The sequence below is a fragment of the Pseudoalteromonas sp. 0303 genome (assembly GCF_013349995.1).
Classification (GTDB): Bacteria; Pseudomonadota; Gammaproteobacteria; order Enterobacterales; family Alteromonadaceae; genus Pseudoalteromonas.
Genome location: NZ_JABVXF010000013.1, coordinates 1 through 57,671, shown reverse-complemented (window position 1 = coordinate 57,671; position 57,671 = coordinate 1). Strand labels below are relative to the sequence as shown.

Below are 57,671 nucleotides of genomic sequence, written 5' to 3'. Positions count from 1 at the left end.
TGAATTAATCGCCTAACGCGATTTATCCATTGTTCACCGTGTTCTATTAATGCTAATGGTTTTGTTTGATTAAAAGACAATGGCTTTATTGCTTTAGTAATTTGACTTCCTTTTGTTACTAAAGGAATATCAATTTGAACACCCAAACCAGCAGGCAATTTCTGCTGTGTATAATGCACGCCCCTGATATTATCTTTTAAATCTTGTCTTAGAGCCTCAACCATTTGCTGTTCGCGGTACTCTTTAGTCACAAAGTTTCTGGCTATATACTTGTTATATAGCTGTTCAAGTGCGATTTGAGGAGCTTCATGCAGTACAGCTCTTGTCTCACTAAAACTAACAATCCCTTCCCTGAACCGAGTAACTTCTTCAAGCAACTTAACTTGTTGTTCGCCATAAAACCTAGAGCCTAAGTTTTTCACTCTTGCTAATTCTTTTTCAAAAGTAACTAAAGCACTTTTGTAAAGCTCACCGTTTAAATCGTCAAAAAATTCTGTAACTCGACCAAAGCTTTTAGGAGCTAATTTGTAGTCAATAAAACCTGTTTTTGGAGAGAATAATAATATTCCAACATTGGCAAATTCTTGTGTTTCACTGAAAGGCATAAAACGTATGATTGAGTATTTGCATAAATTTTTCATCTTATATCCTCCCAAAATTTTGCCAATTTAAATTGCTTTAATACTACGATTATTTCACTCTCAATGCTATCTAAATCATAATATTCAAGCCATTCTTCAGGTAAAGAGTTTATGACAGCATCAATATTTTTTAATGAAGCCTCCATCTTATCTTCGTAATCAACCCGGCTCCAAAGTGGTAACTGCGGATCATTCCAAGCTGACCTGCCTAAGTGTAACTCTTTATGCTTCTCTAAAGAAAAATTAGGTTCAAAAGACAAATTATGATCGAGTACATAAACTTCTTTTTTTAAGGGCTCATAGAACAGATTTGGATTACCTCCAAAGCTTGTTAGATTCCTATCATCATTTTTTATCCAATAATCAAAAATATAGAGATCTCTTAAAAGTTCATTTGATAAAAATTCCAACTCAGCAAATGTAACATCTTGAATATTAGGTATGAATCTAGAACCAAAACACATACCAGAACCAAGATCATCATATCCATATTCAACAAGTGCATCATCAACATATATGAGAGCATAATCAGGGTTAGGTAAACCAAAACTTCTACATAAATGCGCAGCAATCCACTCTTTAACCAACCCTTTAGCTGTAGCACGAGCACCTTTTACAATGTATTGCTCATCATTATCAGTCCTACACAAAAATGGTGTCGTCTGGCCTTGTTTAAATTGTCTGACAATCTCCGTAACAGCTAACATTTATATCCTTAAAAACTCAAAGCCTTATATAGAAAGTATAATTTTATTTCGCGAATAAACTTTATACACGTTTTTGTATATTTCAAACTATAAATATTTATTAAACATTAATCTATCCGCTACAACTGCTGTAGCAGGGCTTTAATGTCACTGTAGCGCTGCTGTTCGCAAAGGCCAAAACCTGAAAGCTGCCTGACTTTATTACGGGTAAATAAAGGCACGCTCATGCCCGCTAAAAAGCGGCACTGAGTATCGATGCTGACATCACTAATTCCTTTAGCGGCTAAGTGCTGTTTAAGCTCTGCAACTTTACTGGCAATCACATTTTGCTCAGGCATTTGATGCACTAATGAATAGCTAAGCTTTACTTGCTGTCCTCTACACACTGAACAATGGCCACATTGCTGGGGTGCATGTTGGTCATCAAAATAGCGGGCTAAGTTATAACTTAAGCAGCTATCTAGCTCAAAAAAGCGCACTAAAGTGGCGATACGTTTAATTTCGGCCTGTTCTTTTTCGATAAAATATTGGTGAAGTTGCGGTGCTAAATCTGCGTTGTTTATTACCGAGTTATTCACCTCATACACTTGCGTAATACGTTTAGTTTCAAGGGCTATATGACCTTTCTCGGCCAAATAATCGAGCGCTGCAACCACACGTTTTCTATCAACTTGAGTGGCACGGGTTAACGCATCAAAATTAAGTGTGCCCCAAATTTTCTTAAACTCAGTGTGTTTGAATACCTGTTGTAAAAACGCTTGTCGGTCAGCATCAAACTGGCTAAGTAGCTCGTTTTGATCCGTTAAAAACTTATATTTAAAATCGGCGTAATAGGCATATAAAGGCGTAATAGCCCCTTGCATTTCTAACTGCACCAGTAAGGTTTTTAATGCTAAAGCACGAATATTACTTTCGCTCGATAAGCTGTACTCTTGCATTTCCCACTGGTTATTCGTTTGCTCGTTACGAATGTTATTAATGACATAGTCAATCCCACTTTGCTCGGGCGTGTCGGCATAAACAAAGTTCTCAACGGTATTTAAGCCATCAAGGTTTGCTAGGGTAAAACAGTTTGATGGCGCACCATCTCGCCCTGCACGGCCAATCTCTTGGCTATAATTTTCAATCGATTTTGGCAAATCATAGTGGATCACAAAACGAATATCAGACTTATCAACCCCCATCCCAAAAGCAATGGTTGCCACGACGATATTGATTTTACCCACCATAAAATCATCTTGAATTTGCCAGCGTTTATCATCCTCAAGGCCTGCATGATAGGCCACTGCATTAAAGCCCGCTCTTGCCAAGCCTTCGGCCACTTGCTCAGCGGTATGCTGTAAGGTGACATAGACAATCCCTGCCCCTTGTTGGCTGGCTATGATATTTGCTAATTGCTGAGGTTTTTCTTGGCTTGCAACACTGAGCACTGATAAATCTAGGTTGCTTCGGTAAAAGCCAGTTTGCACTACACGCTCTGGGGCAATGGCAAAACGCTCACACATATCGCGCTTTACTTTTTTAGTTGCGGTGGCGGTAAGTAGCAATACCAACGGAATATTAAGCTCTTCACGATAGCGCGGCAGTTTTAGGTAATCAGGCCTAAAGTTGTGACCCCATTCAGATATACAGTGCGCTTCATCAACCACCAGCATCGAAATAAGCACTTGTTTAATAAATTCACGAAAGCGCTCATTCTTAAAACGCTCAACTGAGACCATTAAAATTTTCACCTTTCCTGCTCGCACATCACTCATTACCGTATGACTTTGCTCACTGGTTTGGCTTGAATCAAGGCTTGCCGCGTAAATACCCTTGCTATTTAAAAAGCTGATTTGATCTTTCATCAGTGCCAATAATGGCGATACCACTAAGGTCAAATTAGGTAGGTGCATTGCAGTTAATTGATAGCACAAAGATTTACCCGAGCCAGTTGGAAAAATTGCCAACGACGATTGCTGATTTAATAACTGCTCAATGGTTTGTTGCTGACCTTGGCGAAACTCATTAAAGCCAAAGTATTGATTCAACGAAGTGTGTAGTGGTGTAGTCATCCTGATCCCTCACTGTCATTCCCTTTTCAGGTAATGATAGGTCTCTTACTGCGAATTAGCCATGTTAACCTGTTTAACTCAATCTCCCAAGGCCGTTGATATAACTAAGCACACTATATTGTTCTTACCGGGTACTGACAAAACCAGTAAAAAGGCGCACAATGGACGCGTTGCCATGGGGTATTGATGGATGGACTTGCAATACCTAAGCGCTTTTTTTCAAGAGTGTTTAGGTATTATACTTTTGAGGGCAACGTAATGATTAACCAACCTCCTAAAATCGTGATAGTCGGTGGTGGCGCTGGTGGCTTAGAACTGGCAACACAATTAGGACACAAACTCGGGAAAAAACGCCAAGCAGAGATACTTTTAATCGATAAAAACCGCAGCCATATTTGGAAGCCGCTACTTCATGAAGTAGCGACGGGGTCGATTGATGCCGATTTAGACGGCGTTGTATACTCAGCTCATGCAGCAAAACACCATTATAATTTTCAACTCGGCAGCTTTTGCCACTTAGATCAAACCAACAAAACCATTACTTTAAGCGAGTTAAAAGACGAGCTCGGCCACCGCATTTTACCTGAGCGCCAAGTGAGTTATGACTACCTCGTACTTGCTATAGGCAGTGTCAGTAACGACTTTAATACCCCAGGCGTTAACAAGCATTGTTTCTACCTTGATTCAAACCAACAAGCTGAACGCTTTCAGCATGCTCTACTCGATAACTTCACCCGCTTACATCAAGATGACGACCCTCAGCACTCCTTAACCATTGCCATAGTGGGTGGTGGTGCAACCGGGGTTGAGCTGTCGGCAGAGCTTTATCATGTGTCAGACATGCTGAAAATGTATGGCCTGAATAAAATGACCGCTAAACGCTTACACATTGATTTAATTGAAGCGGGGCCTCGGATTTTGCCAGCATTACCCGAGCGAATTGCAAACTCGGCTAAGCGTGAACTGGTTAAATTAGGGGTAACGGTGCGCGAAGGCACGCAAGTAAAAGAGGCCACAGAAAACAGCTTTATCACCAAAAACGATGAACATATCAAAGCCGATATTATGGTTTGGGCTGCGGGTGTAAAAGCCCCTGATTTCATTAAAGATATTGGTATCTTTGAACTTACCCGAAATAACCAAATTAAGGTGAACCAATATCTGCAAAGTAGCGTTCACGACGATATTTTTGTGATTGGTGATTGCTGTGCATTTACTCAAGAAGATGGCACACAAGTGCCACCCAGAGCGCAATCAGCCCATCAAATGGCGCAATGTGTTGAAAAAAACCTGATTGCGACACTCAAAGGCCAGCCACTCAGTGCCTTTACCTACAGTGATCATGGCTCTTTAGTTAACTTGTCACGCTACAGCACTGTAGGCAGTTTAATGGGCAACTTAACCAGCAACAGCTTTTTTATTGAGGGGAAAATAGCGCGATTTATGTATATTTCGCTCTATCGTATGCATCAACGTGCCATCCATGGCAGTGCAAAAACCTTTGCACTGTGGATCAGCGAAAAAGTACTACGCGTTGTTAGGCCAAAAATGAAACTGCATTAAGCTACGGCATAAAGCCGACAAATTAGTTGTTTGTCGGCTATTTGTGCACTTTGTCCCCAAGTCATTGACATCAAAATATAAAGCCATACACTTCAGGCAAAATAAATCCATGGATTGAATATGAAAAAAGGTATTTCGCTAACCGTTTTTGCAGGGGTTTGTGCCTTTGGTAGCTACCTGATATTAGATAAACCCACTCCTATCGAAGCGATAAGCAATGAAGTCTCGACATCTTCTGCTACTGTCGCTGAACAAAATAACGCTACGAGTTTATTTGAACCATTAAGCCTACCAAATAGCAAAGCATCAGAGCTGGCTAAACTCAAGCTAGCCAAACACCAGTGTAAGCAACAAAGTTTAAAAGCCACTCAAGCTGCAGCTGATCACAGTCAAATAGAAGCGGCGATTAAACAAGCATTAAAAGACGGCGACTCTCTTGAAGATATTTTAAGTTATTCAGAGCTTGTGAAAATATCTTACCGTTCATTTAATACCTTAGTTATTAACGCAGTCAAAGAGAATGCAGAACAGCAATTTCAATATGCCTCATCAGTTGACATCTTAAAAAACTGGCAAGGGCTTGAGGTCATTGATTATTTTGATGCAGATACAATCAATCAACTAACGGCAGTTAATGGGCCCCTTAGTCAAAATACTGGCTCAATGATGTTTAATGTTCCATTACCTGAGCAAGTAAACAAAACAGCGTTGTACAAACTATTGGATAACAACGATGATTTTAATACCTATTTAAAAACACCATTTAAAATCGGTCCATCACGGCTCATTTCACCATCTATTTTGTTTCTTGCTAATGCTCATACGCTTAGTTTGACTGAGTTTGAAAACGCAATATCCAGCAAAGAGTTTACTGTTAACGATATCGCTGTGGCTTTAAAAAGCAACTTACCTAATGATTATTTAACAGCCCTCATCTCTCAAACAGCACAGCTAGGCGGCTCGCCTACAGCAATGAGTGATGAATTTATGGATGAACAACTGTATTTAAACCTTGCTGATGTGGCTGTGAGTGAATTTAACGTACCAATTTTAAAGTTGTTAAGTGGGCGAGGTATTGAGCCCACAAATCAGCCAAATGTATTTACAGCGATGGATATTGCCATTGTAAACCTTAAGGGCAGCTCAAATAGCGAAGTGAAGCCACTAGAGAGCAAGCACTTAGAAACACTAAGTTATCTAAAAAATAAAGGTTATCTAGCTCACGGCGAGCTTGTGCGCGACACACCGAGCGATAGGCTACTGATGCTTAAATCTTCATTCTTACCAAGTAGCCTTTTATTTGTTGGCGACCAAGTTGCTAATGATGCTTTTTCTCAGTTCAAAGATTTAAAGCTAATCCCAAATAACCAAGCATTTAAGCGTAAAGAAAAAGATAACTCTGCAATATCAAAAGCTCTCAGTGCCTATGAAAGACAAAAACAGCAAGCCAAAAAAATAACTCCTGAGTGTGAAACGATAGATCAGCGGATCAATTCACTAGAAGCGATAAAAACACGCTCTCAAGCACTCGAAGAATTAGAAACGCTCGAAGCGCAACAAGGCTTACTAACTCCCGATACGCTTCAAGCAATCGACCCTGTGCAAGTTCATAATTGGCAATTTTTGCATTCAAATGAGTATAAATATCAAACCTCAACGCAGTATCAAGCCTTTAAAGAAGCAATTGTCGAAAAAGACCTTAATACTGTTGCAACGATTACCCAAACGGCAAAACTCAGTACCCACCAAACAAATATGTTGCTTGCAGCAACAATAGAAAACCCTCAACAACTGACGTCTATTTGGCAAAACAGAGTCGACCCAACCGCACCTGAAAATCTTTATGTATTTACTAAGTTAGCGTTAGAAAAATGGCAAACATTAGCTGACAACGGCTTTGATTTTTCATTAAAAGACATGCAAAACAACGATATGTATTTTTATGCAAGCATGCATTCAAATGCAGCAGTTGAGTTTTTAATGAGCCTTGCAGTTACGCATGATTTTTCTAAGCATGGGCTTGATATTCTCGACCAAGCACTGGAGCAAAGCTATAACACACAAACCCTCGCAGACTATATGCCAAGCGCATTAAAACTTGTTGAGCAATATGAGCCTAACCACTTTCGTCGTGCCCAGCGTCTAAAAGTTTTTGTCCCTGATGTTTATGAAGAGCTTATTAAACTTGAGCCAAAACTTGTAACCAAAGATGGCACTGTAATGAATAATTATCAGTACAGCGCTTATTAAGCTCCTTAGCTATTTGAGCCGTAAATTAACCTACCTGTTTACGGCTCAGCTAAGTATAATGCCCACTTTTTGTGGGGCGCAAAAATTGAATATTATTACTCTAAGCGTTTTATCGCTTGCAATGTCGACTGATGCTTTTGCAGCTTCAATTACCAAAGGCAGTACGCTTAAAAATCCTCGCGTTCTAAGTGCAATCAAGCTGGGTTTATTGTTTGGCTGTATCGAAGCTATCGCACCGATTGTTGGCTGGCTAATTGGCAGTGCCGGTGCAGATTACGTTGAAGCCTTTGATCACTGGATTGCCTTCATGCTGTTAGTGGGTTTGGGCATTCATATGTTGCTTGAGAGTCGTAAGGATGATGATGAAGAGGAACTTGCCCCGAATACCAAGCGCTCTTTTATCGCTACTGTGTTAACCGCCGTTGGCACCAGTATCGATGCGATGACAGTCGGTATTAGCCTTGCATTCATGAAAGTGAACATTTACTTAGCAGCCGCAATGATAGGCCTAGCAACCACAATTATGGTTACCATCGGCGCACTACTTGGTAACGTAATGAGTGGTTGGGTTGGCAAAAAAGCCGAAGCAATCGGCGGTGTTGCACTTATCTTTATCGGCTGTGGAATCCTTTACAGCCATACCATGGCTTAACCTAACAGCTTATCAAACTCTTCTTTGGGCATGGGCTTATGAAAATAGTACCCTTGCCCAAGCTCACAGCCTAAATCGATTAAACTGTTTAAATGCTGCTTTTCTTCAATACCTTCAGCCACAATTTGCAAATTTAAGGTATGCGCTAAGCTGGTGATGGTTCTAACAATGTCCATACTTTGTGTATCGCTGAGCATATCTCTTACAAAAGATTGATCTATTTTGAGTACATCGACGGGGAAGAGCTTTAAATAAGACAAACTTGAATAACCCGTTCCAAAGTCATCTATGGCAATGGTTAACCCCAAGTCAGATAGCTTATTAAGCATAATTTTTATTTCTTCAAAATCATGCATTAATGCGCTTTCGGTTACTTCAAGTTCTAACAGTTCACTGGCAAGCCCCGCCTGTTCAATGGCATCAGCAACGAGATTACAAAAATTACCATCGGTAAATTGTTTTGCTGCAATGTTCACGGCAACCTTTATGTTATGCCCTTTGTCGGCCCACTCTTTAGCCGCTTTACAGCTTTGCTTAAGCACTGACTTACCCAAGGCATGAATAAGTCCGGTTTCTTCAGCAAGCGGAATAAAATCCAGTGGAGAAATAAGCTTATTGTCGCTATTTCTAAGCCGCACTAATGCTTCAACACCTATAATTTTATGCCTTAAAAGCTCAAGCTTCGGCTGATAGAACACCTCTATTTTATCTTGCTCAATGGCATTTCTTAAGAGTTTTTCAACGCTTTGACGCTGTTTAAACTGATGCTCTAAATCATCCGAGTAATAGCAAAACCGATTACGCCCTTGCTCTTTAGCACGATACATAGCGGCATCTGCATGAGTCATCATTTCTTCTGCTTGAGTAGAGTCCGCAGGGTTAACACTCACCCCCACACTGACCGATAAAATATACTCTTGGCTATCAATACGAAACGGCTCATTCATGGTGTTAATAATGTCGCTGGCAATGGCATCTATCGCGGAGGTGCTCTGCACGTCAGGTAATAAAATCACAAATTCATCACCGCCAATTCTAGCTAACGTGGTGTTTAAATCGATGAGAGACTCAAGGCGCTTAGCCACATGTTTAATAATTAAATCGCCTTGGTGATGACCTAGAGTATCGTTTAAGTACTTAAAGTGGTCGATATCAATCAGCATTAACGCTACATTCTTATTCATGCTGCTTGCGACCTTGCAAGCATGGGTGACCCTGTCGTGTAATAACACCCGATTAGGCAAATCTGTTAGCAAGTCATGATTTGCTAAATGGCTCATTTTCACTGCCATCGCTATCGATTCACTAACATCATGAAACACAATAATACCGCCGATAATGTTGCCCTCAATATCTCGTATCGGTGCAGCTGAATCTTCTACCCTATACACTCGCCCATCAAGCCCGGTTAATTGACTATTTAACGCCATAGCAACAATGCGCTGCTCTTTTAAAGCAACAGAAATTGGATTGATAATTTTAGTGTTTGATGTGGCATCAGTGAGTTGCATTACTTCTTCAATATGGCGCCCTTTTGCTTCTTCAGCGTGCCAACCTGTTAATCGCTCAGCAATGGGGTTCACAAAGTTAATTATTGCGTTGTTGTCCGTGGCTATTACGGCATCACCAATAGAATTAAGCATAACCCGTAAACGTTCAGACTCATTCGATAACAGTTTTTTTGTATGGGTAATTGAGGTGATATCCGAAAGAGTAAGAATAACACCTACAACTTCTCGCTCTTTTATTCTTAAATTAATTTGTGCCCTAACATATTCAATCTTATTGCGAGGGCTAGGCAACTGAATATTTATAACTTCTTGCTCTATGCCCTTAGTCAAGCAGCGATGAAAAGCCTCATACAATTCATCTGGTAATACATCTTTGGCGAAACAACCTAACATTTGCTCGCTACTTTTTGAAAACCAATGGCTGGTTTCATCATTGCTGAAAAGGTTTTCCTCGGTATTTGACCAGTAAGATATATACACAGGTACTTGAGCAACGAGTGTCGAAATATCATTTTTTGCAGCCAGTATTTGCGCCTCTTGGTGTTTAAGCTTTAACTGGTTTTGTACTCTCAGGCGACAAATGTTCAAATCAACGGGTTTATGGATCAGATCAATCCCGCCGCTTGCAAGACTCTGATATTCAAATATTTGCTCATTATGAGAGGTGACAAAAATCACATGACTTTGCGCAGTTTTAGGGTTGTTTTTAAGTTTTTTACACACCTCAAAGCCATTCATGCCGGGCATTTCAATGTCGAGCAAAATCACATCGGGCTGAAAGAAAGCGGCTTTCTCAATTGCTTGTGCACCATTATCGCAACAAACTATCTCACCAAGGTCACTTAATGACTCGGCCATAATCATCAAGCTAGTCGGCTCATCATCAACAACAAGCACTTTGCTGTGTGAATGATCATGATGAGAAAAAAGCATATCCATCACCTCTGTAAATAGTACTTAAAAAACTCTAGTCCTATCTCAGCAGACACGCCAATATAAAAAATGACTTTTTAATTCTTAAGTTGTAGAAAATCCCAAAATCCAGTCTATGCTTTATTCATCGCTTGGAGGGAATAGTTTGCAACCGGTAGCTAGTAGCACAGATTTAAAGCTAAATGATTCTGTTATTTTGATTGTTGATGATGAACCAATTAATACAACCGTAATAGAAAGTTTGCTCTCACCCTTCTATAAGACCAACACCACAGATTGTGGTGAAAATGTACTGCATCTTTGCGAAACCCTTAAACCTGATTTAATACTGCTTGATGTGATGCTTGGCACTATGAGCGGCCTTGATGTTTGCAAACAATTAAAAAACCACTCCCAATACAAAGATATTCCGGTGATATTTATTACCGCCATTATGGATCAAGATGACCAAAATCGCTGCTGGCAAGCAGGGGCTGTCGATTTTGTATCAAAACCGGTTTATGGCGTCACATTACTTAATCGCGTAAAAGCACATTTAACCTTAAAAAAACAAGCAGATTTGCTCAAAAACCTTTGTGAACACGACAGCCTCACAGGTCTTAATAACCGACGATTTTTACAAAACACCCTTGATCAAAACATTCGTTTAGCGATCAGAAACGATAAAGCCCTTTCGGTATTAATGCTCGATATTGATTACTTTAAACAATACAACGACTCTCTTGGTCATCAACAAGGGGACGAATGTTTAAAACGTGTTGCTGATGAAATCAAAAAAAGTGTTAATCGCCCAACTGATACCACTATTCGCTATGGCGGTGAAGAATTTTTATGTGTATTACCAGACACCGATATTCAAGGGGCGCAATTTATTGCCCATAAGCTGTTGGCAAACATCCGTGAACTAAATATTGAACACCCACATGCAACCTCTGGAGTACTCTCTATTAGTATTGGTAGCGCAACTTTTTCTGGGCATGAAGCCATCGACACTGACGAGCTAATTCGCTGTGCCGACAAAGCGCTCTATCAAGCCAAACATCAAGGGAGAAACCGCTGTGTTTGCATACTTGCTGAACCCAGTTTTAGCTAGGTGTATCTTTCTAGCACACGCAATTGCAAAAAAGACTACGAGATTTTGTTAGAAATTTTACAAAAGCATACCGTAGCTAGAGTCGGCTAATTTTATTAATTGCAAATAAATGGGCTTTGAAAATCAAAGCCCATTTTTCATTAAAGCGCCGCATATTTGTCTTCTAATTTTCATAAAGTGGGAGTATGTTTATACAAACCACTAAAGGAATGACGCTATGACCGCTAAAACGCTGATTTTCAACTTTGATGGCACAGGCAGCGAACCTCGTGATGCTGAACAATTCAGCGCTGCACACTTCAAAGAAGACGCCAGTATTTCTAATATTCTTAAACTTCATTTACTATTTGGCGGCGCACTCAATAGCGAACCCGAAACACCATTTCCAACCCAACTTAGCTTTTATTATCAGGGCATAGGCACCCAAGGTAGCCGCTTTCGACGTTTATTCAATCAAGCCCTTGCACCAAGAGGTGATGATGTTGCCAGCATTTTAAATCGTGCAATGAGCGACTTTAAAAGCTACTACACTGTGGGTGATAAAATACTACTGACTGGTTTTAGCCGAGGAGCTGCTCTTGCAAGACGCTTTGCCAAATGTTTAGAGCCACTTATCAGTGATGATGTTTACTTATGTGTATTTGATACTGTTGCATCAATTGGTTTTTCAAAAGTAACTAAAGCAACCCGCGGTGCTGAGCACGTTATTTTTGAAAACTACACGCTAGCAAGCAATATAAAAGCAGCCCTTCATTGTGTCGCACTTGATGAAAAACGCCGTGCATTTGAACCCACACTTATTAATAGTGCACCACATGTACAAGAGATCTGGTTTGCGGGCGCTCATTCAGATGTGGGGGGCGGCTATTATCGTGATGGTTTAGCCGACATTTGCCTACGCTATGCGATTGAGTGGCTGATTGAACAAACCTTTGCATTAAACTTACTTACCAGCGCAGATATCAATTACAACACTCTGCTCCCAGAAGAACACCGTAACCTCATTGCTCAAGATGATGTAACTGTTACCCCAGATCCGCTGGCTCTTAGTCATCAGCAAAACTATTTTTGGTTTAACCCTTTGTTTAAACTGGTAGATCGCGAATGCTGTGTATTGGTTGATAACGAACAAAGCGCGCTCACGCCAACTATTCATTACACAGTCGCAGAGCGTATTAATCGTTTAACGAGCTATCGCCCTGAATCGTTAAAGAGCCTTCACTACGACATACTTTATAATGACGAAACTCGCTTAAGCTTTAAGGGTTTAAGCCCGCATATTGCGCTTGATAAACAAAATATGACGGTGCTGAGCATAGACGAAAGTAAAGATGTGTTTGTTTATGGCGCTGAAAAATACAACCACACAGGCTTAATGTTAGAGCAAGGTGGTACTTATCGATTCACCCCTTACCCTGAGCAAACCTGGTATGACGATGGTATTAGCTGCGGTCCAGCAGGCTGGCATCGAGATAATATCCAACTTGGTGTGAAAGAAATTCCAATGGCCGTGCTAGAGCCATTTAGACGTTTACCACACGCACAATGGTTTGCACTGATTGGCGCTATCGATAACAACGACGATCACTTATTTGAGATTGCTGAGGGTGCCGATATTCGTATTACTAAATCTGGCGAGTTTTGCCCTTTTGCCAACGACCTAAACCGCTTTTATGGGGCGAATGCGGGGCGCATTAAATTGCGTGTGACTCGTTTAGGATAGTTTAGTGTTTAGAATAGTTTAGTGCTTAACATAGCGAGCGATGATTTCAGTTATCGCTTGCTGGTTGTTTAAGATTGCTGAGTTAATAGCCGCTCTGTCTTCTGCTAACAGGGTTGTTTCACTGAGCATAAAATAAACGCTGTCATTATTGACAATATACGGATGCAGCTCGATACCCTGCTGATTATTTTTTTGAATTAAATATAAACCAGCAAGTTCATCATCAACAAAAAAATCGACCCGCCTAGCAACTAGCATAGCGAGGCGCTGACGCAAAGACGACACGGTAACGAGCTGATCTTTATATTTTGCGTTTTCTTTCAATTGAGTAAAATCAGAGCCAAAGTAACTACCGCTGTTAGTTAAAATAACTTGCTGGTGTTCGAGCAGTCCTTGTAAATCAAGAGATTCTAACCGGCCATGCGGGTACCAAAACAAGCGCATCACTTCATTACGGTAAGGCTCTGAAAAGAAACTAAAAGAGTCACGTTCTGTGCTATAGCTCGCCGCGGGTAGTAAATCGACCTTACCGTGCTTAAGTTCTGCAAAGCCCCGTTTAGATGAAGGCATAACGACATATTTAGCGCAAAATCCTGCCTCTTTCAGCACTAAATTAACCACATCAATATCAATACCGGTAAGCTTACCATTTTGCTTAAAAGCATAAGGTGCCCACTGCTGACTAATCCCCACTTTTAAGGTTTTATCACAGCTAAAAGCCGAGTTACTCAATACAGCAATAACAAGTAAAAACAGCGCTTTTAACCCCATTAACCCACCTTAGTTTAAATACTTACAAATTATATTATTCAAGTATGGTTGATAATACCTGAAAGACCAACGTATGAAATGAGAAACAGAAAGTTAGCAAGCAGAGAAAGGAAAATTCAGTGAGGTATGAAGGAAAGTTAGCAAGCTTCAAGGGGAAAGAGTAAAGTTAAAAGATACGAGATTCGAGGTTGCAGCGATTTTACATCGCGTCCTAGCGCCTGATGTTTTCATTCGTAGGCGTGAAACTTGTTTCGCGCGTCTGGTGATAGGTCATTTGAAAAGGTTTACATGGATTATGTTGGGTATCGCTCCGCTCGACCCAACCTACCCTAAAAATGAGCAGTTCAAATGCTAAGAAGAACGCACGACCTAACCAACCCCACAGCTCGATTGACATTTAACAACTAAAAGCCTGCGATTTTACATTGCGTTATGGCTACTTGTTTCGATTAGCTATAAGCACAATTGTATGATAAAAAGGTACACCCAAAAGAGGACCATTCTCTTTTTCTTTTATGGGTTGTCTTAAATTTCTCAATTAATAAATAGGTTACAGATGTCATTTATTTCAAAGCTAGGCAAAGGCCTTAAAGGTGCTGTGAACGCAGTAAAATCAGACGAATACCAAGTTAACAATGTAAAAGCAAAATGCATTCATTGTGGACATCATCACTTCGAGCTAGGTCACGCACAATTAAATACCGCAGATATGACTTTTTTGAATTTAGATTGGGTAAATGACAGCGCGTCTTTGTTATCGTGCAAAAAGTGCGGCTTCATCATGTGGTTCGCGGTTGAGCCAAAGAAAACGGTTTAATTGTTGGTGAGTTACAAACATGTAGCAGCGATTTCACATCGCGTCCTAGACCCCAGAACCTAGCGCCTGATGTTTTCATTCGTAGGCGTGAAACTTGTTTCGCGCATCTGACCGCTGAAGGCTGATCGCTGACAGCTTCTTTCCCCTCGTTAACTTTACTCTTTCTTACTTCCCCCCACAAAAAAGCAGCCATACGGCTGCTTTGAAGGGAAATCACATTTTAATGATGGGCATTAAATGTGGTTATTACACTTAAAGTGCTTTCCATACATCCGCGACACCTGGCTCGTCTCCTTGAGTCCACCATTTCGCTTCGTATTTATTACCTTGGTAAGTGACTTGGTCGCCACCGTTGTAGATACCCGCGGCTTGCCACACAACATCACCATTACCATCAGTTGGTTGTGAAGTTGATTCCCATGGGCCACCTAAATCAGGGCGGTCGCCTTGAGTCCACCACTTAGCTGTGTACTCTACGCCGTTATAAATCACCGTATCACCACCAACATAGATAGCCGCTGCATCCCATGTGGTTTCACCATCTGGCGGAGTTGTTGTGCCAGAATCTGTCACGGTGACATTAAAGCTCACTGCTGTAGCAGTTTGACCATCGCTTACTGAAACCGACACAACATAACTAGTATCTGCGTCAACGCTGCCCGCTTGTAAACTCACATCCGCACCTGAGCCCACTAACGTTAGGCCTGCTGGCACAGTCCAGCTGTATGAAAGCGCATCGCCATCAGCATCAGATGCCGAAACTGCCACAGCCACACTCGCGTCTTCTGCCACTGTTTTATCAGCAATTGCCGCAACCACTGGTGCTTGGTTTTCACCTGTTGTTGCTGCTACAACATTCACTGTAACGTTACGGCTTACACTTGCCTCGCCATCGCTCACACTCACAGCAACTGTGTATTGCGTATCAGCAGTCACTGATGGCGCAGTAATAACAAGGGTATTTGAATTTTCGCCGCTTACTGTTAACGCGCTGTCAGCTGTCCAGCTAAAGCTTAGTGGATCGTTATCTGCGTCAGTTGCCGATGCACTAACAGATACACTTTCGCCAGAGTTAACAGATACTGTGCTTGATACAGATAGCACTGGCGCTCTATTGCTAGGCTCAGTGACGGTACCACCAAGTGCCTCGTGCATGGCATTAAGAATATCGCCATTATCAGCGTCAATTTCCCATGCAAACAGGCCGCCTAGGTTATATTGATTAACATAAGCACCTTTTGCCAAAACTGAACGACGGTTATCGTATGTAATTAATTTACCGTTGCTACGGTTCCATACATAAGCGGCTTCGGCTTGTTCGTCATAACCTGTTTCAAACCCATTGATGCCATTTTCTGCAGCGCCCAACATGTAGGTTTTGATGCCTTTATAATCAATAACACCGTCTTCCCATACGCCTTGCGCTGTAGTGCCTTTAAGTTTGCCGTTGCCCGGTGCTGTCATTGGGTTATCAGCGATAGTCGCGTTTTCTGGATAAACGCCTTCCCAGCCACGGCCATACATAGCTGCACCTACCACGATTTTCTTCGACGGTACGTTTTGCGCAAGTAGATTTTGCACTGCATTATCAGTTGTGTAAGCAGGGCCTTTATATGGAACGCCTTCTTCATCAACACCTGTGCCATCACACTGACCAACACGGAAATGCGATGAACAATAAAGCGCAGCCTGATGGCCTGTCACATTGCTCCATGCACCATAGTAGTCGTAGCTCATTAAGAAAATGTAATCCATATATTGTTGAGCTTGTGAGTAGTCGACATCTTCAATTTTGTCGTAACCTGCACCAATCGCTGATGTTAACTCATACTCACGGCCTGTCTCGGCTTCAAGCTTATCAAGCATCGCGCGCAGCTCTTGCATTAGCGCTACGTATGCTGGGCCGTCAGCAACGGGGTCACCTAAGTTTGGATTAGCACCCTGACCACCCGGGTATTCCCAGTCAATATCAACACCGTCGTAGAACTTCCACGTTCTTAAAAACTCTTCCATTGATGCCACAAACGTGTCGCGGTTTGCTTTATCGGTAAAGTAAGCAAATGGGTCTGATAAAGTCCAACCACCTACTGATGGTAAAATTTTCAGATCAGGATAGCGCTGCTTTAAGGCCATTAACTGCGAATACGTACCACGAATTGGGTCATTACTATCAACACCTGGTAGCGCTTTTTGAATCGCTGCCCATGGGTCGTGGATCACAACTTCAAAATCTTGCGAGCCTGCACACGCCGTATTTAGCGCGTTTTTAGGACCGCCCGTTAACGAGTCATTCGGTCCACAAATTGGAATAAATCCATACAAGATATGACTGAGGTTTTGCGCTGGAATATTAGTTACATCGAAATCGCGTCCATAAATACCCCACTCAACAAAGTAAGCACCGGTTACAAGACCGTCTTTGGTGCCAATATCTTGGTTATTTGGATCATAATCCATCGGCAATGGCGCTAAGTGGCCGCCATCTGTATCGGCAATAACAATTGGCTTACCTTCGCTACGAGCGCAGGTGGTACCACCTTCACATAGCTCTAAATACATTGTGTGACGACCCGCTTTATCATATGGGAAGCTAATAACACCACTTTTAGTGCCTGCTGCCAGCGAACCTTCATTAACCAGCATATCGTCAAAATACACTTTATAGCTGTCGCCGCCATCCCCACTCCATGCGTTCCATTCAATGCTGATGGTGACTTCATCTACACGGTTCACCAAGCTCTTATATGAACCTGTACCTTCAAGATCAACCTCAACAAATGAGTATTCTTGTGGCTCCCAAATAATGGTTGGTGTTGAAGGTGCTGCATTCGCTGCACTTGCAAAGAGTGCAACACCAATAGCTGCGGTTAATTGTTTTATATTCATGATTCTCTCTTATCTGTTTTTATATAGCGTTACGCTGTTATTGATAAAGTTTGAACTACAAAACTTTAGATTTCTGTCCATACTTGGCTGGCACCCGGTACATCTCCTTGGGTCCACCACTGCGCTCGATAGCGCTGTCCTTGATAGGTTACTTCGTCGCCGCCTTGATAGGCTTTGCCGCTGTTCCATTCGATTGATGCACTGCCAGATTCAAGCTGCCATGCATCACTACTGTCTGGTTGTGCGCCTTGGTTCCACCATTTCGCACTGTAAACGCCGCCGTTAAAACTCACTTTATCGCCCGTGTTGTATTGGCTTGTACTATTCCAAGCAGGCACGCTCGGATCAACAGGGTCTGGGTCGACCACAGTGCTATTAAGCACAGTCACAGTAAAACTTACTTGGCTTGTGAGCTCGCCATCTGACACCAATACACTTACGGTGTAACTTGTATCAGCATCTACAGCGGGGGCGTTTAACGTGATGTTGGCATCGCTGCCAGTAAAGCTCAGTGGTGCCGGTACACCCCAGCTATAAGTTAAGGTGCTTTGCTGATCATCAAAGGCGTGCAGATGTATCGCGGTGCTGCTCTCTTCTTCGACTTGAAGGTCGTCTGGTTGATGAATAATTGGCGCGGTATTGTCAGGAGCCGCTTGTACGCTTAGTGCAAAGCTGTAATTTGCATTCGTTGTGAAGACCTGATTAATCAATAAATCAGACGCATCAAAGGCAATATCTCCAGCGCTACTTTGCACGCCAATATTCACTAAGTGCGCGTAATTAAGGTTTAACAGCGCTGCAAATTCAGCCTGCCAATTAGCTTGATTATCAGCTGTGATCTGCATTTGTTGAGTAAGTAACTCTTGGCCATTTTCATCAAATAACCGAGCTGACACACTACCGCCAACCTCAGCGTCTTGTCCTTGACGAACAAAGTAGCTAATTGCTGCCCAATCGGTTGGCTCTGTCGGGGTCGCATCGCTGACAATATTAATATCGCTACAGTTGTAGAAGCCTTCGCCGCCGGCATCATCTCGTTGCCAACGCGTGTATAAAATGGCATCGCCACTGCGCCCTTGTGGAATCGATACGCTCATTTCATAGTAACGGTCGTTGTTAGCGTCAATGCTAAAATCAAGATTGCCATACTCCTCAACAAGCTCTAGGTCATCCCAAGTAAGCACTTGAGTCGCACTATCAAAGCCCGGTTTTGTTAAATAAAACTGCCAAAAACTCGGGTTATGCGGCGTACTCGCTAAAAAACGCACTAAAATATCGCCATTCGCATTAGGAATAACCTCACTGCGTTGCCAATGTGCTGAAGGTAAATCCATACCGCGTTTTTCTGGGTCGCCTGCTGCACATAATCGGCCATCAGGTACGCTTTGCTTTACTGCCTCTAGGTTTGTGTAATCAATGGTATTAGCCGAAAATTCAATGTCTTGCACAAACTGTACATGCCCTGCTTCAACAAACGCTGCACGACAAGCAAGGTTGGGGATCCCCGTGCCATCTGCAGGCCACCAGTAACCGCCATCGGCATTACAAAATGCTTGGCGTGCCTTTGGGCTTTCTAAGAATCCGTGGGCATTCACATGGCTTGATGCACAGGCAAGCAGCATGCTGGTTGCCACTGCCGATAAAGACAATGCCTTTGATTTCATTACTTTCATTGTTGTTCTCGCTGTAGTAATGCGGAGCAAAGTCCTTGCTCCGCTTAGTTGGTTAAAGCGTGCAACTCACCGTCCAGTCAGCAGATGTGCCTGGCTCTGTGCTCGTCCACCACTTTGCTTCGTAAATCACGTTGTTGTGATTCATTAGGTCGCCGCCAACAGCATGGCTTGGGTTACCAGCCCAGTCAGTTTGCGGCCAATTTGGATACACAGGGATGCTTGCTACATCAACACCATTACAGCTTCCCTCGCCACCCGTATCACCACCGGTGTCACCACCGGTGTCACCGCCAGTATCACCACTGCCAGCTGTGCCATCTGTTAGCATTGGGTATTCAAATTTAAAGGCGTAGGTTTTACCATTTTTCTCAATCGTGAAGTTAGATGGCCCCGTAATTGGCATGTAGTACATAACTTGCGCCTCAACGGTTTCACCTGTATTAAATGACTTTTCGATACCGCCCCACTCATTCACTAAGGTGATTGAAAAACGATGGAACTCATTTTCAAAGCCACCGATATTATCGCCAGCCGCATTAGAGCCATTCGTTTCAACTGCCATGCCGAGCTTTTCTTGTGCATTCCAATTCGATTTGAAAATTGCCGAGGTAGAAACGGGCACATCAAAGCTGATTTTCGCGCCGCTTAAGTCGATATCTGAGTTATTGGTGAATGCGAATGTAGGTGAAATTGGATAGTTATCATCACCAATTGGGAAATCTTTCACAGTAAAGCTTACGTCAACAGCTTCGCTTGGCAGGGTGAAATCAACATTGCCTTGATGAGTGTTGTAAGCCACACCACTTTGGTTAAATTTATCGTAAGCAAGTGTGGTTAAGCTTGAGCCCATGAAGTACTCACCTTTCGCTGAGTCATAATCATAGTCACCGGCAAGCTCCCAGAACATGATGCCACCAAGACCGTTGTTGATAACATAATCAACTTTGGTTGCCATTGATTGCTCATCTTCAATTGATAAGAATACCTTTTTATCTGCATTCCAAAGCCATGGAGCAACCGCCACATCATCGTAGAAACGTGTATAAGTACCCGTTAATACATCGTCTGCATCGGTTTCTGGCGTTAGGCCGTAGATTTCAAGGTAAGAAGGGTTAATACCATTTTCGAGATTTTTCGCATGCCATAATGGGTTCGAACCTGCTGGCATTTCTTCACCAACATCATTCTTATCGTGCCATAGGTTATCTATGCCAAGAGCGCCATTACCACATTGGTTTTTCTCACCAACACCAGTCCCTTTAGCACATTTTGATTGATCTGGCAGCGCTGCTTGGCCCCATAAACCATTAGTACCACCCGACACATCTTTAAAGCCACGGGTGTAATATGGAATACCAATATTGATTCGACCTGCAGAGACCGCACCGCGGAAGTAACGCACAGCCCAATCCGTATTTAAGTAGCCAATTCCTTCAAACTCAGCGGTGGTATAAACGCCCCATTGCGCTAATTCAGAATCAAGACCGGTATCAAACAAGGCTGCGTTATGGCCTACATGTGAATTCCATGCACCATGTAAGTCATAAGACATAATGTTAACGTAATCGAGATACTTCACGCTTTGGAATGTTTCCATGCCACGTAATAAGTAACCTGAAGATGGCGAAGCAATCGTTAACAAATAATGCTTACCTGCCTTTTCACCTGCAATATCAAGTTCTTCACGTAGTTTTTGCATCAATACACGATACGAGGCGTTAAGGCCTGCGCGACGAGCATTAGAAATAGGAAAATCATCAGGGTGGCCTGAGTCATTCATTGACGATGGGTATTCGTAATCAATATCGACACCATCAAAACCGTAGGTTTCAATAAACTCAACGGCACTTTTCGCAAAGGCATCAATCCCCGCTTGGTTCACTGAGCCATCGGCATTGGTTGTCATCGTGTAGAAACCACCGCTATTTACACGAGTACCGTCTTCACCAAAATAACCACCGGTTTCAGCCCAGCCACCTACAGAGATTAAGGTTTTTACATCTGGGTGTTGTTTTTTAAATTTATTGAGTAAGTTAAAGTGACCTGTATAGCTAAAACTTGGATCCATTTCAGCGCCTGTAACGCCCGGCCAAGTCATGTTTGTCGCTGGGTTGCCAGCTGCATTTGGATCACCAATCGAAACCTTGTTATTACCATCAACATGCGCAAAGGCATAGTTGATATGGGTGATCTTGTCCCAAGGAATATCATTCACTAAGTAGCTTGGCTGACCATTGGCACCATTTCGCCAACTCGTAAAATAACCAATAACTCGGCGTGGATGATCAGCGCCCATTTTCTCGCGGCCATTTTCATCATACACGCTACAGTATGGGGTATTTACACCCGGCGTTTGGTATAAGCCTTGTGGTTTACAATCGCTACTTGGTTCTGTTGCTTCAACAACATTAACAAATTTGCTTTGTGTATCCGTCGCGCCTTCGTTATCGGTCACCGTTAAGGTAAATGAAAATTGCCCAAGTGCTGGAGCCTGCCACGTATAACTTGAAGAAGCAGCACTTGCTTGATGAACTTCAGTGCTGTTTTCAGTTAGCGATAACGCAGTTACTTGGCCATCGCTATCAGTGCCAGAAAGCGCAAACACCACACTGTCACCCACCGTAACTTGTGATGGCAATGAGCTAAATTCAATGCTCGCCACCGGCGCTTGGTTAACCGGCTCAACGTCATCAGACACACTTACTGTATGTGTAACGGCTGTAGAGGTTAGCCCTAAATCATCCGTTGCGACCGCACTTATCACATGGCTGCCTTGCGTTGCTTGCCAGTTAGTTGAATAAGGTGCGCTTGTCACAATACTCAGCGATGTACCATCAACAAAAAACTCGACACTTGCCACGCTGCCATCAGGATCAGTGGCAACCGCACCCATGACAACGCTGTCACCAGTAGTAAATAAAGAACCCTCTGCGGGAGTTAAGCTGCTAATTTGAGGCGCTTGATTTTCATTGACAACGCTGTCACAAGCGCCCAGTAAACGCCACTCTTGATCGACACCAGAAGTCTCCATAGGGTTGGTTTGCGTCCACCACTTCGCTTCATAAGCGCTACCTTGTGCTTGAACCTGATCACCACCAACATGAGTTTGCCCTTGTTGCCACACGTCTAAGTTGCTGCAATCAATCGCAGCCTGTGCTGTAAAGCCGTATAAACCTAGTGACAGCGCACTTAGTTTAAAGGCATTTTTTATTAATTTATGCGAGCTCATTCGCTCCCTCCGCCCAAAGTTTTAATAACATTTATTTTACAAATCCAACTTTAAAGTAACACAAAGCGCTATTACGTCAAGCTTGCATTTACCTGTAAAGGGTAAAATAAACACACTTTTTGATGTTTTTTTCATTCAAAAACACTAAAAAAGAATTAATTATTTTTATCAAAAAGCAAAAACGAGAGTTATTCTACCTAGTAGAAATGAACATAAAATTAACAATATTTTAACCACGGAAAGCGCGGCGCTTCCGGCCTGTATAAAAAACAAGCAACAATTATATGAGGGTAGGCGATAATAATTATCGTATCGATTATGGGTATATAACGAATAAATTAGTTTTCAGGTAAAAACTTCTATAAAAATTGAGTGGAAGTTATTCTTAACACGAATTTTAGTCATAAAAAAAGCAAACACTCAGTGTTTGCTTTTCACAAAAATCCTATTTGATCACAACTTAATTAAGCAGCGATTAAATAGGACTCTCGTCCTGCATGTTTAGCCTTACGTTGATATGCACCTTTACCTTTTTTAGGTTTCTCTACTTTTGCGGTGAACAGCTTAGATGTAACCATTGCAGCGTACACATTATCGTTAATGACACCGCGACCAGTATCAACTTGGCCTTGTGTGCGTTGTTTCTTTTTGCTCATTTTTTGCTCCTATTAAACGTGTTGCGAGTATATACCTACATAAGCGCTACGCAAGCGATTTTTAAGAAAAAAACGATGATTTTTTACCCCTTATTTTGTCTTACTCGCTTTGACTAAACACCATGCCTTGTTGTCATTTTACTGACTAAATCCGTATTTTGATTGCATTCACTACCTAACTGCTGGCAAAACTAGCGAAAACAACCATAGTTAATTAAAAACAAACAGGATTACGATGACTGACTTTCTCTTAATCGCCTATATTTTCCTTATTGCAGGCATTATTGCCGTGCCTATTGCCAGCAAGTTTGGGCTTGGCTCAGTGCTTGGCTACTTACTCGCAGGTATTGTTATTGGGCCAACATTGACATTTTTAAATGTGGATGTGATTGCCATCCAGCATTTTGCTGAGTTTGGTGTGGTAATGATGCTGTTTATTGTTGGTTTAGAGCTTGAACCCAAAGCGCTTTGGTCAATGCGAAAACAGCTTATTGGCCTAGGTGGCGGCCAGGTGGTTTTATCAGCAGCCGCTTTTACTGGAATTGGTTTAGCATTTGGTCATGCTTGGCAAACAGCACTTACAATAGGCTTAATATTATCGCTTTCATCGACCGCGATTGTGCTGCAAACGCTTTCAGAGCGCGGGCTATTAAAATCAGATGGCGGCCAAGCCTCATTTAGCGTACTACTCACTCAAGACATAGCCGTTATTCCTATGCTTGCGTTTATTCCCTTACTTGCTTTACCTGAATTAGCACCCGCCATTGCAGATACAGCCCATGCAAGCGAAGAAGGTCATGGTGGTTTGAGTTTGGTAGCAAACCTTGAGAGCTGGCAAGCAGCGCTGGTTACTTTAGGTATGATTGCGCTCGTCGTTTTTGGCGGTAACTACTTAACCGCCCCCATTTTTAGATTTGTCGCACAAGCACGGCTTCGTGAGCTCTTCACCGCAACTGCTTTATTCTTCGTGATTGGTATCGCTTTGATGATGTCATTAGTTGGCTTATCACCCGCGCTTGGTACCTTTTTAGCGGGTGTTGTGCTTGCAAATTCACCTTATAAACATGAGCTTGAAAGTAATATCGATCCCTTCAAAGGACTATTACTAGGATTATTCTTTATCACCGTTGGCGCGAGTATCAATTTTCAATTACTAGCAGATAACCTTGCTACCATCGTGCTATTAACCGGCGCATTGATCGTAACTAAAACAGTTGTGCTGTTAATTTTAGGCCGCATTTTTGGCCTTAGAGGCGCCTCACTCTGGCTACTAGCACTGGGGCTTGCACAAGCTGGTGAGTTTGGTTTTGTACTACTTGCTTACAGTGTGTCTAATAATGTTTTAGCCGCAGCCGTTGCCGACCAGCTATTACTGGTTGTGACCTTATCAATGCTGCTTTCGCCGGGGTTATTTATTCTCTATCAACGTGTGATAGCACCGCGCTTTATTTGTGAGCAAGCAGGAAAAGAAACAGAAGAGTTCCCTGATGATAGCCATGTGCTCATCGCAGGCTCAGGCAGAATGGGTGGACTTGTTGACCGTATTTTACAAGCTGGCGGCTATAAAACCACCGTGATTGATTACAACTACAAACAACTTGAGGCCCTTGAGCGTGTTGGTATTCGTAACTTTTTTGGTGATGCCACTCGACCAGACTTACTCAGTGCTGCAGGCATTGAAGATGCAAAACTGCTGGTTGTTGCGCTTGATGATGCCGAACAAATCACTAAATTAGTTCGTTATGCGATGCAAAATTATCCGCATTTACATGTGGTTGCCCGCGCTGTAGACCGCCATCATGTATACGATTTATGGGCTTACGGATGTCGAGATATTATTCGCGAAACTTACGACAGCACCATGCGCATGGGCCGTTCAGCCTTTGAGGCACTTGGTATCGAGCGAGAAAAAGCCCAAGAGATGGTCGATATTTTCAGTGAGTTTGATAAAGAAATGCTACGAGAAGCTGCCGATGTCTACGAAATCGGCGTGCCATTCGAAGAAAACCATGCCTATATCGAACGTATCACCAAATTATTCGATGAAAAAGAACCCGAAATAAAGCAACAAATGCGCGAGATATGCGAGCGAGTGGTTAATGGTTCGAAATAGTAAAAATATTACAATTATGGAGGAGGTGTTTTCACTTCCTCTTTTTCTTCTCATTAACTTCTCTTTGTGAAAATAATTTGAACCACAGACAACACAGAGGCGCTTCGCGATACACAGAGAAAACAAAAACTCTCAAAGAGGCTTCGCATTAAATAAGATAAAACGCGATATGAAATCGCTGCTACAAATTTGATGTCGTTTGTAGGATTGGCTTCAGCCATGAACTCTCAAACACCACACAAATGTAAAACAATTAGACGTAGGCGTGAAACTTGTTTCGCGCGCCATACAAGCTAACGCCTACGTAGCAGCAGCTGTATGCCGCGACATTAGTGAGAAATACGAATTATAAGGTGCGAGATTTAAATCGCAGCTACAAACTCATTTCTTGTAACTTACTTGAAATATAAAGGTATTAAATAATGTAATAAGGAGTATTACAGTATGGAAACGCTTAATAAAAAGGAGAAGCTGTTAACCATTTTGTTCGGATTGGCAGCAATTTTTAATTTAAATCTCGGTATATATTTTCTTAAATCACAAACTCTAGACTGGATTGAGTTCATTAGTTGCTTAGCAATTTCACTTTTGCTTTTAACATGTAGTTTGAATCCAAAGCTATTCTTTAAACCGCTAAAAAACATATTTTCATCACACTTCACTGTAGAGCCAATAATTAATTCAACTGTCTACTACACAATTATAGTTGCAGGTTGGATTTTGTTATTTGGAAGCATTCTACTAGACAGATTTTGGAGTATTTAAATGAAGGTGGATACCCTATTACGAGAATAAACGCGATATAAAATCGCTACAAACTCGCATCTAGTGTCTTTTGTCTCGTATCTCGCACCTCGAAACTCTCTAACTTTCCCCTTGCAACTTTCCCCTTGCAACTTTCCCCTCACAAACTAACTCAAAGCTTTACAGCCAATCGATTTGGATAGAAAAAGTCTTTGCTATCAATGCATTTAATTTTGCTTATGTCTGTGTGCAATGGGTTGATTAAATAATTGTATTCATCGGGGCATAAGCTTGAAGGAACTTGAAGTACGGCTGCAGCCATCGATGCTAGCCAATCAGAACCAAACGCTTGAGTCTCTGTAATATAGGGATGGTCATCCCATGCTTTTGGGAGTTCGCTAGCTACTAGCCTAATAATCTTAAGATCATCAGGGATTTGAATCGTTGTAATACTTAGGTTTGTACTTAAAATATCCGTTGTGTCATTCACTAATCGCTCAAGCATTGCTAAAGAGCGTGAGCTCGCCGTATACACAATAGGTTTACCAACAAAATGCCACCGCCCCTGTGCATACAAACCACCCAGCCCAGATAACGCATTAGCTAGATCATTATGTATTTTGGGTGCTATTCGATAGCAAATCATTAAGCGGTGAACCCGTACTCAAGCCCTAGTATCACGCGTTTTATAAGCTCACGACCGCGGATCGTGTGGATCACCGACTTTGGCTCTTGATTAGCAAATTGAATATTAGGGGTGCTCAGCCATTCGTTCCAGCGTTTAACATCACCAAAATAAGCAATCCCTTGTGACGAAATACGTGCCACCTCTAACGCATTTTCACTCAACTTGGCATTCAACCGCTTTCGGTCTTTACTATATCTTTCGAGTGTACGCATGGTGGTACCAATTGAAGCTGCTAAGCTATTAGCATCCCAATTAAGCTCTTTAGCGAGTGATTTAATCGCACTGACTGTCACGCCTTGTGTCGCAACACTTATTTCATCCAGTGTATTTGAATTGATAGTCACTCGACCATCCGTCACCACACCTAAATAATCAGTTTCAACAGCATTCATTTTTCACCTCGCCAAACAAGACAGTTGTCATTGATTATAGCGACAAATGTCGGATACTACAATTAAGCAAAAAAATAGCGCCGTTAGGCGCTATTTAAGTTTCATATCAACTTAGGAATTAAAAACTAAAACTTAATTTTGCATAATAGGTCATGCCATCAAAACCGTAAGGTAGTGCACGAACAGGGTATTTGAATGCTTTATTCGTGATAAAATCAAGCGCTTCATCTTCGCCTAGCTCGTCTGGGGTTACATCAAAGATATTATCAATACCCGCCGATAGCATGAGTTCGTCAGTTAACTGATAACCAAGGTTAACATCAACTAACACTGCTGACTCAACAGTGCTTGTGTCTTTAAACTCACCTGTAGGTGATAATTGATCAGGCAAACCAATGTGGTCATTACCAAAGTATTTAACGTCTGTTTCACCATAATAATTAAAGCGTAGCATGCTGTTGAAATCGCCGCGATCGTATTCAAATGTTAACGTTGCACGCTCACCTGGTTGACCGTCTGTTAAGAAACTACGTTGTAAATCATCAAGGGCAATTGACTCAGGAATCCCTTCCGGTGCATTCACATCATCAATTTCAGTCTCGTTAATGTTACCTGCAAAGGTTGCTGAGAAATTACCATCGTACAAATCAGTACGGTACGAAGCAATAATATCAACCCCTTTGGTGGTTGAATCAACTGAGTTTGAGAAGTAGTTAGCTTGCTGTGCTCCTGTTGCATTAAGCGCAGCCACAGCCTCGGCACTAAATGCCACATCGTCCGCCGACATTAAGCTGCCAAGGGTAATTCTGTCTTTAATAGCAACATGGTAAAAATCAACGGTTAGCGATAAATCGCTGGTTACGTTGTAAACAAAACCTGCACTTAAGTTTTCTGAGCTTTCAAGGCTAAGGCTATCTACGCCAAGTGCTGACGGAAAATCAGAGCCGGCTGTTGCTGTGAATGATTGCAATAACACGCCACCAGCACCTAAGTTGGTGGTGTAAGCTGTATAGGCACTTTGTTGCAGTGATGGTGCTCTAAAGCCAGAAGAAATCGCACCACGCACGGCAAAGTCATCGGTAATTTCATAGCGAGTTGCTAGCTTACCAATGATGTCATCACCGGCATCAGAAAAGTCTTCATAACGAAGCGCTGTGCTTACTTGCCATGCGTCCGTGATCAGCGTTTCGGCATTTACATAAAATGCATAGCTGTGGCGACTCTCTTTGTTTGACGCTTCAGGGCGTAAACCGTTATAAGCTTGGAAACCACACTCAGCAAATACGCTGCTGTCGTTTACCGCAGGGAATGAGGTATCTGAATTAGCTAAACCACACGCATAAGAGGCTTCTTCGCCCGGCACGATTTCATAATTTTCTTTACGGTATTCAGCACCCACAGATACGTATAATGGCTCGCTGCGACCAATATCTACAATACCATTAAGGTCTGCATTAACGGTTGTTTGATCAAATCTAAAGCCACCTGAGTATCCGCCTGAAGGGCCTGCATTAGCAGCAATATCAGCATCGCTTGCATCTGGGTTGTTCGCTACATATTCAGCAGCATACGACGCATTTAGAGTATTTTTTGAAGTGAAATCATAGCTATTTTCACCATATACGGCAGAGATGTCATAGCTCCAATCTGGATTTAACTCTCCGCGCAAACCAAGAGAAAACGAAATATCTTCGGCTTCGTTATCGATACGAGGTAAAAAGCCATCGCCATATACTTGCACAACGTTCTTCGCTGCTTGGTCAAAGTTACGGTAAAAACCATTACCTAGCGCAGTACGGTTTGAGTATCCGCCAAATGAGTAAAGCTCGGTCTCACCAAATGGTAATGCCATGTTATAAAACACAGAGGTAAATTCGCTATCAGCATTACCCTGTCCCCAACGAACTTCGTCAGACAGCGTACCGGCTGGTACATCAACTGAGCCTCCAGTATCACGCTCAGCTCGGTTGGTGCCATCAGCATCACGGTATTCTAAAGAAAAGTTAATGAAGCCGCCTTCATCACCTAAATCAAAGCCACGGTTTAAACCCATTGAAATAGTGTCACCATCGCCTTCCCCCGTGCTACCCGCTTGCACATAGCCCGTTGTAACACCCGTTGAATCGTTTAACGATAAGTTGATAACACCGGCAATCGCATCTGAGCCATATTGCGCCGCAGCACCATCACGAAGTACTTCAACGCCTTTTAACGCAGTAAGCGGAATCGCATTCATATCAGTGCCCGCAGCACCGGCACCTACAGTACCATTTAAACCAAAAATAGATTGGTTATGACGGCGTTTACCATTGATAAGCACTAACGTTTGGTCTGGCTGTAAACCACGAAGAGTTGCAGGTCTAAATAAGTCAGAGCCATCTGACACTTGCGTTCGAGAAAAGTTAAATGAAGGAGCCGTCGCTTGCAGACTTTGCCCCAGTTCAGTGAAACCACCTTTGTTTAAGTCGTCAGCATCAATCAAATCAACCGGCGATGTTGATTCGGTAGCCGTACGATTGGCAACTCGCGAGCCTAATACAGAGATTTGTTCGATGTTTTTATCTGCTTTTACAGCAGATGCTTGCTCTGCTGCCTGCACTGAAGTCGCAGAAACAGCCACACTAACCGCAACGGCCAGCATACTTAAAGAATGTGTTGTCATGTGTATCCTGTTGATATTCTGGCTTTCCTTAAAACAAAAAGACGCCCCTTTTGGAGAAATTAAGAAAAGCACTAAGCACGTGTTGTTGATTTTAGAAATCACGATTTTGAAAGCTAACTCAAGCCTGCGAATTAACTCTTGCAAAACATCCTATCAACAAATCCACAAAATGAAAGAAAAATCAGGTACGACTTAGGTATAAATATTTCCATTTGTACTATTAATGGAATTCTAATGGCGGGAATTATTCACTTTTCAGTAGAAATAAGCAAAATAATGCAACTATCAGCTTATCTCTACTGAGGAGGGAAATGTTTACTGATCTTGCTCAAGCATCGCCAGTTTTTCATCTTCAAGCATTAACGCCATAGTGGCAATCTCAGATAAGCTCTCGTCTAGCGCAATAAAGAAGGTGACAAACCCTTCGCCTAGTTTTTCTGGTTCAGGATGATTTGCCAGCGCCTGATCCCACATTGCAAAAGTAGTAAGTAAATCGAGTGTTGCTTCAAAATTATCAATAAACAACTGGCCATCTTCGCTTTCGTTTTCTTGCTGCGAATCAGCCTTGAGTAAAAATTGTAAATCGCTGTGCCAAATATCTTGGTTCACAATGTACGCTGCAATATACCCGCTACAAAAGTCTTGTAGTGCTTGGCTTGGTTCATCGCTGTTAACTTCATTTGGGTATAATTCGGCTAAGGTTTTCTTTTGTTCAACTTGTGCTTCGGTTACGTTGTCGAGCAGTTCAATCATTGCATCGCGCGGCTCTGAATCTGTCATTAAGGTGTTGAATACCGCTTCATCATTATCGGCAATATAATTTGCTAACTCTGACTCACCAAAAAACTCTGAGCAGGCTAACAAACCAGACATATAGCCAATCACTTGATCAAAGCTGACTTGATTAGTTTCGCTTTGACTAGCGAGGTAATTTTTAAATACATCCGAACTTTGTTGGTTAAGCATATTGAGCCTTTACATGTTGTTTGGTAAGGGTGTATTCCTACCCTAGCGAATTCACAAATTTTTGCAACAACTGAAATACTGTCAGCTAGTTACAGTCTTCCTGACCTGACTTTGTACCGGAAACACACAACTGATACGTGTACCCATTCCTTCTGTACTTTGAATATCAATACACCCTTGATGTTCATGCACTATGGCATAGACCATGGTCATGCCCATGCCAGTGCCTTCACCAACGGGTTTAGTGGTGTAAAAGGGATCGTATATTTTCGCAATGGTTTCTTCTGACATACCGGCGCCATTGTCTTCAACATCAATATAAATATGCTGTTCAAGCTCATACACAGCAAGGGATATTTCAGCTTTTGCGCTTAAATTATCACAAGCTTGTTTGGCATTAATTAAGATATTAACGATTACTTGGCTTATGGCGGGTAAGTTACACCAACTTTGTGATATCGGGCTGTATTGGGTATGTAAATGGCAATTACGAAGTTGATTGGCGAGTAGTTTAACGGCGCTTTTTACTGCCTCGGTCATATCGGCAAATTGCTTGTCGTGACTTTTAGGCCGCGAAAAATCCAGTAAATTAGCCACAATTTTACTGATCCTTTGTAAGCCTTGTGAGGTGTCGCTTATTAGTTCAGGTAAATCATCAGCCACAAAGCGAAACGAGTGCACTTTATTAAGCTCTGTTAACTGCCTACAAAACGCAGCTTTATCGGTATCACTACAGGCAAATTCATCACATACAGCAAGTAACTCGCTAAAGTAATTACAGTAGGTTTTTAAACAATCTACATTACTGATACTATAAGCAAGCGGGTTATTTATTTCATGGGCAACCCCAGCGCAAAGTGTGCCTAACGTGGCCATTTTTTCAGCTTGGATGAACATAGCTTGATGATGCTCTAAGTCAGCAATTTTTTGTTCAAGCTCGCTGTTTAACGCCACTAGGATACGGCTTTTATCTGCGAGCAATTGTTCAGCTTCTTCTCTGGCCGCTTTTTCTAACAAATAGGCTTGCTTAAAGTCATCCATATTCGTCTCAAACTCTGTTTGTCTCTTTTAAAACCTAGCACAAGGCTTGATTTAAAGCTATGTTATTGATTAACGATGACTCATAGTAAAACTGTATGGCAGAACAAGTTAGCAAACAACATATTCAGGTTTTATGCATTGATGACGACGAAATCGTCTTGAGGACTCTTTTGCGCCTGTTATCAGCGAATAACATCACTGCAAAAGCCTGCTCAGATCCACTTGAAGGGCTAAAGGTTTTGGCTACTTATAGCTTTGATGTGATCATTTGCGACATGCGTATGCCAAACATGGACGGCGCCGACTTCTTTGCGCAAGCACTTAATATTGACCCAGAACCACACCGGATTTTGCTAACCGGTTACTCAGATATCGACAACACCATTGCCGCCGTTAATAAAGGTAAAATCCATGCCTATATCCAAAAGCCATGGCAAAACGAATTACTGCTACGCAATATTAGTGATGGCATGGAAAAAACCTCATTAAAGCGCCAAAACAAGCAGTTAGAGCAAAAAATAAAAGCGCAAAACAGCCAGTTAAAAGAGCTAAACAACAACCTTGAGCAAATGGTAGAAAAGCGTACGTTACAAATTCGAAAAGTGCTCAAACAACTCGAAGAAGTCAACGAGCGTAAAAATCACGAGCACCGTACCACCTTCGAAATCTTATATAACTTTATAAACGCTAACCCCTACCTAGATGGTAACCAAGCGCAAAATATCGCCACAACTTGTAAGCAACTAGCTCAAAGCCTTGGCTTAGAAAAACAGCGAATTGAAAGAGCTGAAATGGCAGGTTACCTTGCACAAATTGGCTTGCTCGCCATGGAGCCTGAGCTTTATAAAAAGCCAACAAGAGAACTAACCGAAAACCAAAAAAAAATCTTTTACACCCATCCAAGTACCGCGCAGTTAATGCTCATGCCTGCTACCCATTTACATGATGTCTCTGAGGCGATTTATTACCAATTCGAACATTACAATGGGACAGGCCAACCTAAAGGCCTAAAAGGAAAAGAAATTCCATTAAAAGCTATGATATTAGCGGTAGCGAGAGATTTTTGGCTAGCACTTGAACAATTCAAGAGCGCAGACGAAAGTGACTTTGAAAGAGCACGTGATCAACTACAGCTATATAGTGGAACTTATTATCACCCTAAAATCCTAGAAGCCCTTAACAACATAGAGATTAAGTGTGCGAGCGATCAAAAAGTCGGCACCATGAAAATTATCTCGGCTCAAGATCTTAAAAACGGCATGGTACTTGGACATGCACTAAGAAGCTACGACGGTATCTTGTTATTACCTAAAGGACATGTATTTGGCGCAAAATCAATTGCAAAACTGCAGCAACTTGAAGCAAGAAAACCGAATCCTTTCAGGATCATGATCAAAAATTAGCGAATAAAGTGATCACATAATCAGCTTACTTCGTTACAATGTGATTTATATTACGATTACTTCATATAGGAGCACTCAGTGTCGCGATTTTCCGCCATTACCGATAAGCCGCATGACGGCCGATTCAACAAAAAAACGGGCATTTTACTGACTAACTTAGGGAGCCCAGACGCCCCTACTACCGCGGCACTTAGAACTTATTTACACGAGTTTTTATCAGACCCTCGAATTGTCGAGATCCCACGTTTTATTTGGATGATCATACTTTATTGCTTTGTACTTACTTTACGCCCAAAACGCTCAGCAGCACTTTATAAAAGCATCTGGACTGAAAACGGCTCACCGCTCACGCATATTACCCGAGAGCAAAGCAAAAAATTGGCAGCCCTTTTAAAAGACAAAGGACACCACGACACTGAAGTGGTCATGGCCATGCGCTACGGAAACCCTTCAATTGAAGCGGGCCTTGAAGAGCTGCGCGAAAAAGGCATCACTCGAGTGATTGTTCTACCAATGTACCCGCAATATTCAAGCACTACTATTGGCTCAACGTTTGATGCTGTATCGAATGTTCTTCGTAAGTGGCGCTGGGTGCCAGAGCTACACTTTATTAATGGCTATCACGATAACCCGACTTACATTGATGCCCTAGCTGCTAGCATTAGCGAAGATCTAACTACCCACGGCACACCGCAAAAATTGGTGTTTTCGTACCACGGTACACCTAAGCAGTTTTTAGAAAACGGCGACCCATACTATTGTTTTTGTATGCAAACTACCCGTTTAGTGGCAGAGAAACATGGCTTTGAGAAAGACTTTGCTGTAACAACATTCCAAAGCCGTTTTGGTAAAGCTGAATGGCTAAAGCCTTACACAGACGCAACACTCGAAAGCTACCCAGCTGAAGGCATTAAAGATATTGCAATCATCAGCCCTGCATTTAGTGCCGATTGTCTAGAGACATTAGAAGAAATAGAAGGTGAAAATCGCGAAATTTTTGAACATGCAGGCGGTGATAAATACCGTTATATACCTGCATTGAATACCCGTGATGACCATATCAATGCGATGTTTGAAGTGATAAAACCACTACTTAAATAACGAAAGGCCCTAGTTATTATATACAGTAACTAGGGCCTTTTTTAATATTGAAGCGTGTCACTAATCTTTACGTGTCATAACCAAAGTCACCGTGCCAGCAACAATCCCCCAAAACGCAGAACCAACCGAGAACAAAGTTAGGTTTGAAGCTGTGACCAAAAAGGTCACGATAGCGGCTTCGGTATAATACGCCTCAGTTAATGCTTGCTGTAAACTACTAGCAATAGTGGCAAATAGCGCAATACCCGCCAATGCCAAAATTAATGCCTGTGGCAAACTTGCTACCAAACCGACCAAGGTTGCCGCAAGGAGCGCCATAATAATGTAAAAAACACCACCAGCAATGCTTGCCAAATAACGTTTGCTTGGGTCTTTATCGGCCTCAGGGCTCATACAAATGGCAGCCGTTATAGCCGCCAGGTTAATGACATAACCACCAAATGGTGCAATAAATACATTTAATAGTCCGGTTACATTTAGCGCTGCCGATACAGGGGCTTTGTATTGGTGCGCTTTTAAAACAGCAATACCCGGTAAGTTTTGCGACGTCATGGTCACAATAAATAGCGGCAACCCAACACTTATCATAGCGTTCAAGTCAAACTCAGGCGCAATATAAGCAAACTCGCTCATTTTCCACTGCCAGCTAGAGGTATCAATTTGTCCTGTTACACCTGCCATTAAAAATCCCGCCACAACCACAGCAAGCATAGCAAAGCGTGGGAAATAGCGCTTGCCACATAAATAAACAGCCACCATTAAACCAATGACTAAAGGTAGCTCATTCATAAAGTTGAACACATCAATACCAAAATTCACCAACACGCCTGCAAGCATGGCACAGGCCAGTTGGCTAGGGATCTTGTTCATCATTTTTTCGAACACGCCGGTAATACCAGATAAAAACACCAGCGCCGCCGAGAACATAAACGCGCCAACAGCTTGGTTTAAGCTATAACCTTGGGCACTTGAAATAAGGAGTGCCGCTCCGGTTGTTGACCACGCGATAAGAATGGGCACTTTGTAGTAATAAGACAACGCAATCGAGCTGACGCCCATCGCAAGACCCAGCATTAACACCCAGCTGGCAACTAAATCAGGTGTGCCACCTAACACCATAACAACCTGATAAATAAGCGCGATTGAACTGGTAAAGCCAATAATAACAGCCACTAACCCCGCAGTTGCTCGACTGATGAGCTGACTCATGTACACACACTCCTTGGCAATTAAAAATCTACCATATCCTATGATTTGCCAGATGGCACTGTACACTTTTGTAGTATTTTAAGATTTATTTACTATACAGATGAAACAAAAAGGCGTGTTATAAACACGCCTTTTGAAAGTTTAAACGGCCTCTAAACAAGGCTCTTCGACAACTTTTGGCTTATCAAAAATACCTAAACGAATGCGAATGAAGTGCAAAATCTCTTTGGCTACATCAATACCCAACGCCCCTTCTAAGCCTTCAAAGCCAGGGCTTGAGTTTGCTTCACAAATTTTAAAATGCTGCTCATCAAACAATAAGTCGATGCCAGCCACATCAAGGTTAAGCACGTTAGCAGTTTGAGTTGCAAGCCATTCGATTTCTGGCGTGATAGGAAATGACTTACCGGTACCGCCAGCACTGACATTAGCTTTAAAGTTTTTACCCTGTGAGTTACGTTCCATACATGCGACAGCACGGCCACCGATAGTAAGTACTCGCAAATCGCGACCATGACTCGACTTAACAAACTGCTGTAAAATGATGTTTGCTTGTGGGTTTGCCGCCTCAATCAGCTGCATTAAGTCATCAAACTCTTCTTTTGATTTTGATAAGAATACGCCACTGCCCTGCGAGCCCGATAACGTTTTTATAACCACTGGAAAGCCAATTTGCTTTTCAACCAAATCAATATTCACCGGAAACTTAACCAACATGGTATTCGGCGTTGGTAAATTACATTCAGCAAGAATTTGCTGTGCAAACAACTTGTCTTTTACCGTTTCGATTGATTGCGAGCTATTGACACAGTAAACGCCTAAACGCTCAAGGTGGCGAATAATCGCCAATGCAAAATAGGTTGTACTTGCACCCATGCGAGGAATAACAAAGTCTGGTAGTTCAACAGATTGACCATCAATTAAGATACTTTTACCGTCTTCACGGGTAATAGTTAAATCAAATTGATCTGGCGAGTAAACTTGTAAATCTATGCCCTCTTCTTTGGCTGCAGCAAGTAAACGTTCTACTTCATAGGTCTCTTGCTTTAACAAGCCTTGGCTATCTTTATAAATGATCCACCCGCGCATGGTCGGTACCTCTAGTCTTGGAGTTTCGGTGACAAAAAAACGCGGATTATGCTCAGCATTCAGAGCCGAGTAAAACAAATTAATTTTATCGACACGATAATAAAAACCACTACTTAGTGATTAACTATTGACCGAGTTGTTAACTTGAGGTAAAAACTAACAATGAGTTAACATAAAAACCCGTAAGAGAAACATGTGAACAGGACGCTTGCATTAATCTTCATTCTGCCACTTACAGCATTTGCACTGAATGAGTGGCATATTCAAAGTGATGGTTTTAAAACAAAACCCAGCACACAGCAGTTTGTTGCCTCTTACAAAGCAGAAGCCGACCAAATAGCCCCACAACCCATTGTGAATTTAACTGCGCCGCTTAATCAGCTATCTAATCATGCGCACGATTACCTATATAAACAAGGCCGTTTGCCTGACCAATTAGCAAACACCGCATTCAGCGAATTTGATTTAGACACCCTTAAAACCCTACAACCTGGCGATCACTTTATTTTAGTGATCGACGAATACCTTAGCTACACCGTCGAAATCAGTAACATTATTGAAGCCAGCAATGGTGATAGAAGTGTATTTGGCAAGGTCAATGATCAAACTAAAACAGGCCATCAAGCCGTGATGACCCTCACAGAAAACACCCTACAAGGCCAATTTGATGCAGGTAATCAAAGCTACAAGTTTCAAAGCCATGGTGAATACGGGTGGGTAACGAAGTTGTAGGTTAGGAGGTACGAGTTGCTAGTTTCAAGGGGAAAGGGGAAAGGGGAAAGTTAGACCCTGTAACAGATTCTGTGTAACTGCCACTTAGTTAATATGTCTTTCGAGGCGTTCCTCGAATTCGATGATAAATCGACTCATCGCCTGACGCCAGTTTTGAATGGGCATTGTCCATTTTTTACTGGCATCTTTAATCGCAAGGTAAACCATCTTTCTTGCTGAGCCATCACTTGGGAAGATTTTTCGCTTCTTAATGGCTTTCCTAATCACACTGTTAAGTGACTCTATCGCATTGGTTGTGTAGATTGCCTTTCGAATATCCTCAGGATAATTAAAAAGCGTATTTAGATTTTGCCAATGATTGCGCCATGATTTTGTAATCTGAGGATACTGGCTATCCCAGGCATCACCGAAGCGCTCTAATTCAAGTAAGGCTTCATCTTCTGTAGCTGAACGATAAACGCGCTTGAGATCTGCTGTAACGGCCTTGTAGTCTTTCCATGAAACATACTTCAATGAATTTCGCACCATATGCACAATACACAGTTGAATGTTGGTTTGAGGGAAGACTGTATTGATTGCATCAGGAAAGCCTTTTAGGCCATCAACACACGCTATGAGGATGTCTTCTACACCACGCTGTTGAAGTTCGGTCAGCACATTTAACCAGAATTTGGCACCTTCATTCTCGGCAATCCACATTCCCATCAACTCTTTATGGCCTTCGGTATTTATTCCCAACGCAAGAAAAATGGACTTGTTGATAACCCGTTTATCTTGGCGAACTTTAACGACGATACAGTCTAGGTAAACAATAGGGTAAATAGCGTCTAAAGGGCGAGATTGCCATTCAATTACCTGCTCAATAACCGCGTTCGTGACACGGGACACCAACGTAGGCGATATCTCAGCACCATACCATTCATCAAATGCACTGACGATTTCACGAGTACTCATACCCTGCGCGTAAAGCCAGAGGATTTTATCGTCCATGGACGTAAAGCGGGTTTGGTTCTTTTTGACCAACTTTGGCTCAAAGGAGCCTTCACGGTCACGAGGAGTATCGAGTTCAAATTCACCATCTTCAGTTTTAACTCGTTTAGTACTTTTACCGTTGCGACTGTTTGTAGAAGTTGATTTATGGTGCTTCTCATAACCTAGATGCTCATCCATCTCTGCATTTAGTGCCGCTTCAACGGTGATTTTCTTGAGCATCTGGCTAAATTCGTTTAGGTCCTCAGGGGTTTTAATCCCTTTGGCGGCTTCCCTTGCGAAAGCTTCAAGTTCTTTCTTATTCATGTTCATCTGCCTATCCTTAACCCTTCTATAGAGTAAATAGATATAGGCAATTACACAAAATTAGTTACAGTCTCGAAAGTTATCGAGTTTCGAGTCTGTAACAGTGATTTTACATCGCATCCTAGCGCCTAGAACCTAGCACCTAGCACCTACCCCTTTACTCTTTCCCCTTTACTCTTTCCCCTTTACTCTTTCCCCTTTACTCTTTCCCCTTTACTCTTTCCCCTTTACTCTTTCCCCTCACCAACTCACACCTACTCCTCAATTGCGGGCCATAAACTTTCACCGTTGCTGTCGATTGGGCTTAAAATCTCAAGGCCTAGAATTTTGGCGATCAGCGGGTACACATCTAAATTACTTACTTCGTCTAAACGTAGGCCTTGTTTAAAGGCGGGGCCAGTGGCGATAAAGGTTGCGGCCATATCTTCACTATAAGCGTAACCATGAGTGCCTAAATAACCGGCCATTTTACTGTCGGTAAACACTCTAGGTGCGTCGGTTTGTAAAATAATATCGCCAACGCGCGGGCCTTTATTATAGTGATAATCACGCTTTTGCTGCTCGCTTAGTACGACGTAACGACCATCTGCGGCTTTAGCAAGCTTTTTGCTGAACTCCTTGATGTCTGCTTTGCTATCTGGTTTTGCATAATATAAAACCCGAGGGCCAGTGTTTTGCACTATGAAGTTTTCATCTTGTGGCAAGCTATCAATTTTAATACTAAGGCTTGGATCAACAGAGGCCATACCGTGATCAGACACAATCACTAAATTAATGTTTTCATCAAGCGCTTTTAAACGGCTCGATAAATTAGCCATTAAACTATCTAGCTTTTGCACTGCGTCATAAGTTTCTTTGGCATTAGGGCCAAACTCGTGCCCCATGCTATCGACCAGCGAAAAATAACTTATCACTAAGCGCGGGCGCTGTGCTTTTGGCAAACTCAACCACTGAATAATTTGGTCAACACGCTTTTGATAATCACTGTGTTTTGAATAATGATAAAAGTAATCAGGTAGCATGCCGTTAAAGCGCGCATCTGATTCAGGCCAAAAATAGGTGGCGGCTTTTAAGCCTTGCATTTGTGCAAGGTTCCAAAGCGGAATGCCATTTACCCAAGTGCTATCGTCTTTCCCTTTACCCATTTTGTAGCAGTCGTTACGCTCAGTATCACAAAAGCGGTTCTCGACAATGCCATGATTAACAGGCAATAAGCCGGTAATAATCGACAAATGATTCGGGAAAGTTTTGGTCGGATAAACAGGGCGCATTTTGTTTGCTCTCACGCCCTGTTCACTAATTGCTTTTAAGTGCTTTGCATGGTGTTTTTCAATGTAATCCCAGCGAAATCCATCTATCGAAATAAGTACCACAGATTGCTCTTGCTCCGCTTTTACAAGAGAGCTGAACGCTAATAAACCCGCTAAAACTAATTGCCAAATACGCATGCGAAACCCTTTTTAGTTCAATTTGTTAATTTGCTCAGAAACTTTACCAAACTGTTTTGAAAATTTTGTGATCATGCTTTCGAGCTTTTTCACACTACGTTTTAAACGTGAGCCGTTTATTTGGCTATAAATAAAGCCCCAAACGCCTGTAACCACACTTAACACAATAAACACAGCAACCGGTAGGCCATCTAAGTGCTCAACCACTTGCGGGTAATCATTGAGTAAATCAATGCCAACATCTGGCACAAGTGTATTTACTAATGGATAAAAATCTTGCGCATCAAAGTACCAAGCTAACCCTATTGATGTAAGACCAAGTAGTACCATGCGGTTAAAGCCATGCACCATACCAAAACTGCGTACTGATGAGTTGTCATAAGTAATGTCTTTACTCACATTAACGGCATACTCTCGGTAATACTTATAATAACGTTTTGTGTCTACACTGCTGTAGGCGTAATACACCCAATCACCAATATCAACAGAGCCCAGTAAATCTTCACCGGCTTTAAAAACAAACGGTTCACCCGATGCGGTTTCGAGCATGATTTCACCTTTTAAAGTCGTGCTACGATTGCGATATACCTCTACGCGCTCTTTTACATCGCTACCCACATACGTGCCACCTCGATAAGTGGTTGTTGTTTCAGTGGTGGTTACTGTTTCACGTGTTTCATTGGCATGTGCGCTTTGCTCTTTTTCTAATACTTTACCAAGTACAGCACAATGGCTAATGGTGCCTTTTTCGTTACGTGCCCAAACATTTTTATGCTCATAAGCGTTTTCATACGTAAGGCTATACTCATCCATAATGGCATGCTCAAGCTCAGCAATACTGGTCGGTTTAGTTATGCTTGGCTCTAACGCTTTTTGAATGCTAATGGCTTGCTCATCATCTTTTGCAAGTGATTGTTCTTTTTCAGCAATCGCTTCAACGTGTTGCTTAGCGCCACAGCAATAACAATGCGCAGCATCTTGGCTAATACGCTGCTGGCAAGAGATACAAATAACATCTGACTTACTCGGCGTTCTTGCCAGCATGTTATAACCCAATTGATTTAGGGTGGTCGATAGCATCACATCTGTTGCTGCTAAAATCGCATCATACTTTGCTTCTTGTTTGGCTTTAGCTTTTTTATGGTAGTTGTGCTCTGCCATAAATACCCCTATTGCCACAGGCAATGACGCAAGTAGCGCAGGCAAAAACTCAAGCTTTGCAGCAAACAACATGATTAAGAATGTAATAACACTTAGCACCAGCCACAATATCGTTCCGCCAGTGTAGTTTCGGCTAATGGTTTTGTCCCAGCTGCGATATTGTTGGTCGGCAAAATGAACAATCACAACAGGCATAAAGCGGTCATTTTTAACTACCCGCCTAGCATTGCCATCAGCAATGCGATAATTAAGCGTTAACGGTGTTTCCTGAAAAGCAGTGATCACATTACCCTTTTGTAGGTTCGCAATCACATCTTTTTCTGCATCAACACTAAACTCATGAATAATGCCGTCTTTGTCTTCAACTTCTAGCCACCAATAACCGTATAGCATGTTGTCGTTATTGGTTTTATAACGACGCTTATAGTAATACGTCGACTTCACAACGCCTGTGATCGTATTCGCTTGTGGCGCATAATTTTTTACATCAACCAGCAAGTCAGGGCTGAGTTCTTCAACCGTGTGCATTTGTCTTTTTTGCTCAAGAGCTTCTCCACAATCACAACAGTGAAGATCGGTGGCATACACCGTATTTTGGCAATGTTGCATTTTCATTCCTTGCTTAATTAATTGCTAAATCAATGGTTAATATTTGTTCGCCAGCATCTACTTGGTGCCAACGTCGATACGTTTTATACCCAGGCGCCGACACTTGAATATCATAAGCGCCAGTTTTTAAAGTCATGCCAGGGCGGTATTTAGGGCCTATATTCATAATGCGAATAGTGGCATTCGCCGGGTTTGTGATAACGGTAAGTTTAGTTTTTTGCTCAACCAGATATTGTCTACGCTGTTGTTGCTCAGCACTTAAACTGGCATCGCCATGGCGCAAAATATCAACCTTGGCTAAAGCATGGCTCATAGGACTAAAGTTCTCGTAAATATGCAGTTTTTCTTCAAACTTTAACCCTAAAGGATGCAGCAGAGGCTGCGCATGCAAAGTCCAACGAATAGCATAGCTAAACACCGGATTGCTCGACTCATCGACCTTGTCTAAAAAGTAGTTAACCGGGCTTTGGTCGTCCTTGGTAAAGGTGTTATGCACAAACATTACTGGCACTATCAAAATCAACGCAGGCATAATCAGCTTTTGCAAAACAGATACACCTGTCGTTGGTTGCTTTTCTTGCTTTGGTTTAACCAGTTGCCACAGTTTTAACGGCAGCTTGCTAAAGGTTAAGCAAATCAAAAACAGTGATAACGACATCGAAATAGGCGGAATAATCACCGAACGCAATGCTTGCTTACCGTACTCAGCATACTCGCCACCATCAGCAAATTTACCTTCTGAGCTATTAAGCATGGCTAGGTATTTGTCGGTGCGTTTTGCAATGTTTGGATCAAGCACCTTGTCTTTAAAGTTCTTTTTATTCCAATCGGCACGAATGTTTTTTACGTATAAATCACCCATTCTATCGGCAATTTTTGCTTGAATTTGTGGGTGTAGCTGAAACGCAACCCAGCTTAAGTTTGGCTTTAAACTCATGCCGCGTTTGCGCATTTCGCTTTGCCATTGTGCATTAGCTTCACTTGTAACCTTATTGGCTACAGCATTAGCAAATGCTTGGCGTTGATTCACATTCCAGTTGCTTTCAAGCTGTAATCCTTTGCTGACAAAATGTGATCTAAGCTTCTTTTGTGTTGTTTCGTGAGCACGAAACGCCATTAAGTTTTTAATCGTAAATGGGTAGCCCGTTTCACTTACAAACATCTTATGAAAGTTAGGGTGCTGTAAAAAACGCAGCTGGTAATGATCTGGGTCATCGGTGTATTTGTAGCGCTTATCTTTAAAGCCGCCATCACCACCGGTTGCTAAACTAGCAGCTTGTAGTGCGGTATAAACACCACCAGTAAGCACACCCATTAAAATAGTGCCTGCGGCATTTTCAGCAACCGAAACATCTTCTTCAATAAGCCAGTAATCAGGCTCAATGTAGCCAATACCGGCTTTTAAAATATTACTTCGGTAGTCTGCAGCTTCGCGTTCATAACAACGATTTCGGCGGTCTTTTTCACTGCTTTTGTCATAACGCTCACGGCATTTTGCAATGCTGTGGTGGTAATCATAAATCTTCGGGCCATACTTTTGCGCGCGCGCTGACGCTTTTGCAATATGGGCTTTTTGCGCTTGTTGGTATTTGCTCCAGCCACTATTGATCTCTTGTTCAACTTGCTGCCAATAACCTTGCTCGCGCTCACCGATACTTGCCAAAGTGCTGTTGTACTTTTTACTGCCATCAGCATAGGCTTTGTATTTAACCACCAGCTCATCATATAACTGGCTGTAGTTTTTATAATGTTTATCAAAATCTTGATACGCTTTTTTCTGTACAAACGCGGCAATAATCTTACGCTTATCTTGCTCTAGGTTGTCTGAAAGCGCGGCATCGCTATACAGTAAGCCACCAAACAGCGCCAAAAAGGTCAGGTTTTCTGAGCTATGTAATTGCTCAGGGTTGTAATCGAGATCATTCACTTTAATCGAGTTAATCGCCAGTGCATCTCTAAGTGCTGCACTGTAGGTAGCAAACTGGCGCTGCTCTGCGGTTGAAGGCTCAATTAAGGTTTTTTCAATGGCATATTTTTGGCCAAAAAACACCACCGGCCAAACTAAGCATAATAAAGCGATAAACGAGATAATCCCGCGGCCCACTTTGGCAACCATAGCCTTAGGTAAAAAGTCAGCTAACAGCAGTGCAACACCCACCCCAGATACAGCTCGGCCATAAATTTCGAGGTGTTCAAGGTCTTCTGCCGAAGGGGTACCTAAACCGACTAAAGAGACTAACTGGGCATTAAAAATTGCCTCAGGTAATAAATATAAAGTAGCTAAAACAAGTAGCAAACAGCGCCACCAAAACGGCTTTATTAAATCAGTCATAGTTTTATTCTTATTGTTTTTTACGCAGTTCTAGTTCAACAGCAGGATCTGTTTCTAGGCTAAAATCTTCATCGGCTTGGCGAGTCCCTATTTCTAAATTAGGCGCTGAAGGAGTCGATGTTACTTTTGGAATATAAGTTTTTTCTTGAGTTGATTTAAGCGTGCCGCCCACCGCTGGATAAAGCTGATTCCCTTTATAAGCATACAGCTCATCAAGGCGCTCTAAATCAAGGTCTGTGGGCATGCTGGCAATCAACTTAGCGCCTGCTTCATCGCTAAAATACGGCTGCATTTTTGGTAATTCAAACACAGAACAAAAGCCATAAACGGTATCGTCCATAATTACAGAGTCAGGGCGAAGAGAACGTGACTGCGCTAATAGGCTGCGCTCATGATAGTCGTGGCCGTTAATAGAATAAGTGGCAATCATAATACCGCGCGCTTTAGCAACTGGTTTTAAGCGTGCTGCACTTTGCTTGTAATGACGAATATCAAGCACATAACCAAAGTTACGTTTTAGCTGTTTTGCTAATCTATCTAGCTTAACAGGGCTGTCGTAACGTTTTTCACGATGATAGCGATTACCAAGAGCTTGTAAGCTCTCAAGCTCTTCTTTGTTGCGCTCGTAAATTGGGTCGCTACCAGCGCCACGTTTTAGGTCACTTGCTAACTTATTCATTGAGGCTTTTGCAGGCGACTGAATAAATGCCAAGTAAATATCTGGGTTAATATCGCGCATACGGGTCAGGTTGCGCATTTCTAAACTGCTAAAAAAGTAGTTACCACCGCCAACAAATTCATACGCTAAGTAATCCAGCATTTTTAAATCGTTAACTGAAGCCTTTGATTTTATCTCAATATTCAATTTTTGATGAGGTTTGCGATAGCGCGCAAATGTGGCAGCAAGCTCTCTAAATGAAGGTGGCATATCATCGGTAAGTAACCCGGTATCTTGGTTACGATGACGTAAATAGCCCCACTCTTTTTTATAGCTCATCGACTCAATTTTGCGGCGCTTATTGTCAACTGTGCCTGTTTCGCGACCTGTACGGGCATCATGATGTACAACCCACACATCATCACGGGTAATTCGCACATCAATCTCAACAACATCAAAATTGTTGTCGATGGCATCTATTACCGCGTTAAGCGAGTTTTCTGCATAACGAACTGAGCCACGGTGGCTCTGCAAATTAAAGTTACTGCATTGCCTAGCAGAGGCGTAGTTGATATTACCAAGTTGGCTTTCATAAAACCCTCGTGCATACAGTGCACCCTGCTTGGCCTCAATGGCATTTTTTTCGGCCACCGTTAAGGTGCTTTCAGCGCTTGGCTCTGGGGTGCTTTTACAAGCCGTTAAACCAATACAACACAGGAAAATACTGGCTAGTAGCCATGGTTTTTGAGACAAAGTTTGCATCATTGCTATATAGCCAAAAGGCTTTCCTTTCTAATACAAGATAATGAAGAAGTGCGTAAAACTGAATAATATATGAATGAAGGCCACGATTTAAAGTAATAACTTTAATAAAAATGAATATTTTAATTTAAGATACAAGCTGTTAGATTTAATTTAATAAATGGCAAAATGTTGCTAACAAAACGCAAAAGCCCGATTTTACCGCTTTGTGGGAATGAAAAATGATCGATTTTGGTAAAAAAATAACGCCTGCGCGCGAAATGCGCTCTACCAATAATTTACACACTGCGCTTGAAAGTGATCGGGGCCGCATTATTAACAGTGCTGCAATTCGCCGTTTACAGCAAAAAACCCAAGTTTTTCCACTCGAACGTAATGCCGCAGTGCGCTCAAGGCTAACCCACTCTCTTGAAGTACAACAAGTGGGCCGATTTATTGTGCAAACCATTTTTAATAAACTTAGTGATGCAAAGCAAAAAGAATATGGCTTGGCTGGGCTTGAGCGACCGCTAGAAAGTCTAGTAGAAATGGCGTGCCTAATGCACGATATAGGCAACCCACCGTTTGGTCACTTTGGCGAAGCGGCCATCAACCAATGGTTTGAAAAACACTTAGGCGCACTAACCCCTGAACGCTGCAAAGGCATTGGTATTAGTGTGATCTTTAAACACCTTGCCCAAGACATAAAAAGTTTTGAAGGTAATGCTCAAGGAATTCGCATAATTCATTCATTACTTTCTCTAAACTTAACCTACAGCCAAAGTGCCGGAATTTTAAAATATACCCGCCCGGCCAGCATGGCGAAAATAGACAGCCCGCAAGATAAAAACTACTTGATGAAAAAAGTGGGTTACTACTTCAGCGAAAAGCCGTTTATTGAAGCGCTGCAAACTGAACTCGAAATTGAGCAATACTGCCGTCATCCTGCTAGCTACATTATGGAAGCAGCTGACGATATATCGTATTGTTTGGCCGATATTGAAGATGCCGTAGAAAAAGGCATTATTAGTGTTGAGTCGCTTTGCGAAAAGTTAAAAGAGCAATACACCCGCACACTCACAAACCTAACCATAGACGATACCAAACACAGCGACTTTGCCGAAAAAGCCATTGATTATGCGTTAAGTAAAGCACAAGAGCAGCCGTACAATTTTAACAGCGAATTTTTTATCTACCTGCGCGTGACCTTGCTACACCCATTAGTAAGCTACGCAGCAGAGCGGTTTATTAATAATATTGAAGCCATTTACCACGGTGATTTTAATCAGGCTTTATTAGAAGATCGAAGTCACTTGCACGCCGTCACGCTCACCCTAAAACAAGTGGCATTAAAGCATGTATTTTGCCACAAAGAAGTAGAGCGATTAGAGCTACAGGGTTACCGTATAATTAGCGGTTTACTTGACTGCTATAAACCTTTACTTACCCTTGATGCTGATGCTTTTAAACGCGTGTTAAAAGGCGACCAAAACTACTTAATTGAAACTCGTCTGGTTAAAAAACTGTCTAATAAACATTTAAATAGCTACCAAAAAGCCATTGATGCCCTAAAAGCCGAACCGGATCATTTTGCCGCCTACGAATTTTATTATCGCTGCCGATTAATTCAGGATTACATAAGCGGAATGACCGACCAATTTGCTTACGACGAATACCGTGCGCTAATGGTAATTGATTAGCTAATACGAATACTCCTAATTTGTTAACCAAATGTGGATAAATTACTCGTCTCAGCATAGAATTAATTAACTGTCGGCTCATCAAATAAACCTTACTGGTCCAGAACTTATGCCAATTATAAAAACAACTTTTCTCTTATTACTCCTAAGCTTAAGCTTTACGAGTAAAGCGCAGTACAACGAAGCCATGTGTATTTTGTTAAAACAGCAAATGCACGAGTATCGCTTTAACACCAGCAATAAAAACTATCGCTCGGCTGCCAGAAACTACGAGAAAAACTGTAAAAATCCAACCCCTGTCAATAACGCAGCAGGCTTTGAAAAACTAAAACAACAAACAAAAGAAGCGGTTCCAGTTAACTCAACGACAGCAGCTAACCCCAGTGTGCACTCAGGTGCTATTCAAGCAGAACCTGAAGAAACTACGGCACCTATTGCAGAGCAAACCGTTGAACCTATCGAACAGCAAATGCCAGCAATTGAGCCAGAAGTTCAAGAACCAGAGCTTTCCGAACAAACAAATGCCTCCGCAGAACAAACCGAAATACCAGCAAAAGTTGACCGTATTACGATTTCTGATGCTCCTGAAGAACCTGTAGTAGAATCAACTACTAGACCTGCTATTCAAGATCAAGCCACTGAAATTAAAACCCAAAGTGCTGAGACTGCAACTGCTGAAAAACCAGCTGAACCTGAAGTAAAAGCAGAACCGGCACCGAAGCCTGCGCCAACACCCGCACCTATGCCAGAACCTATTCCTGCAAACAGCGATAGCTCTTCAAGCTCATTATTAATGCCAAGCTTAATTGTGTTGTTGGTATTACTTGTTGCAGGTTTAGTGATTGTGCGTATTCGTCAAAGCAAAAAAGCAGATGCCGATTCAGAACTCGAACAAAGCTTGATGCAAGCTAAAGCATTAAAAGCCGCAGCAGAAGCACAAGCAGCCGCTGAAAAAGAAGCTGAAGAGTTAAAAAATGCAACAATGGCTGTACTTAGTGAAGAACAAGAGCACTCGCATCAGGACAATTATCCGTTAGCTGACAATACCTTTTCAGCAAACCAAACAGAAAGTAATGACGAGTTATCTGCGCATATGCACTTTAATGCACAGAATAATAATGACGAGCAAGAGCCTGAAGCATCAACACAGCTTGATACTACCGATGATTTTGCAAGTGCTCACCAATTCGAAGATCTTGAACTTGGTTACGACGAGAAAACCGAAAATGACGCTGATGACGACTTTTTGGATGAGCAGCGCGGCCTAGAGCAAGAGCTAAAATTAGCAAGCCTAGAAGACTCACCGTATAGCCTCAACGAAGAAGCAGAGCCGCAAGCTGATGACGTTCAGCAAGACGAGCCTGAAACACAACCTAAATTAGAAGAACCGAGTTACACTGCTTCTTCATCGTTTGGTTTTGATGAGTACACAACCAAAGAGCCTGTTGAAGACGAGTCTCTTACACCTAAGCCATTTGCAGATACTGATAATAATGAACCAGAGAAGCCAGAATTAGAAGAGCCAAGCTTTACGAGTTCGTCATCATTCGGCTTTGATGAATACTCAACTAAAGAGCCTATTGCTGACGACGAGCCAGTGTTAGCTGAAATCGAAGAACTTGAAAAGCCCGAAATTGATGAGCTTGAGCAACCAGAGGTCGAAGAGCCAAGCTTTACAAGTTCGTCATCATTCGGCTTTGATGAATACGCAACGAATGAACCAATCGCTGACGATGAGCCAGTGTTAGCTGAAATCGAAGAACTTGAAAAGCCAGAAATCGATGAGCTGGAGCAGCCAGAAATTGAAGAGCCAAGCTTTACGAGTTCATCATCATTTGGCTTTGATGAATACGCAGCGAAAGAGCCTATCGCTGACGATGAGCCAGTGTTAGCTGAAATAGAAGAGCTCGAAAAGCCTGAAATCGATGAGCTTGATAAACCTGACATAGATAAACTTGAGAAGCCAGAAATTGAAGAGCTAAGCTTCACGAGTTCGTCATCTTTCGGCTTTGATGAGTATTCACCTAAAGAGCCTATTGCTGACGATGAACCTGCTAAAGATGAAGTGCCTGAGTATGACTTATCGTCATTTATGGGTGATGACTTATCGTTTGCTGATCATTTTAATGAAGATGAGCACACAGTCTCTGCGCCAAACCCAGCAGAAGAACACGACGACATTAACGATGATGATTTAGCTAAAGCCTTACAAGCACTTGAACAAGAACTACAAGATGAACCAGCTTCATTTAATGTAGAAGAGCCAGCACAGCCAGCGGTAGAAACTGTTGATTTGTCTGACGAACTGAGTAACGACGATAAGCTTGAAGAAACGCCTGAAGAAAAAAGTGAAGAAGCCGACAAAAAGCCAGAGCAACAAGACGATAAGCCGTATAATCCGTTTGCGAACTTATCACTAGATCCAACCTGGGACCCAAATTCAGACGAAAAGCCTGTGATAGAAAGCAAAAACAAACAGCCAAAATCACAAGCTTTGATTGACGCAGAAGAACGCGCCAAACAGTTCAAAACGGATGAGTGATTAAGCTGCGAGGTATGAGTTTCGAGGGGAAAGTTGCGAGGAATGAGTTGCGAGAAATGAGTTGCGAGATGCGAGTCTGTAGCAGAGATTTTACATCGCGTCCTAGCGCCTAGCTCCTTTCCCCTTTCTAACTTTCCCCTTTCTAACTTTCCCCTTTCTAACTTTACTCTTTCCCCTTTACCCTCGCTAACTTCCCATTTGGCTCACTTCACCACTGGCCGTGGGCGCATTAACCAATGGAAAATAAATATCAAACCAAAGAACACCGATACAGCTAAAGCACACAACACAATGATGTTGGTTGGTAAAAACGAATCTGTGCTGTAGCTGTAGCGCTTTAATTCTTGCTCGGCACTTAACTTGGCTCGTTCGGCTTTGCTAGGTAAAATAAATTCGTGAAACGAGTCTGTTGGTTTTGCTTCTGTACGGGCAAGTTGAGCACTTTTTTGCTGCCATAACATATCAAATTGCTGAAACTGAATTTGCTTGTTTTCAAGACACGACTCAAGGTTTTGCAGTTGTAATGAACGAGCGGCACAACGTGGCGGCATGACATAAAAACGCTCCCATGCAGCTTGTTTACTGATGTAGGCTTGTTCAGTTAACGGTTTTGCTAAGGTGTTTTCGAGCTCTGCAATGTCAGGGTTATACAACGACGATTTAAGCTCAGCAATTTGCTCTTCACTAAAGCAGGTTTCAGATATTCGCGCCGACAAGCTTTGAATGCGCTGTTTGTAGGCTTCAATTTTGTCGAGAAGATTGGTTTTACGCAGGGCTATTTGCAGCTCAATACGTTCGGCTTGCATGCTTTGACATGCATCTGAAGGAATTGCTTGCTGCGCCCAAGCAAAAGCGGGCAACAACAAGGCTGTTGTTATTAAAATCCGTTTAATCATTAATTTACGTCACTGTAAAAACTAGAGGTACAGATTATCAGTTTCTAATAAAACTGCAACAAATCTGAGTCGAACCCATCTAAAAGAATGACAAATTACCTGTCTAACAATTTTATATAGCGAACGAGCAATAATCATGAAGGGCTTAAGGTTTATTATTTCCATTATCAAACTGCTGATCATCTAAAGCAAATTGCTCCAGTAACCAAGCTTTAAAAAGCTGTACCTTTTGCCATTTAAAATGTTCGGGCGGCGCTGCAAGGTAGTACTTATATTGGCAGTGATATTCATAGTTTGGGTAAATCTCAAGCTGACCAAGTTGCAGTTGAGTTTCGATTAAACGCCTTCTTACCATTGCAATACCTTGCCCTGCTAACGTGGCTTGAATTACCAATGCAGCGTTATCAATTTCAAGTGCAGGCAGCGCATCTGGGCTCACAGCTAATTGCTGAGCCAAAGTTAACCAACCGCGCTCAGCATCTGGACACACATCTTTAATTAGTTTTTGTGCCAGAATCTGCGGTTTAAGTGCTTTATTAACATCAATGGCACCGGGTTTATAAGCCAAAAATAAGCTGTCGTCGCTGATAAGCTCACTGTGTAAATCTGGGTAATTTCCTTGACCAAATCGAATGCCTAAGTCAACCTGCCCCGCTGAAAAGTCGGCAAGTTGATCGCTTGGTTCAATACGCACTTTGATATTGGGGTATTTGTTTTGAAAATCACTAATACGGCCCAGTAACCAACCACTGGCGAACGAAGGCAGCACAGTTAAGTTTAACGTATTCGGGTGACTATCTTGGCTAACAGCCTGCACACCTGCCTGCAAATGACTAAACCCCTTAAGTACATGGGGTAATAGCTGTTCGCCTTGGCGGGTCAGCTCAACATAACGGGTATGACGAGTAAACAAGCTGCAATCAAGCTGTTGTTCTAACAAGCGAATTTGTTGGCTAACCGCAGCTTGGCTAACAAACAATTGCTCTGCCGCAAGCTTAAAACTACCTAACTCTGCCGCGTGCTTAAAATACCAAAGACTTTTTAATGGAGGTAACTGCATACGCTTTTATAGTTAATAAAAACTTAAGCATAAGTAATTTTTAATCGTTTGTCAGCAGTGGTGACACGAGTAATACTCATATTGCCAACCGCGACAATACAAGGACAACCACCATGAAATACTTAATTATTTTATTAATTTTATCTGCCTCAAGCTTTAGTTACGCCAACCAACCCGTAATTACTCAGCTTGATACCGATGAAGGCTACCCTTATAAAAACTTAATCAAAAAAGTAGAGCGAGTAGAAATTCGTTATGTAGAAAACAGCCATTCGGTGACCTGCAAAGTCAATGTGCAAACACTGAATAACCAATACATGGGCAAAGAACAAACAGTCTCAGCCAAGCTATTTGCAAAACGCCCAATGGCCGCGTGTTTAACCCGCGAAAAAGCCAAGCAAATTCTGCATATGCTGTAATCATTTCAACCTTGTTAAACTAGGCTACGAATAGCAGTACTTCCCCAGTAGCCTAGTTTTTTCTGTATGTATGAAATGTGTTTTGTGCGTTTAAATGTAGAGAGGAGGCGTTTGCTAGATCTTTTTTCGAACCACAGAGGACATAGATAGCATAGAGAAAGACAAGGAGTTATCTATAGCGCAGCGCCTCATAATCTCTTTGTGCATTAACCTCGGTGAGCTCTGTGGTTCAATTATCTTTATTCACAAAGAGAAGTGAATGAGAAGACAATTAGTTAACCATAGAAGCCAGTTTAATCTTTCCTCTAAAGCGAAGCGCCTCATAATCTCTTTGTGCATTAAGTTTCTCGGTGTAGCGCGAAGCGCCTCGGTGCCCTCTGTGGTTCAATATCTTTATTCACAAAGAGAAGTGAATGAGAAAACAATGAGATACTAATTAAGCCAATTAGTTAATTACCTCTAAAGCGTAGCGCCTCATAGTCTCTTTGTGCATTAAGTTTCTCTGTGTAGCGCGCAGCGCCTCGGTGCCCTCTGTGGTTCAAATATTTTTATTCACAAAGAGAAGTGAACGAGAAGACAATGAGATACTAATTAAGCCAATTAGTTAATTACCTCTAAAGCGCAGCGCCTCTTATCCTCTTTGTGAATATTAAATCTAAAACTCCTCCACCACCTCTACATCAACCGGCTCCGCCAACGCGTTTTCATAAAACGCAAACATCGCTTTGGTATAAGGCTGGGCATAATGCTCATCAAGAGCTGCTTGCGATTCAAACTGCTCAACTAAAAACAAACAACGCTGCTCTTTACTCGCAAACAGCTCAAAACGATTACAACCTCGCTCTGCACGAGTGGCTGCTAATATGCCCTGTAAACGCCCTTTACAGTCGTCAAATAATGCCGCCTTTGGGGTGATTTTTGCAACGATATTAATCATACTGACTCCTTACTAAATAACTTTAAAACCAATGCCCTAATTGGCGGGGCAACCGTAAAAGCCACCACAAACGCAGCAGGCCACGAATTAGCAAATGCCTTCATCCAACTTAGAAAAAATGTATCGCTTAGCCCTAAGTTGACATAAGTGACCCATGCCGAAAGTAAAAACGACATTAAAAACGAAAATGCCGCAGTAAAAGTAAAATGAATTTTCATATGTCCTCCTTGGCGTTACTATATTTGCACAGGCCAAGTGGCAACAGTCACGAAAATGCAAACTAAGATTGAGGGAGTCGTATGCTGGATGATCTGCATTTATTTATTGAAATAGCGCGCCGTAAAAGCATGAGCCAAACAGCAAAAGATTTAGGGCTGAATCTATCTACCCTATCAAGGCGCATTCAGGCATTAGAAGAAAAACTCTCTGAGCCATTACTGCAACGCACAGCCCGGGGCATTGTGTTAACCGCCAAAGGCGAGTCACTATATAACGAGCTAGGCGACCAAGTGCTCGCTCTTAGCAGCCAGCTTGAGCAATTAAATGACTCGCCCGCTGCAAAAGAGTTTTACCTGTTGTGCCCACAAAACATCATTGCGGGCCCACTGATGGGGGCAGTTAATCAGTTTGCGATGGCAAACCCTGCGCTAAACCTCCACATTTACCCAAGTAATGCCAACAGCCAACTAAGTCAAAAGCGCTTTGACTTAGCTATTCGCATCGGCGAACAACAAGACTCAAGCTATTTTCAAAAGCGCCTAGGCATGATCGCAATAATGCTAATTACAAAGAAAGATGCCCCAACATCAAGGTTGATACTGCCCTATTCAGAGTCACAACTACCCAGCGGTTTACTTAACAAATTAAAAACCGAGTATGAACACATAAGCTTTTGTTTTGATATTACAATCGCCAGAAAAATGGTTGAAGCAGGCTATGGCATTGGCTTACTACCCATGAGCGAAATTTGCTGTATAGACGACACCAGCAACTTTAGTTATATAGAATCACCCCATAATATTCCCGCAAGGCCAATTTACGCCCTCTGGCCACATTCACGCACACCATCAGCAAATGCCCAGTTGTTGATAGAACAACTCCAAACCAGTATTGCAGAGTTACCGAGTTTACAAGGAGAAATATTAGCGCTTTAGTTGCGATTTTCTCGTTTCTCATCATTGTAGGTCGGGCTTTAGCCCGTTTAATAACTCAATCTTTAAACCAACGATAAAGACCAAACACAAACAGCATGGCCGCAATGCCAGCCAAGGCTAATTGCCAAATTTTAAGGTCATTCAACTTTGTAAATTGCGGACTAACACTCTCATCTAAAGGCGGCGAAGCTTGTTTAACGGGTGCTTCGATTATCGGATTCTTTATCACGGCTTGGCTTGTAGTTTTATTTGCATTAATTTCTGTAATGGTTGGCTTTACTGTAATAACAATATCTTTATAGTCTGCTTTAGCTTTACCACTCCAAGCAGATTCAAATAGCGCCTTTTGCTCAGCTTTATTTTCGCTACACCATACAAAATCAGCTTGCTGAATATCCTTCGCTCTACAGCGATCAGGTAATTGATAAAATTGCCCCCAAGCATGGCGCTTTTTATCGTCATTATATGAATTTGAATACACAGTAGAGTTATGTACTTTGGTGTTTAAAAGTGCGGTAGGGTTAGAGCGATACGTATAATTACCGCCATTACCAGAACTTCTTTTTGGGTGTTTGCAGTGTCTAGCAAGTAGCGTAAAAAGCTCATCTAAACGCTGATTCCAACGTTCACCTTGCCTTGCCGTGTAGCTACGATTCATTCTTTTACGAATACCCTCGCGCTCAGCCTCAATGCTATCACAGCGACTTTTTGAATATTGCTCTTCAGCAACCGTGTTGAAACTCGCAAGCAAAGTAGCGAGTATTAAAATCCATTTATTCATAACATTACATCTGTGTAATTTGGTTGTATTTACTCCCTATGTGTTAGCTGGGGAAGTACTTATTCGATAAAAGCTAGCTAAAACAATTGCTTTAGAAAACTTTCGATGCAAATTGCCTACTCAAACTAAGCATTAAATTTAGTCTCTATCAATTAAACCTTAGAAATATTTAAGCTTCTTTGCACAGCTTGATAGCAAATAGCTTTTTGCATAGCTCCATCTATTTGGTTTTGGCGCATCGACAATATAGTTTTTGCTAACTGTCTATGGGAAACAATAGGAAATGGTGGTCGCTGCTTCAACTCTATAAACCAACCTGGAAAGCACAATATTGGGGTTATTTTTGTTTGAAAACCAGTTGCTTCACTTAACCATTTATAAACCCAATTTGCTTGTATTTCTGCTTGTTCAATTGGCTTGTTTTCATTCCAAGATGGAAAGGCTAGTAGATTATTTTCGAATCGGACTTTGTAGTTTGTATCATCTTTAACGCGCTTATGCCTTCCTTTTGTTTCAATCGCAAAAACACCATTAGGCCCAATAACTAAGTGATCAATATTAAACCCATCAGCTTGAATATCATGAAATATTTGATACCCATGAGATTGAAGCTCAATTAATTCAGATGCAACAGCTAACTCAGCGTCTCGCCCTAGTTTTAGTTTAATTAACTGGTCTGATTCAAACCACGATTTTCTGGCGGTGTAAATTAAACCGACAATAATTACAATTATAAAAAAGTAGTTCAATTGACCGCTTGCCAACATTTCGGTAATCCCTTTGAGGGCAAACGGCATTGTAATAATCAATGCAGCTAAACCTATGTAACCAAAAACATTAAAGATCTTATCGTTTACTTGATCGTTAAGTGTTTGTGCGGCTACTCGAGTAAATTTTTTTCGATCTACAGGTAACTTGGCTTGCTTCTGATGAAGCCATACTCTTAAAAAAATAACACCTAATATTGAATATATTCCTCCTATTACAAATAAGAGGCTGAGTCCTTGTGCTATGAAGTTATCCATTTCAGGTCCTTGTTCTGTTAACTCCCTCTTTATACATCAATTATTTAATAATGTCGCGTTGGCGACGGCAACCAAAGAGAAGTAAACGCCGACTTCTCTTTGGAATCTCTCGGCGCCCCGAGGTTCACACTGTTCCCTCAATTTGAATTAATTAAATGAACGTAAACAGCGTAGATAGGCCATCCGTGGCCAAGCTACGCTTTTTACAGCATCCATGCTGTAAATTACTCATAATTAATTCAATTTCAGGTGTGAACACGGGGAAAATCTCGGCACTCGCCTGCAACTAGACAATGAGTTATTGCTTGTTTTCATTAGCTATTTCAGTAAACTGGCTGTAAATAACAGGGAGTGGTTTATGGAGCTGGTTGGCATCTACGATGCAATACTTTTGCCTGTGAGAATATATTTTTAGCAAAAAATGGAACAACTAAAGCATCATAAAGTTATAGAAATAACTCACACCTGCACTCAACACTGAATATAACCTAAGAGCTAACCGAACTTATGCCAAGTGAAATATTTATAAAACAGTAAGTTATTGGTTAATAGATAAAATTAAGGAAAAATATGTCAATTAAAGAGCTTGAAGAAAAACTAGAAAATCACTTCGATAGTTTAACTAATGATGAAGAAAGTACATATGGAGTTGTAAAAAAGAATAATGAAAATCTAGAAATGATTACAGGAGTTCTTTTCGAAGGGGTGAAGTCATATGATAAAAATATTGAATTAAAGCACGAACGTGAACTTAAAAGCATGGTCTTAGATCAAAAACGCTTTAGCCACGGTTTTTGGCTTCTAGTTGTTATCTTGATATTCATAATTACTTTAATCTTTGGACTAATTTTTGTTAAAGATGATAGTAATACAGCTTTAAAAATTTTAACTCACGTTCTTGCAGTTGGCATGGGCATAGTTACTGGTATTGGCTGGAAAAATAGATAGTAAAATTAAAGATTAAAATATCTATTAAAATTCAATCAGATATTTTAATCTAAAAATTCAAACTAACTTATATATTCTAGCCTCTTATTTTTCATATTAATCGGCAATGACTTTAAATCCGCCTGACTATACTTATAATGGAAATAATTAGCCACTTTACTTTCATGTGTTGATAAAATGATTTGAAGATCTGAGAACTCATATCGCATCATTTGAACAAAAGAAGCCATGTTCACTTCGTCCATAGTTTGCACTGGGTCATCAATCAATATAGTTGATAACTTAGAAGGGTAAACCTTATTCATTGCTAGCATAAATGAGATAACAACTCCAGCAAGCTGCCCCGAACTCATTGTATTCCATGCATCATGACTATCATTAGGTGTAGCACTGAACTTCATAAAGCCTTTTTCGCTTCCTTTAGTCGGCGTAATTAAAAATATACCGCTCCCCTCTGGGCGAGACTGTAGTATTTTAGAGCTATATACAAAAAGCGGTATTGCAATATTTTTTGCAACATCTTTTTCATAAGCTTTAATTTCATCTTTATAGACCTTACTGATTTCCTTTATTTCATCCCTCTTTAGCCACGGCGGGATCGCACTTTGTAAAAAGGCTTTAACATCCGCCTCTTTTCTGATCTAATAACGCCCACATTGTCACTA

43 protein-coding genes (1 of these 43 running past the window's edge) are annotated in these 57,671 nt (G+C 41.8%); 15 read left to right on the top strand and 28 right to left on the bottom strand.

Annotated elements, in window-relative coordinates:
• The 3 genes from HUS62_RS10580 to HUS62_RS10570 form a co-directional block, all read right to left on the bottom strand.
• Positions 1-641: the 5' portion of a DUF3037 domain-containing protein gene (locus HUS62_RS10580; RefSeq protein ID WP_175079482.1), read on the bottom strand. It extends 205 nt beyond the left edge of the window; the window shows 641 of its 846 coding nt (coding positions 1-641); it begins with the start codon at positions 639-641; the stop codon falls past the left edge of the window.
• Positions 638-1,348 carry a HipA family kinase gene (locus HUS62_RS10575; RefSeq protein ID WP_175079481.1) on the bottom strand — a complete coding sequence of 237 codons (711 nt, stop codon included), beginning with the start codon at positions 1,346-1,348 and terminating at the stop codon, positions 638-640. The genes HUS62_RS10580 and HUS62_RS10575 overlap by 4 nt, the downstream gene beginning before the upstream one ends.
• Before the next feature lie 119 nt (positions 1,349-1,467).
• Positions 1,468-3,402 carry an ATP-dependent DNA helicase RecQ gene (locus HUS62_RS10570; RefSeq protein ID WP_175079480.1) on the bottom strand — a complete coding sequence of 645 codons (1,935 nt, stop codon included), beginning with the start codon at positions 3,400-3,402 and terminating at the stop codon, positions 1,468-1,470.
• Positions 3,403-3,660: 258 nt separating this feature from the next.
• Here HUS62_RS10570 and HUS62_RS10565 point away from each other — a divergent pair, with 258 nt between their 5' ends.
• The 3 genes from HUS62_RS10565 (at position 3,661) to HUS62_RS10555 (ending at position 7,867) form a co-directional block, all read left to right on the top strand.
• Entirely contained in the window at positions 3,661-4,965 is a 1,305-nt protein-coding gene (locus HUS62_RS10565; protein WP_175079479.1) for an NAD(P)/FAD-dependent oxidoreductase, read from the top strand.
• Positions 4,966-5,085: 120 nt separating this feature from the next.
• Positions 5,086-7,215 carry a hypothetical protein gene (locus tag HUS62_RS10560; protein WP_175079478.1) on the top strand — a complete coding sequence of 710 codons (2,130 nt, stop codon included), beginning with the start codon at positions 5,086-5,088 and terminating at the stop codon, positions 7,213-7,215.
• Positions 7,216-7,300: 85 nt separating this feature from the next.
• Positions 7,301-7,867, top strand: a complete 567-nt coding sequence (locus tag HUS62_RS10555) for a manganese efflux pump MntP family protein (protein ID WP_175079477.1) — start codon at positions 7,301-7,303, stop codon at positions 7,865-7,867.
• Here the strand turns inward: HUS62_RS10555 and HUS62_RS10550 are convergent.
• Positions 7,864-10,311, bottom strand: coding sequence for an EAL domain-containing protein (locus HUS62_RS10550; protein ID WP_175079476.1), 2,448 nt, complete (start codon positions 10,309-10,311; stop codon positions 7,864-7,866). The genes HUS62_RS10555 and HUS62_RS10550 overlap by 4 nt on opposite strands.
• A gap of 145 nt (positions 10,312-10,456) precedes the next feature.
• On the opposite strand from HUS62_RS10550, the gene HUS62_RS10545 reads away from it, so the two are divergent.
• Entirely contained in the window at positions 10,457-11,404 is a 948-nt protein-coding gene (locus HUS62_RS10545; RefSeq protein ID WP_258536762.1) for a diguanylate cyclase, read from the top strand.
• Between the two features lie 217 nt (positions 11,405-11,621).
• Positions 11,622-13,127 carry a DUF2235 domain-containing protein gene (locus HUS62_RS10540; RefSeq protein ID WP_175079474.1) on the top strand — a complete coding sequence of 502 codons (1,506 nt, stop codon included), beginning with the start codon at positions 11,622-11,624 and terminating at the stop codon, positions 13,125-13,127.
• Positions 13,128-13,145: 18 nt separating this feature from the next.
• On the opposite strand, the gene HUS62_RS10535 is transcribed toward HUS62_RS10540, so the two are convergent.
• Entirely contained in the window at positions 13,146-13,898 is a 753-nt protein-coding gene (locus HUS62_RS10535; RefSeq protein ID WP_175079473.1) for an ABC transporter substrate-binding protein, read from the bottom strand.
• Between the two features lie 556 nt (positions 13,899-14,454).
• On the opposite strand from HUS62_RS10535, the gene HUS62_RS10530 reads away from it, so the two are divergent.
• Positions 14,455-14,715, top strand: a complete 261-nt coding sequence (locus HUS62_RS10530; RefSeq protein ID WP_175079472.1) for a hypothetical protein — start codon at positions 14,455-14,457, stop codon at positions 14,713-14,715.
• 252 nt (positions 14,716-14,967) lie between these two features.
• Here the strand turns inward: HUS62_RS10530 and HUS62_RS10525 are convergent, their stop codons facing one another.
• The 4 genes from HUS62_RS10525 to arfA all read right to left on the bottom strand — a co-directional run bounded on the left by HUS62_RS10525 (position 14,968) and on the right by arfA (position 23,159).
• Complete coding sequence (locus HUS62_RS10525; protein WP_175079471.1) at positions 14,968-17,601, bottom strand: glycosyl hydrolase family 18 protein; 2,634 nt, start codon at positions 17,599-17,601, stop codon at positions 14,968-14,970.
• Positions 17,602-17,666: 65 nt separating this feature from the next.
• Positions 17,667-19,274, bottom strand: a complete 1,608-nt coding sequence (locus HUS62_RS10520; protein ID WP_175079470.1) for a lytic polysaccharide monooxygenase — start codon at positions 19,272-19,274, stop codon at positions 17,667-17,669.
• A gap of 52 nt (positions 19,275-19,326) precedes the next feature.
• Positions 19,327-22,503 carry a glycosyl hydrolase family 18 protein gene (locus HUS62_RS10515; RefSeq protein WP_175079469.1) on the bottom strand — a complete coding sequence of 1,059 codons (3,177 nt, stop codon included), beginning with the start codon at positions 22,501-22,503 and terminating at the stop codon, positions 19,327-19,329.
• A 464-nt stretch (positions 22,504-22,967) separates the two neighbouring features.
• A complete protein-coding gene (gene arfA, locus HUS62_RS10510; protein WP_054563243.1) occupies positions 22,968-23,159 on the bottom strand; it encodes an alternative ribosome rescue factor ArfA in 192 nt (63 codons plus the stop codon).
• Positions 23,160-23,394: 235 nt separating this feature from the next.
• Here arfA and HUS62_RS10505 point away from each other — a divergent pair, with 235 nt between their 5' ends.
• A complete protein-coding gene (locus tag HUS62_RS10505) occupies positions 23,395-25,272 on the top strand; it encodes a monovalent cation:proton antiporter-2 (CPA2) family protein (RefSeq protein ID WP_175079468.1) in 1,878 nt (625 codons plus the stop codon).
• Between the two features lie 916 nt (positions 25,273-26,188).
• Here the strand turns inward: HUS62_RS10505 and HUS62_RS10500 are convergent.
• The 5 genes from HUS62_RS10500 to HUS62_RS10480 form a co-directional block, all read right to left on the bottom strand.
• Positions 26,189-26,662, bottom strand: coding sequence for an RES family NAD+ phosphorylase (locus HUS62_RS10500; protein ID WP_175079467.1), 474 nt, complete (start codon positions 26,660-26,662; stop codon positions 26,189-26,191).
• Positions 26,662-27,096 carry an antitoxin Xre/MbcA/ParS toxin-binding domain-containing protein gene (locus HUS62_RS10495; protein ID WP_119853251.1) on the bottom strand — a complete coding sequence of 145 codons (435 nt, stop codon included), beginning with the start codon at positions 27,094-27,096 and terminating at the stop codon, positions 26,662-26,664. The genes HUS62_RS10500 and HUS62_RS10495 overlap by 1 nt, the downstream gene beginning before the upstream one ends.
• 118 nt (positions 27,097-27,214) lie before the next feature.
• The gene (locus tag HUS62_RS10490) at positions 27,215-29,758 is read right to left on the bottom strand and encodes a TonB-dependent siderophore receptor (protein ID WP_175079466.1); all 2,544 of its coding nucleotides are present in this window, start codon (positions 29,756-29,758) and stop codon (positions 27,215-27,217) included.
• Between the two features lie 315 nt (positions 29,759-30,073).
• A complete protein-coding gene (locus HUS62_RS10485; protein WP_175079465.1) occupies positions 30,074-30,724 on the bottom strand; it encodes a UPF0149 family protein in 651 nt (216 codons plus the stop codon).
• An 81-nt stretch (positions 30,725-30,805) separates the two neighbouring features.
• Positions 30,806-31,765, bottom strand: a complete 960-nt coding sequence (locus HUS62_RS10480) for a sensor histidine kinase (RefSeq protein WP_175079464.1) — start codon at positions 31,763-31,765, stop codon at positions 30,806-30,808.
• A 95-nt stretch (positions 31,766-31,860) separates the two neighbouring features.
• On the opposite strand from HUS62_RS10480, the gene HUS62_RS10475 reads away from it, so the two are divergent.
• Together HUS62_RS10475 and hemH are read left to right on the top strand one after the other, a co-directional pair.
• Complete coding sequence (locus tag HUS62_RS10475) at positions 31,861-33,168, top strand: HD domain-containing phosphohydrolase (RefSeq protein ID WP_175079463.1); 1,308 nt, start codon at positions 31,861-31,863, stop codon at positions 33,166-33,168.
• 78 nt (positions 33,169-33,246) lie between these two features.
• Positions 33,247-34,269: a ferrochelatase gene (gene hemH / locus HUS62_RS10470; RefSeq protein ID WP_175079462.1), complete on the top strand. Its 1,023-nt coding sequence runs from the start codon at positions 33,247-33,249 to the stop codon at positions 34,267-34,269.
• Between the two features lie 60 nt (positions 34,270-34,329).
• Here hemH and HUS62_RS10465 read toward each other — a convergent pair whose 3' ends face one another.
• Together HUS62_RS10465 and HUS62_RS10460 are read right to left on the bottom strand one after the other, a co-directional pair.
• Positions 34,330-35,478 (bottom strand): benzoate/H(+) symporter BenE family transporter, encoded by a 1,149-nt coding sequence (locus HUS62_RS10465; RefSeq protein WP_175079461.1) that lies wholly within the window; start codon positions 35,476-35,478, stop codon positions 34,330-34,332.
• Between the two features lie 141 nt (positions 35,479-35,619).
• Positions 35,620-36,567: a RimK family alpha-L-glutamate ligase gene (locus HUS62_RS10460; RefSeq protein ID WP_062564751.1), complete on the bottom strand. Its 948-nt coding sequence runs from the start codon at positions 36,565-36,567 to the stop codon at positions 35,620-35,622.
• Between the two features lie 195 nt (positions 36,568-36,762).
• On the opposite strand from HUS62_RS10460, the gene HUS62_RS10455 reads away from it, so the two are divergent.
• Positions 36,763-37,299, top strand: a complete 537-nt coding sequence (locus HUS62_RS10455; RefSeq protein ID WP_058584454.1) for a hypothetical protein — start codon at positions 36,763-36,765, stop codon at positions 37,297-37,299.
• Positions 37,300-37,383: 84 nt separating this feature from the next.
• Here the strand turns inward: HUS62_RS10455 and HUS62_RS10450 are convergent, their stop codons facing one another.
• The 5 genes from HUS62_RS10450 to HUS62_RS10430 all read right to left on the bottom strand — a co-directional run bounded on the left by HUS62_RS10450 (position 37,384) and on the right by HUS62_RS10430 (position 45,568).
• Entirely contained in the window at positions 37,384-38,595 is a 1,212-nt protein-coding gene (locus tag HUS62_RS10450) for an IS256 family transposase (protein WP_175079460.1), read from the bottom strand.
• 254 nt (positions 38,596-38,849) lie between these two features.
• Complete coding sequence (locus HUS62_RS10445; RefSeq protein WP_175079459.1) at positions 38,850-40,043, bottom strand: alkaline phosphatase family protein; 1,194 nt, start codon at positions 40,041-40,043, stop codon at positions 38,850-38,852.
• 12 nt (positions 40,044-40,055) lie between these two features.
• Positions 40,056-41,813, bottom strand: coding sequence for a hypothetical protein (locus HUS62_RS10440; RefSeq protein ID WP_175079458.1), 1,758 nt, complete (start codon positions 41,811-41,813; stop codon positions 40,056-40,058).
• Positions 41,814-41,826: 13 nt separating this feature from the next.
• Entirely contained in the window at positions 41,827-44,145 is a 2,319-nt protein-coding gene (locus HUS62_RS10435; protein WP_175079457.1) for a PEGA domain-containing protein, read from the bottom strand.
• Between the two features lie 10 nt (positions 44,146-44,155).
• Positions 44,156-45,568 (bottom strand): glycerophosphodiester phosphodiesterase, encoded by a 1,413-nt coding sequence (locus HUS62_RS10430; RefSeq protein ID WP_258536761.1) that lies wholly within the window; start codon positions 45,566-45,568, stop codon positions 44,156-44,158.
• A 218-nt stretch (positions 45,569-45,786) separates the two neighbouring features.
• On the opposite strand from HUS62_RS10430, the gene dgt reads away from it, so the two are divergent.
• A complete protein-coding gene (gene dgt, locus HUS62_RS10425) occupies positions 45,787-47,244 on the top strand; it encodes a dGTPase (protein WP_175079456.1) in 1,458 nt (485 codons plus the stop codon).
• 109 nt (positions 47,245-47,353) lie between these two features.
• Positions 47,354-49,786, top strand: coding sequence for a hypothetical protein (locus HUS62_RS10420; protein WP_175079446.1), 2,433 nt, complete (start codon positions 47,354-47,356; stop codon positions 49,784-49,786).
• Between the two features lie 203 nt (positions 49,787-49,989).
• On the opposite strand, the gene HUS62_RS10415 is transcribed toward HUS62_RS10420, so the two are convergent.
• The gene (locus HUS62_RS10415) at positions 49,990-50,682 is read right to left on the bottom strand and encodes a hypothetical protein (protein WP_175079455.1); all 693 of its coding nucleotides are present in this window, start codon (positions 50,680-50,682) and stop codon (positions 49,990-49,992) included.
• A 145-nt stretch (positions 50,683-50,827) separates the two neighbouring features.
• Positions 50,828-51,742 (bottom strand): LysR substrate-binding domain-containing protein, encoded by a 915-nt coding sequence (locus HUS62_RS10410; protein ID WP_175079454.1) that lies wholly within the window; start codon positions 51,740-51,742, stop codon positions 50,828-50,830.
• 113 nt (positions 51,743-51,855) lie between these two features.
• Here HUS62_RS10410 and HUS62_RS10405 point away from each other — a divergent pair, with 113 nt between their 5' ends.
• Entirely contained in the window at positions 51,856-52,161 is a 306-nt protein-coding gene (locus HUS62_RS10405; protein WP_175079453.1) for a hypothetical protein, read from the top strand.
• Positions 52,162-52,816: 655 nt separating this feature from the next.
• Here HUS62_RS10405 and HUS62_RS10400 read toward each other — a convergent pair.
• On the bottom strand, positions 52,817-53,098 hold the full coding sequence (locus HUS62_RS10400; protein WP_175079452.1) for a putative quinol monooxygenase: 282 nt from the start codon (positions 53,096-53,098) through the stop codon (positions 52,817-52,819).
• Positions 53,095-53,316, bottom strand: coding sequence for a DUF2798 domain-containing protein (locus HUS62_RS10395; protein WP_175079451.1), 222 nt, complete (start codon positions 53,314-53,316; stop codon positions 53,095-53,097). The genes HUS62_RS10400 and HUS62_RS10395 overlap by 4 nt, the downstream gene beginning before the upstream one ends.
• Positions 53,317-53,397: 81 nt before the next feature.
• On the opposite strand from HUS62_RS10395, the gene HUS62_RS10390 reads away from it, so the two are divergent.
• On the top strand, positions 53,398-54,252 hold the full coding sequence (locus HUS62_RS10390) for a LysR family transcriptional regulator (RefSeq protein WP_175079450.1): 855 nt from the start codon (positions 53,398-53,400) through the stop codon (positions 54,250-54,252).
• A 55-nt stretch (positions 54,253-54,307) separates the two neighbouring features.
• Here the strand turns inward: HUS62_RS10390 and HUS62_RS10385 are convergent, their stop codons facing one another.
• Together HUS62_RS10385 and HUS62_RS10380 are read right to left on the bottom strand one after the other, a co-directional pair.
• Positions 54,308-55,033 (bottom strand): hypothetical protein, encoded by a 726-nt coding sequence (locus HUS62_RS10385; protein WP_175079449.1) that lies wholly within the window; start codon positions 55,031-55,033, stop codon positions 54,308-54,310.
• Positions 55,034-55,185: 152 nt separating this feature from the next.
• Entirely contained in the window at positions 55,186-56,058 is an 873-nt protein-coding gene (locus HUS62_RS10380; protein WP_175079448.1) for a nuclease-related domain-containing protein, read from the bottom strand.
• Between the two features lie 570 nt (positions 56,059-56,628).
• On the opposite strand from HUS62_RS10380, the gene HUS62_RS10375 reads away from it, so the two are divergent.
• Positions 56,629-57,006 (top strand): hypothetical protein, encoded by a 378-nt coding sequence (locus tag HUS62_RS10375; RefSeq protein WP_175079447.1) that lies wholly within the window; start codon positions 56,629-56,631, stop codon positions 57,004-57,006.
• Positions 57,007-57,068: 62 nt separating this feature from the next.
• Here the strand turns inward: HUS62_RS10375 and HUS62_RS22895 are convergent, their stop codons facing one another.
• On the bottom strand, positions 57,069-57,407 hold the full coding sequence (locus tag HUS62_RS22895) for a hypothetical protein (protein WP_220095010.1): 339 nt from the start codon (positions 57,405-57,407) through the stop codon (positions 57,069-57,071).
• Between the last annotated feature and the right edge of the window lie 264 nt (positions 57,408-57,671).

Coding starts and splice junctions, on each gene's coding strand:
- HUS62_RS10575 (WP_175079481.1), bottom strand. CDS start 1,348: ATGTTAGCTGTTACGGAGATTGTCAGACAATTTAAACAAGGCCAGACG.
- HUS62_RS10570 (WP_175079480.1), bottom strand. CDS start 3,402: ATGACTACACCACTACACACTTCGTTGAATCAATACTTTGGCTTTAAT.
- HUS62_RS10565 (WP_175079479.1), top strand. CDS start 3,661: ATGATTAACCAACCTCCTAAAATCGTGATAGTCGGTGGTGGCGCTGGT.
- HUS62_RS10560 (WP_175079478.1), top strand. CDS start 5,086: ATGAAAAAAGGTATTTCGCTAACCGTTTTTGCAGGGGTTTGTGCCTTT.
- HUS62_RS10550 (WP_175079476.1), bottom strand. CDS start 10,311: ATGCTTTTTTCTCATCATGATCATTCACACAGCAAAGTGCTTGTTGTT.
- HUS62_RS10540 (WP_175079474.1), top strand. CDS start 11,622: ATGACCGCTAAAACGCTGATTTTCAACTTTGATGGCACAGGCAGCGAA.
- HUS62_RS10535 (WP_175079473.1), bottom strand. CDS start 13,898: ATGGGGTTAAAAGCGCTGTTTTTACTTGTTATTGCTGTATTGAGTAAC.
- HUS62_RS10530 (WP_175079472.1), top strand. CDS start 14,455: ATGTCATTTATTTCAAAGCTAGGCAAAGGCCTTAAAGGTGCTGTGAAC.
- HUS62_RS10525 (WP_175079471.1), bottom strand. CDS start 17,601: ATGAATATAAAACAATTAACCGCAGCTATTGGTGTTGCACTCTTTGCA.
- HUS62_RS10520 (WP_175079470.1), bottom strand. CDS start 19,274: ATGAAAGTAATGAAATCAAAGGCATTGTCTTTATCGGCAGTGGCAACC.
- HUS62_RS10515 (WP_175079469.1), bottom strand. CDS start 22,503: ATGAGCTCGCATAAATTAATAAAAAATGCCTTTAAACTAAGTGCGCTG.
- arfA (WP_054563243.1), bottom strand. CDS start 23,159: ATGAGCAAAAAGAAACAACGCACACAAGGCCAAGTTGATACTGGTCGC.
- HUS62_RS10505 (WP_175079468.1), top strand. CDS start 23,395: ATGACTGACTTTCTCTTAATCGCCTATATTTTCCTTATTGCAGGCATT.
- HUS62_RS10500 (WP_175079467.1), bottom strand. CDS start 26,662: ATGATTTGCTATCGAATAGCACCCAAAATACATAATGATCTAGCTAAT.
- HUS62_RS10495 (WP_119853251.1), bottom strand. CDS start 27,096: ATGAATGCTGTTGAAACTGATTATTTAGGTGTGGTGACGGATGGTCGA.
- HUS62_RS10490 (WP_175079466.1), bottom strand. CDS start 29,758: ATGACAACACATTCTTTAAGTATGCTGGCCGTTGCGGTTAGTGTGGCT.
- HUS62_RS10485 (WP_175079465.1), bottom strand. CDS start 30,724: ATGCTTAACCAACAAAGTTCGGATGTATTTAAAAATTACCTCGCTAGT.
- HUS62_RS10480 (WP_175079464.1), bottom strand. CDS start 31,765: ATGGATGACTTTAAGCAAGCCTATTTGTTAGAAAAAGCGGCCAGAGAA.
- HUS62_RS10475 (WP_175079463.1), top strand. CDS start 31,861: ATGGCAGAACAAGTTAGCAAACAACATATTCAGGTTTTATGCATTGAT.
- HUS62_RS10465 (WP_175079461.1), bottom strand. CDS start 35,478: ATGAGTCAGCTCATCAGTCGAGCAACTGCGGGGTTAGTGGCTGTTATT.
- HUS62_RS10460 (WP_062564751.1), bottom strand. CDS start 36,567: ATGCGCGGGTGGATCATTTATAAAGATAGCCAAGGCTTGTTAAAGCAA.
- HUS62_RS10450 (WP_175079460.1), bottom strand. CDS start 38,595: ATGAATAAGAAAGAACTTGAAGCTTTCGCAAGGGAAGCCGCCAAAGGG.
- HUS62_RS10445 (WP_175079459.1), bottom strand. CDS start 40,043: ATGCGTATTTGGCAATTAGTTTTAGCGGGTTTATTAGCGTTCAGCTCT.
- HUS62_RS10440 (WP_175079458.1), bottom strand. CDS start 41,813: ATGCAACATTGCCAAAATACGGTGTATGCCACCGATCTTCACTGTTGT.
- HUS62_RS10435 (WP_175079457.1), bottom strand. CDS start 44,145: ATGACTGATTTAATAAAGCCGTTTTGGTGGCGCTGTTTGCTACTTGTT.
- HUS62_RS10430 (WP_258536761.1), bottom strand. CDS start 45,568: ATGATGCAAACTTTGTCTCAAAAACCATGGCTACTAGCCAGTATTTTC.
- dgt (WP_175079456.1), top strand. CDS start 45,787: ATGATCGATTTTGGTAAAAAAATAACGCCTGCGCGCGAAATGCGCTCT.
- HUS62_RS10420 (WP_175079446.1), top strand. CDS start 47,354: ATGCCAATTATAAAAACAACTTTTCTCTTATTACTCCTAAGCTTAAGC.
- HUS62_RS10415 (WP_175079455.1), bottom strand. CDS start 50,682: ATGATTAAACGGATTTTAATAACAACAGCCTTGTTGTTGCCCGCTTTT.
- HUS62_RS10410 (WP_175079454.1), bottom strand. CDS start 51,742: ATGCAGTTACCTCCATTAAAAAGTCTTTGGTATTTTAAGCACGCGGCA.
- HUS62_RS10405 (WP_175079453.1), top strand. CDS start 51,856: ATGAAATACTTAATTATTTTATTAATTTTATCTGCCTCAAGCTTTAGT.
- HUS62_RS10400 (WP_175079452.1), bottom strand. CDS start 53,098: ATGATTAATATCGTTGCAAAAATCACCCCAAAGGCGGCATTATTTGAC.
- HUS62_RS10395 (WP_175079451.1), bottom strand. CDS start 53,316: ATGAAAATTCATTTTACTTTTACTGCGGCATTTTCGTTTTTAATGTCG.
- HUS62_RS10390 (WP_175079450.1), top strand. CDS start 53,398: ATGCTGGATGATCTGCATTTATTTATTGAAATAGCGCGCCGTAAAAGC.
- HUS62_RS10385 (WP_175079449.1), bottom strand. CDS start 55,033: ATGAATAAATGGATTTTAATACTCGCTACTTTGCTTGCGAGTTTCAAC.
- HUS62_RS10380 (WP_175079448.1), bottom strand. CDS start 56,058: ATGGATAACTTCATAGCACAAGGACTCAGCCTCTTATTTGTAATAGGA.
- HUS62_RS10375 (WP_175079447.1), top strand. CDS start 56,629: ATGTCAATTAAAGAGCTTGAAGAAAAACTAGAAAATCACTTCGATAGT.
- HUS62_RS22895 (WP_220095010.1), bottom strand. CDS start 57,407: ATGAAGTTCAGTGCTACACCTAATGATAGTCATGATGCATGGAATACA.